The organism is Kitasatospora sp. NPDC087861 (genome assembly GCF_044742585.1).
GTDB lineage: Bacteria > Actinomycetota > Actinomycetes > Streptomycetales > Streptomycetaceae > Kitasatospora.
This window is the reverse complement of the sequence record NZ_JBIUUS010000052.1, coordinates 1-41995: the sequence shown is the minus strand read 5'-3', so window position 1 is coordinate 41995 and position 41995 is coordinate 1. Positions and strand designations below refer to the sequence as shown.

The 41995-nt window shown below is 72.4% G+C and carries 22 protein-coding genes; 10 read left to right on the top strand and 12 right to left on the bottom strand.

Annotated elements, in window-relative coordinates:
- Together ACIOJE_RS37795 and ACIOJE_RS37790 are read left to right on the top strand one after the other, a co-directional pair.
- The coding region (locus ACIOJE_RS37795) for an amino acid adenylation domain-containing protein (RefSeq protein WP_400782825.1) at window positions 1-4776 on the top strand (4776 nt) is incomplete at its 5' end.
- Between the two features lie 313 nt (window positions 4777-5089).
- Window positions 5090-6220, top strand: a complete 1131-nt coding sequence (locus ACIOJE_RS37790) for a serine hydrolase domain-containing protein (protein ID WP_280685182.1) — start codon at window positions 5090-5092, stop codon at window positions 6218-6220.
- A 7-nt stretch (window positions 6221-6227) separates the two neighbouring features.
- On the opposite strand, the gene ACIOJE_RS37785 is transcribed toward ACIOJE_RS37790, so the two are convergent.
- From ACIOJE_RS37785 to ACIOJE_RS37770, 4 genes are all read right to left on the bottom strand, one after another.
- Complete coding sequence (locus ACIOJE_RS37785) at window positions 6228-7484, bottom strand: hypothetical protein (RefSeq protein ID WP_400782823.1); 1257 nt, start codon at window positions 7482-7484, stop codon at window positions 6228-6230.
- The gene (locus ACIOJE_RS37780; protein ID WP_280685185.1) at window positions 7484-7930 is read right to left on the bottom strand and encodes a hypothetical protein; all 447 of its coding nucleotides are present in this window, start codon (window positions 7928-7930) and stop codon (window positions 7484-7486) included. Before ACIOJE_RS37780 ends, ACIOJE_RS37785 begins: the two co-directional genes overlap by 1 nt.
- A 146-nt stretch (window positions 7931-8076) precedes the next feature.
- A complete protein-coding gene (locus ACIOJE_RS37775; protein WP_280685186.1) occupies window positions 8077-9264 on the bottom strand; it encodes a flotillin family protein in 1188 nt (395 codons plus the stop codon).
- A 39-nt stretch (window positions 9265-9303) separates the two neighbouring features.
- Window positions 9304-9537 (bottom strand): hypothetical protein, encoded by a 234-nt coding sequence (locus ACIOJE_RS37770; protein WP_280685187.1) that lies wholly within the window; start codon window positions 9535-9537, stop codon window positions 9304-9306.
- 965 nt (window positions 9538-10502) lie between these two features.
- Here ACIOJE_RS37770 and ACIOJE_RS37765 point away from each other — a divergent pair.
- Window positions 10503-12053: a multicopper oxidase family protein gene (locus ACIOJE_RS37765; protein WP_400782819.1), complete on the top strand. Its 1551-nt coding sequence runs from the start codon at window positions 10503-10505 to the stop codon at window positions 12051-12053.
- A gap of 120 nt (window positions 12054-12173) precedes the next feature.
- On the opposite strand, the gene ACIOJE_RS37760 is transcribed toward ACIOJE_RS37765, so the two are convergent.
- Entirely contained in the window at window positions 12174-13025 is an 852-nt protein-coding gene (locus ACIOJE_RS37760; protein WP_280685189.1) for a LysR family transcriptional regulator, read from the bottom strand.
- Between the two features lie 95 nt (window positions 13026-13120).
- Here ACIOJE_RS37760 and ACIOJE_RS37755 point away from each other — a divergent pair, with 95 nt between their 5' ends.
- The 3 genes from ACIOJE_RS37755 to ACIOJE_RS37745 all read left to right on the top strand — a co-directional run bounded on the left by ACIOJE_RS37755 (window position 13121) and on the right by ACIOJE_RS37745 (window position 18574).
- The gene (locus ACIOJE_RS37755; RefSeq protein ID WP_400782817.1) at window positions 13121-13852 is read left to right on the top strand and encodes an SDR family NAD(P)-dependent oxidoreductase; all 732 of its coding nucleotides are present in this window, start codon (window positions 13121-13123) and stop codon (window positions 13850-13852) included.
- Window positions 13853-14510: 658 nt separating this feature from the next.
- Window positions 14511-15374, top strand: coding sequence for a hypothetical protein (locus ACIOJE_RS37750; protein WP_400782815.1), 864 nt, complete (start codon window positions 14511-14513; stop codon window positions 15372-15374).
- Between the two features lie 389 nt (window positions 15375-15763).
- Window positions 15764-18574: a penicillin acylase family protein gene (locus ACIOJE_RS37745; protein ID WP_400782813.1), complete on the top strand. Its 2811-nt coding sequence runs from the start codon at window positions 15764-15766 to the stop codon at window positions 18572-18574.
- 71 nt (window positions 18575-18645) lie between these two features.
- Here ACIOJE_RS37745 and ACIOJE_RS37740 read toward each other — a convergent pair whose 3' ends face one another.
- Window positions 18646-19014 carry a hypothetical protein gene (locus ACIOJE_RS37740; RefSeq protein WP_400782810.1) on the bottom strand — a complete coding sequence of 123 codons (369 nt, stop codon included), beginning with the start codon at window positions 19012-19014 and terminating at the stop codon, window positions 18646-18648.
- A gap of 253 nt (window positions 19015-19267) precedes the next feature.
- Between ACIOJE_RS37740 and ACIOJE_RS37735 the strand changes: the two genes are divergently transcribed.
- The 3 genes from ACIOJE_RS37735 to ACIOJE_RS37725 all read left to right on the top strand — a co-directional run bounded on the left by ACIOJE_RS37735 (window position 19268) and on the right by ACIOJE_RS37725 (window position 22646).
- Complete coding sequence (locus tag ACIOJE_RS37735; RefSeq protein ID WP_280685193.1) at window positions 19268-19822, top strand: YceI family protein; 555 nt, start codon at window positions 19268-19270, stop codon at window positions 19820-19822.
- A 72-nt stretch (window positions 19823-19894) separates the two neighbouring features.
- Window positions 19895-21124 carry a pyridoxal-phosphate dependent enzyme gene (locus ACIOJE_RS37730; RefSeq protein ID WP_400782808.1) on the top strand — a complete coding sequence of 410 codons (1230 nt, stop codon included), beginning with the start codon at window positions 19895-19897 and terminating at the stop codon, window positions 21122-21124.
- A 136-nt stretch (window positions 21125-21260) separates the two neighbouring features.
- The gene (locus tag ACIOJE_RS37725) at window positions 21261-22646 is read left to right on the top strand and encodes a hypothetical protein (protein ID WP_400782806.1); all 1386 of its coding nucleotides are present in this window, start codon (window positions 21261-21263) and stop codon (window positions 22644-22646) included.
- A 61-nt stretch (window positions 22647-22707) separates the two neighbouring features.
- Here ACIOJE_RS37725 and ACIOJE_RS37720 read toward each other — a convergent pair whose 3' ends face one another.
- The 6 genes from ACIOJE_RS37720 to ACIOJE_RS37695 all read right to left on the bottom strand — a co-directional run bounded on the left by ACIOJE_RS37720 (window position 22708) and on the right by ACIOJE_RS37695 (window position 39100).
- Window positions 22708-23763, bottom strand: a complete 1056-nt coding sequence (locus ACIOJE_RS37720) for an NADP-dependent oxidoreductase (RefSeq protein ID WP_280685195.1) — start codon at window positions 23761-23763, stop codon at window positions 22708-22710.
- Complete coding sequence (locus tag ACIOJE_RS37715; RefSeq protein WP_280685233.1) at window positions 23760-25424, bottom strand: NAD(P)/FAD-dependent oxidoreductase; 1665 nt, start codon at window positions 25422-25424, stop codon at window positions 23760-23762. The genes ACIOJE_RS37720 and ACIOJE_RS37715 overlap by 4 nt, the downstream gene beginning before the upstream one ends.
- Before the next feature lie 17 nt (window positions 25425-25441).
- Window positions 25442-27121 carry an NAD(P)/FAD-dependent oxidoreductase gene (locus ACIOJE_RS37710; protein WP_280685196.1) on the bottom strand — a complete coding sequence of 560 codons (1680 nt, stop codon included), beginning with the start codon at window positions 27119-27121 and terminating at the stop codon, window positions 25442-25444.
- A complete protein-coding gene (locus ACIOJE_RS37705; RefSeq protein ID WP_400782802.1) occupies window positions 27108-36350 on the bottom strand; it encodes an amino acid adenylation domain-containing protein in 9243 nt (3080 codons plus the stop codon). Before ACIOJE_RS37705 ends, ACIOJE_RS37710 begins: the two co-directional genes overlap by 14 nt.
- 67 nt (window positions 36351-36417) lie before the next feature.
- The gene (locus ACIOJE_RS37700) at window positions 36418-37275 is read right to left on the bottom strand and encodes a sterol desaturase family protein (RefSeq protein WP_400782800.1); all 858 of its coding nucleotides are present in this window, start codon (window positions 37273-37275) and stop codon (window positions 36418-36420) included.
- Between the two features lie 379 nt (window positions 37276-37654).
- Window positions 37655-39100, bottom strand: a complete 1446-nt coding sequence (locus tag ACIOJE_RS37695) for a helix-turn-helix domain-containing protein (protein WP_400782798.1) — start codon at window positions 39098-39100, stop codon at window positions 37655-37657.
- Window positions 39101-39402: 302 nt separating this feature from the next.
- On the opposite strand from ACIOJE_RS37695, the gene ACIOJE_RS37690 reads away from it, so the two are divergent.
- The coding region (locus tag ACIOJE_RS37690; protein ID WP_400782795.1) for a M28 family peptidase at window positions 39403-41995 on the top strand (2593 nt) is incomplete at its 3' end.

Sequence of the window (41995 nt, the reverse complement as noted above, 5' to 3'; positions counted from 1 at the left end):
ACCCACACCTCCGTCCCCATCGGCCACCCCATCTGGAACACCCGCGCCTACGTCCTCGACCCCACACTCTCCCCCGTCCCACCCGGCGTCACCGGCGAGCTCTACCTCGCCGGCATCCAACTCGCCCGCGGCTACCACCACCACCCCACCCTCACCGCCGAACGCTTCACCGCCGACCCCCACGGCACCCCCGGCAGCCGCATGTACCGCACCGGCGACCTCGCCAAGTGGAACCACCACGGCCAACTCGAATACGCCGGCCGCACCGACCACCAGATCAAACTCCGCGGCTTCCGCATCGAACTCGGCGAAATCGAAGCGGCACTGACCTCCCACCCCACCGTCGCCCAAGCCACCGTCCTCCTCCGCGAAGACACCCCCGGCGACAAACGCCTCATCGCCTACACCGTCCCCGCAGGTGACCTCGACACCACCGCCCTGCGCGCCCACCTCACGGCCACCCTCCCCGAATACATGATCCCGGCAGCGATCGTCACCCTCGACGCCCTCCCCCTCACCGTCAACGGCAAGCTCGACCGCCGCGCCCTCCCCGCACCCGACTACACGCCCGAAGCGACCTACCGCGCACCCGTCACCGCACGCGAGGAAATCCTCTGCGAGGTCTTCGCCCAGATCCTCGGCGTCTCCCAAGTCGGCCTGGACGACGACTTCTTCGCCCTCGGCGGGCACTCCCTCCTCGCCATCTCGCTGGTCGAGAGGCTGCGGGCCCGGGGTGTACCGGTGAACATCCGCGCGCTGTTCACGTCACCGACCGTGGCCGGGCTCGCGGCCTCCGCCGGCACGGGCGAGGTGGCGGTGCCGCCGAACCTCATCCCGGCCGACGCGCAGGAGATCACCCCCGCGATGCTGCCGCTGGTCGACCTCACCACCGACGAGATCGCGCGGATCACCGCGACCTTCCCCGGCGGGGCGCCGAACATCGCGGACATCTACCCCCTGGCCCCGCTCCAGGAAGGCATCCTCTTCCACCATCTGATGAACTCCGGTGGCAGCGACCCCTATGTCATCCCGACCACACTGACCTTCGACTCCCGCGAACGGCTGGACACCTTCCTCGGCGCGCTCCAACACGTCATCGACCGCCACGACGTCCTGCGCACCGCCATCCTCTGGGAAGGTCTGCCCGAACCCGTCCAGGTCGTCGCCCGCCACGCCCAACTCCCCGTCCAGCAGCACGAGATCACCGGCGACGACCCGATCGCCGCGCTCACCGCACGCTGCGCGGCCACCATGGACCTCACCCGCGCACCGCTGCTCCGCGCCCACATCGCCGCCGAACCCACCAGTGACCGCTGGCTCATGCTCCTCCAGCAGCACCACGTCACCACGGACCACACCGCCCTGGAGGTGCTGCTCGGCGAGATCAACGCCGTGCTCGCCGGCCGGCTGGACGAACTGCGCCCGCCAGTACCGTTCCGCGAGTTCGTCGCCCAGGCCCGGCTCCAGGTCTCCCGTGAGGAACACGAGCGCTTCTTCACCAAGCTCCTCGGCGACGTCACCGAATCCACCGCCCCCTTCGGCCTGTCGGACGTCCGAGGGAGCGCGACCGGCGTGACCGAGGCCCAGCGCCTCGTGGACGCCGAGCTCGCCACCAGGGTCCGTGAGCAGGCCCGCCTGCTGGGAGTCAGCCCGGCAACCGTCTTCCACACCGTCTGGGCCCGCGTGGTCGCGGCGACCTCGAACCGGGACGACGTGGTGTTCGGCACCGTGCTGTTCGGTCGGATGAGCGGAGGCAGCGGCGCCGACCGGGCACCTGGCCTCTTCATCAACACCCTGCCCGTCCGGGTGCCGACGGCCACCGTCGGCACCGCGCAGGCGCTGCGCGCGATGCGCGGGCAGCTCGCGGACCTGCTGGCGCACGAGCACGCCCCGCTGGCGCTCGCCCAGCAGGCCAGCGGCATCGGCGGCTCCGCACCGCTCTTCACCACGCTCCTCAACTTCCGCCACCAGGCCGGGCAGCCCGTCACGGACGCCGGGTCGCCGGGCATCGAGGTCCTGCACAACGAGGAGCGCACCAACTACCCGCTGACCGTGTCGGTCGACGACCTCGGCACCGCGTTCACCCTCACCGCACAGGCGGTGGCGCCGATCGACGCCGAGCGGGTGTGCGATCTGCTGCACACCGCCCTCGAAGGACTGGTCGACGCGCTCGAAACGGCCCCGGACAGCCCCCTCGGACGCATCGAGGTCCTCAACCCGCAGGAACGACAGCGGATCCTCACCGACTGGAACGGCACCGCCACCGAGCCGGTGACGGGCACGCTGCCCGAGCTGTTCGCCGCCCAGGTCGCACGGACCCCCGACGCCGTCGCCGTCGTGTACGGGGACACCGAACTCACCTACGCCGAGCTGGACGCCCGCGCCAACGGCCGCGCTCACCGCCTCATCGCCGAGGGCGTCCGGACCGAGTCCGCCGTCGCCGTCCTGATGGAGCGCTCCGCCGACCTGGTCGTCGCCCTGCTGGCCATCGTCAAGGCCGGTGGCTGCTACGTCCCACTCGACCCCCGCTACCCCCTCGCCCACCGCCGGACCATCACCACCGAGACCGGCGCCACCATCGTCCTCACCGACACCGCACTACGCGACGAGGCCGCCGAACTCGGCCTCACCGTCCTCACCACGGACGATGGCGAGCACGGCATGGGCCTCGACATTCCTTGCCATAAGCGGCAGTTGGCGTACGTGATGTACACCTCCGGCTCCACCGGCCGCCCCAAGGGCGTCGCCGTCACCCACCACGACGTCATCGCACTCGCCACCGACGACCGCATCGCGTCCCCCGCCACGGAACGCGTCCTACTCCACTCCCCGCACTCCTTCGACGCCTCCACCTTCGAACTATGGGTGCCACTCCTCAACGGCGGCAGCGTCATCGTCGCCCCCACCGGCGACCTCACCACCACCACCCTGCACCACCTCATCACCAGCCACGACATCACCGCCCTCTGGCTCACCGCCGGACTCTTCTCCCTCATCGCCGACGACAACCCCGCCTGCCTCAGCGGCATCCACCAGCTCTGGACCGGCGGCGACGTCGTCTCCCCCACCGCCGCCACCCGCGCCCGCGCAGCATGCCCCGGCCTCACCATCATCAACGGCTACGGACCCACCGAAACCACCACCTTCGCCACCACCCACCCGGTGACCGACACCCCCAGCGCACTACCCATCGGCCGCCCACTGACCACCATGCGCGCCTACGTCCTCGACGCCCACCTGCACCCCGTACCGACCGGCGCCACCGGAGAGCTCTACCTCGCCGGCTCCGGCCTCGCCCGCGGCTACCACCACCGCCCCGCCCTCACCGCCGAACGCTTCACCGCCGACCCGTACGGCCCGGCCGGCAGCCGCATGTACCGCACCGGCGACCTCGCCAAGTGGAACCACCACGGCCAACTCGAATACACCGGCCGCACCGACCAGCAGATCAAACTGCGCGGCTTCCGCATCGAACTCGGCGAGATAGAGGCCGCGCTGGCCGCCCACCCCACCGTCGCCCAGGCCACCGTCCTCCTCCGCGAAGACACCCCCGGCCACAAGCGCCTCATCGCCTACACCGTCCCCACAGGTGACCTCGACACCACCGCCGTCCTGGCGCACGTGGCCGGACTGCTCCCCGAATACATGGTCCCCACCGCCATCGTCACCCTCGACACCCTGCCCCTCACCGTCAACGGCAAGCTCGACCGCCGCGCCCTCCCCGCACCCGACCTCACCCCGGTGTCCAGCCGCCCCCCACGCACCCCGCGCGAGGAGGTGCTGGCCACCCTGTTCGCCGAGGTCCTGGCACGTCCCCGGGTCGGCATCGACGACAGCTTCTTCGAGCTCGGCGGGCACTCCCTGCTCGCCACCCGTCTCCTCGGCCGCATCCGCACCGCACTCGGCGAGGAGGTGGCCCTGCGGGACCTCTTCGAGGCCCCCACGGTGGCCGGTCTCGCGGAGCGGCTGAAGACGGGCGGCGAGCTCGGCGACAAGTTCGCCGAACTGATGCCGCTGCGCCGCGAGGGCGAGCTGCCGCCGCTGTTCTGCGTCCACGCCGGGTACGGCGTCGCCCTCGGCTACAGCCGCCTGCTCCCCTACCTGCCCGGCCGGCCGCTGTACGCCCTCCAGGCGCGCAGCCTCACCCGGAACGACGAACTGCCGGACAGCGTCGAGCAGATGGCGGCCGACTACGTGGCCCACATCCGCCGGATCCAGCCGTCCGGCCCGTACCACCTGCTCGGCCACTCCTTCGGCGGCCTGGTGGTGCACGCCGTCGCGAGCCGCCTCCAGGAGCTCGGCGAGGAGGTGGCCCTGCTCGTCATCATGGACGCCTACCCGTACGCGACGTACACCGTGAAGGGCGTGGAGCGGGACGAACAGGAGACCCTGGAGCTCTTCCTGGAGATGTTCGAGGCCGAACGCCCGAGCCCCGAGGGCAGGCCGCTCGACCGGGACGAGGTGCTGCAGACCCTGGTGGACAGTTCGGCCTCGGCCTTCACGGCCGACGACCTCGCCGCGATGGGAGACGCCTGGGAGCGCCACACCCGGATGATGCGGGCCTTCGATCCCGGCCACGTCCGAAGCGACGTGCTGTTCTTCACCGCCACCCGCGAGCGGCCCGAGGGCACCCCGTCCGCGACCGCGTGGGGCCCCCACATCGACGGCCGCATCATCGACCGCGACCTCGACGCCACCCACCACGGGCTGATGGACCCCCGCCACCTGGCCGAGATCGCCCGTGCCATCAACGAGTTCACCGCCGAGGAGCGCTGACACCACACCCACCGTCGCCCCCGCCGACCCGAACGCCGTGGGCCCCGCTCCTCCGAGCGGGGCCCACGGCGTTCGCCGACGGCCGAGGCGGTCCCGGCGGGTCCGCCGGACACGGTGCACTCGGCGCTCGACCTGGTGGGGTTATCCACACCCGGAGTCGGGGGGATGACCGGCTCACCCCGGGCGGGCGTCCCCGGAGATGCTGGGTACGGCACACATGTCCCAGCGATCCCACAGGAGTTGTCCCGTGTCCGAGCACGCACCGACCCGCTTCCGTTCCCTCCGCCCTCGGCAGGGCGGTCGACGCAGGACCGTGTCGACCGCACTCGCCGTGGTCGCCGGCATCCTGACGGTCGGAGTGCTCGCGCCGCCTTCCGCAACGGCCGCGTCCGCCACCGCCGTGTCCAGGCCGGACGGCGTTCAACGGAGCCTGAACGCGCTGGTGCGGGACGACGGCCTGCCCGCCGCGCTGGCCGCCGTCAAGGGCCGCGACGGCCGGACCCGCACCTACACCGCCGGGGTCGCCGACCTCGCCACCAAGGCGAAGGTGCCCGAGGACGGGCAGGTACGGATCGGCAGCAGCACCAAGACGTTCACCGCCGTGGTCGTGCTGCAGCTCGTCGGCGAGCAGCGGATCGACCTGGACGCCGCCGTCGACACCTACCTGCCCGGCCTGCTGCGCGGGGACGGGATCGACGGGCGTCACATCACGGTGCGCCAGCTTCTCCAGCACACCAGTGGGCTTCCCGACTACATGGCCTCCCCGCAGATGGCGGACTTCACCGCTGTTCAGTACCGGTACTCCGAGCCCCGCGAACTCGTCGACATGGCCCTGGCGAGCAAGGCCGACTTCACCCCGGGCGCGAAGTGGGAGTACAGCAACACGAATTACCTGGTCGCCGGCCTGATCATTCAGAAGGTCACCGGCCGGCCCGTCGGCGAGGAGATCACCCGCCGCGTGATCGACGAGATCGGGCTGCGCCACACCTACTTCCCCACCCCCGGGGACCTCACCGTCCACGAGGCCCACCCCGAGGGCTATTTCCGGAACCCGGCCGACGGATCCCTGCACGACTTCACGGAGATGGACTCGTCCATGGCCTGGGCCACCGGTGCGATCGTCTCCACCAACACCGACCTCAACCGGTTCTACACCGCGCTCCTCGGCGGTCGCCTCCTCGCCCCGGCTCAGCTCGCCCAGATGCGCACCACCGTCCCCGCCGACGAGCTGGGCCCCGGAATCCGGTACGGGCTGGGCCTGGAGAGCATGCCGCTGTCGTGTGGCGGCGTGTACTGGGGGCACGGCGGCACCACTCCGGGATACCGGACCCGTGGCGGCGTCACCGAGGCCGGCCGCGCCGCGAGCATCACGGTGACCACGATCCCCCCGACCGCCGCCGCGCAGCACCTGGAGGACGCCGTGGACACGGCCCTGTGCGGCTGATCTGATGTCAGCCGGGCTGTGGCGCGGTGAGCTGCTCCAGGATGTGGTCCGAGATGGTCCTCGGGTGCGGGCTCGGGGGTGGGGTCGGGTCGAACAGGTGCGTCGGCAGGTCCGGTCCCAGGTCCAGGGGTGGCAGCACGGGAGGAGCAGAATGCGGGTCCGGTGGTGGGAGCGACGGGAGCGGCTTGTCGAGGTGCGGCGGGGGTAGTGGCGGCAGGGGCTTGTCGACCGGTCCGAGCTCGATGTCCCCGTGCCCGGTCGTGCCGCCGACCGGCGGCCGTGGGCTCAGCCACCGGTTGTTCAGCCAGGACTCGATGTGGTCGGCCGGTGAGATCGAGAACTTGTTCCCGGGGTTCATCGCGCCGTGCCGCGTACCCCACGCCCCGGCGAACGCGCCGTTGGCCGCGCCGGAGACCCAGTCGCCCGACAGTCCGAACGCCGCGTCCTGTGCGGCGCCCTCGGCCATGCCGGTGAGCGCCCCGTAGCCGGTGTTCCAGACCAGACCGGCCGCGCCCTTGGCGAACGCGCCCGGCACATGGCCGGTCAGCCCGGTGAAACCCTTCCCCAGGCCCTTCCCCAGGCCCGTGCCGAGCCCCTTGCCGAGCAGCCCCGCACCGAAGCCGACCGCGCCGCCGATCGCGCCGTTGACGGCGGCGGTGCCCAGCTCCGATCCGTCGATCGACGTGCGGTGGTGCTGGCCCAGCTCGATCACCTGGGCCAACAGGTCGAAGCCGACCTGGGCCAGCACCGACTCGGCGACCCGGGTCACCGCGCTGATCAGCGCCTTGCGCAGGAACGCCAGCACGAGGGCCCTGGTGAAGGCGATCTCCACGGGCGCCGCCTCCGCGCCGCCGAACAGGAACAGGGCGGCGTCGATCGCCAACTGGACGAAGAGCACCACCAGCGCACCGATGATCTCGATCCGCAGGGTCTCGATCTGGTTCGCCAGGTTGTTCAGCGCGTCGGCGGCGGCGTCGCAGCACTGGGCGATGAGCGGCATCGCGGCGTCGTCGCCGATGGCGAGGCGGGCCAGGTAGGCGTCGAAGGAGTCCTTGGTGACGCCGGTCAGCCCCTGGTCGAGCTGGGCCTTGGTGTCGGCCAGGTCCTTGATACAGGTGCGGATGGCGTCGCCCGCCGCCTTCCACGCCTCGGCCTCGGCCCGCAGCGCGGTCTCGTTCCCGGTGGGCCACTTGTTGCCGACCAGGATCATCAGCAGGTTCTGCAGTCCGTCCGGCAGGGAGGCGTTGGGGGCGTCGACCGCCATCACGCACCGCCGGGGACGGCCGACGGGAACGACGCGGCGAGTTCCGTGGCGTGCTCGTCGGCGCTCCTGAACGTGCTGTGGGCGCCGCCGAGGGCTTCGGCGAGGTGCTTCAGGGTGTCCGGCAGCGCCTGAACCGCCTTCAACAGGTCGTCCCGCGGCTGCGCGAAGACCTGGTCGAAGCCCTGCCCGAGGGCCGGGTCGTCCCCCCAGGGCGCCGCACCGAACAAGGCGGCGGCGCTCAGGGCCGTCCACGCGGTGCTCATGCTGTCGGCCGCGTTGCCCGCGTCCACCCCGGCCTTGCCGAGCAGGGCGAAGTCGACCACCAGGGTGCCGTCGAGGGTCGGCAGCGGCGGTACCGGCGGCCCGGTGTACGGGGGGACCCCGGTGGGCGCGTTGCGGTATCCGCCGGTAGGGCCGGGGACGTCGGGCGTGGGAGGAGTCGGCATCCGTCCAGCTCACCGGCGTTCGGCGCCGGTCCGCCCGTTCTTGACGACATCCCAACGATCACCGCCCCCGCCCTGACGCCTCGTTGACGTCGACTCCACCCCTCAGGGGGCGCGCACCGCGCCGTCGCCGTCCCGATCCGACGGGTTCAGGCGCGTTCCTGGATGCGCGGCGCGGGCTTGCCGTCGCCGTGCGGGCCCGTCGTGTGCTGGAGGGAGTGCAGGATCGCGAGGCCCTGGCTCACGATGCCCGCCGCCATCTGGTTGACGCCGTCGCTGCCGTTGAGGACGGTGAGCTCGGCGCCGGACATGCCCCGGGCCGCCGCGTCCGCGAGGGCCGGGAGGTTCTCCACGATCCGGTTGGCCGCGATGAGCTCCTGGTTGCCGCCGCGCAGCGAGTCGGCCCGGGCGGTGTTGGCGTCCGCCTGCGCCTGGGCGAGCGCCCGCTCGCGGTAGGCGCTGCCGTCCGCCTCGAACTTCATCCGGTCGCGGCCGGCCTCGGCCAGCGTCCGCTGGCGGTACGCCTCGGCGTCCGCCGGGCGCCGCACCTCGGCCTCCAGCTGCTGCGCCGCCAGCGCGGCCCGGCGCTGGGCGAGCGCGGTCTGCTCCTCGATCACGTCCTGGGAGGCCCGGGCCTCGGCCAGCGGGCCGGCCTGGGCCGCGCGGGCCCTGGACTGCTCCGTCTCGGCGAGGAACCCGGCCCGCTTGATCGCGGTGTCGCGCTCGTACTCGGCCTTCAGCGCGGCCGCCTGCTGCTCCCGCTCGGTGGCCTCCTGGTCCGCCTTGGCCTGGGCGATCCGGGCCTGGCTGGCGACCGCCGCCGCGTGCGGCGCGGCGAGGTTGTCGATGTACCCGGTCGAGTCCTCGATCTCCTGGATCTGCAGCGCGTCGACCACGATGCCGAGCTTCTCCATCTCGCCGTGGCTGCCCGCCATCACCTCCTGGGCGACCCTGCTGCGCTCCCGGATGATCTGCTCGACGGTCAGCCCACCGATGATCGACCGCAGGTGGCCGGCGAAGATCCGGCCGACGAGCTCCTCCATCTGGTCCTGCTCCGAGAGGAAGCGGCGGGCGGCGTTGGCGATCGACACGGCGTCGTCCCCGACCTTGAACACGCAGACCGCCCGCACGGTGAGCCGGATCCCCTGCTGGGTCACGCAGTCCTCGGCGATCTCCGCCTCCCGCAGGGCCAGGGAGAGCATGCGGACCTTCTGCTTGACCGGCAGCACGAGGCTGCCGTGGCCGGTGACGATGCGGAACTGGGTGTCCTGCGCCTGGTGCTTGGACCCGGAGATGAGCATCGCCTCGTTGGGCGCGGGAACGTGCCAGAAGAACATGATCGACCACCTGACCTGCTGGGATTCGAAAGAGAAGGCCTACGGCGGCAGACGCTCGACGATCACCGACCGGGCCGAGATCTCGTCCACCACGACCACCCGGGCGTCCCGGCCGACCGGCTCCGAGCACCAGGCCGCGAACACCTCCGAACCGCCCCGGAGGGCGACCAGGACCTCGCCCGGACCGCCCGGAGGAATGGGCACCGTCACCTTGCCGACGGCTCCGACCGGGCTCTGCCGGGACTCGTCGACCGCGGGAACGTTCTCTCGCACCACCGGCGCCTCCGGTCACCACGTCCGCCGCACGTGAACCGTGGACGGTCACCGGCCACCACCGCCCCCGAAGGGCCGGCGCCGCCGGGGCCGCCGGGCTCGCCACGGGTCGAGGGCACTGTGGCAACCGCCGACGGCGGCGGTGCCTCGACCTCTTCCACGGTACTCCGGCAGCGGTCGGCCAGGGCCGGCGGGCGGATCCGGCCGGCCCTGGCACCGCGGGGTGCTACGCGTGCCCGCCCGAGGCCGACACCGGCGCCTGGGCGGTCCGGCCGGCGCAGGCCGCGGCGGTGACCGGACCGGTGAAGGCGGCCTCCGAAGCGAACAGCCGACCATCTGGACAGTGTTGTGGCGAAGCACCCGAGACGTCGGATCGTGGCGCTGTTGGTCGGCGCGCCAGTTGCCGAGCGCCTTCCCCCGAGGTCGGATGCGGGCCGACAGATGCGCCCGATCACGTCGGTACACGCCCCGGCGGCGCGGATCGAGTGCGCCGGAACGGGATGTGCTGCCGCGCGGGCGGCGAACCCGTCGTCCGTATCCCGTCCGCGGGCTTGCCGACCCGCGCGAGCGCTGCCGGACGGAAGACCTGCTCCGGCGCGAGTTCAGGCGCGAATGGAGTCCTGGCCCGGGCAGGTGCGGTCGCGATGCGGAGCGCGCGAAGCTCGACGATACTGAGCCAACGGGCGGTGACGGAACGTGTCGTCGACACCACGGTCCGACACCATCGGCCCGCGCACCGTCGTAGGCGCGGCGGCCACCGAGCAGGGCCGCCGGAAGCCACGACCGGCGACCACTGGCCCGGCGGCGTACCGACCGCCGAGCCCTGGACGGAGAGACCGGGAATGCTGAACCGACGAGACCTTTTGAAAGCCGTCGCCGTAGGCGGCCCGGCGGCTATCTTCCCATGGGACCGCGCACCGGGCGGGGTCCGGGCCTCGTCCCTCGCGCTACCAGCCCCGCCGACCATGCCGGCCGGGTCGGAGTCCGAGCGGTCGGTCGCCCGGATCGTCCCCTTCGCGCACGCCATGCCGGTGCCCCCGGTGCTGAGTCCGGTGTCGCGGACGGACTCCTCGGACCTGTACCGGCTGCGGATGGCCGAGACCCGGGTGGAGATCGTCAAGGGGCTGCTGACCACCGTCCAGACCTACGGCGGCAGCTTCCCCGGTCCGACCATCCGGGCGGTCAAGGGACGGGAGGTGGTGGTCCAGCAGACCAACGACCTGAGCGTGCACACCTCCGTCCACCTGCACGGCGGCCATGTGCAGTCGCGGTACGACGGCCTGCCGATGGACCTCATCGAGCCCGGCGAGACCCGCGAGTACCGCTACCCCAACGACCAGGTGGCCGCCTCGCTCTGGTACCACGATCACGCGCACCAGCTGGAGGCCGAGAACGTCTACCGCGGCCTGGCCGGCGCCTACCTGCTCAGCGACCCGCACGAGAGCGGCCTGCCGCTGCCGAAGGGCGAGTTCGACATCCCGCTGCTGATCCGGGACGCCCGGATCGAGACCGACGGCAGGCTGGTCTACACCGACCCGTACGCGTGCCCGCACATGCTGGTCAACGGCAAGGAGCGGCCCTACTTCGAGGTGGCGGCGTGCAAGTACCGTCTGCGGGTCTTCAACGTCTCGCCCAACCGCCACATATCGCTGCGCCTCGCCAACGGCGAACCGTTCACCCAGATCGCCTCCGACGGCGGACTGCTCGCCGAGCCGGTGAAGTTGGACGAGCTGACCCTGGCCGGCGCGGAACGCGCCGAGATCGTGGTCGACTTCGCCCGCTACCCGGTCGGCGGGTCGGTGGTGCTGGAGAACACGGCCGCGCTGGAGACCGAGCGGCCCGAGGTGCTGCGCTTCGACATCACCCGGACGGCCGAGGACAAAAGCCGGATACCGGATGTCCTGGCCACCCTGCCGCCGATCCCGCAGGCGACGGTGCACCGGGAGTTCTCGCTGGCGACCTTCCCGAACACCAGGATCAACGGGCGCAAGTACGACCCGGACCGGACCGACGTGCGGACCACCGTCGGCACCAGCGAGATCTGGACGATCCACAATCGCCTCACCAGTCGGCCGGCCGGGGTCTTCCACGCCCCCCACTCCTTCCACACCCACCTGGTGCGGTTCCGCGTGCTGGACCGTGACGGGGAGCCGGTCGGCCCGGCCGAGGCCGGGCTGAAGGACACCGTCGCGGTCCACCCGGGCGAGACCGTCCGGATCGCCATGACCTGGGGCGACTATCCGGGCGAGTACGTCTATCACTGCCACCACATGGTGCACTCCTCGCACGGCCAGATGGGCCGGATCGACGTGCTGCCCGCGGCATCGGAAGACCCCGCCCAGGAGTCGGACGAGGCCTCCGCCGACTCGCACCCGTTCTCCGGAGCGTCAGCGTCCAGAGCCGGTCGACGGCGACGGCGCAACCGGTTCCACCATGCGGGCCGCCGCCGGAGCTCGGGGCGGCGGTGGATCCGGAATCGCGCCCGCCGGTGTGGCGAATCAACGGCCACTCGGTGACCCTGTGTCAGATTGCGTCTCCTGCACGAAGCGTCGTGGTCGATCTCAATCGATGCCAGGGCACGCGCAGTGCGCGGCGATGACGCCACGATAGGTGGAACCTGGCCAGGCATGTTGGAGCTAGTGGAGACGTGTCGCAGTCCGGACAAGGTCGGCGACGGCTCTGGACCGGCTGTGCGGGGGCCAGGCGATGACGGTGGTGACTGCTGGCGCGTCCAGCACGGGCACGGCGGCGAGGTCACCGTGCAGTTGGGCTCGGCACGACTCCGGTGAGACCGCGCAGGCTCGGCCGAGCGCGACGAGCTGCAGCAACTGTGCGTGGTCGCGGACCAGCGGGCCGGGGCCCGGCGGGTAGGTGCCGTCGGGGTCGGGCCAGCGTGGCAGAGGCAGGCCCGGCAGGCCGGTGATGTCGGCCATGTGCACCTGGGCGCGGACGGTGAGCGGATGCCCGGCCGGCAGGACCACCACCTGGCCCTCCGTGCCGAGCTCCTCGGTGTGGAACCCGTCCGTCGAGTCGAACGGCCGGTGCAGCAGCGCCACGTCGGCCCGGCCCTCGCGCAGGAGTCGTGCCTGCTCGGCCGGGCCGCACAGGATGACATCGACGGGGACTGCGCCGGGTTCGGCGGCGTACGCGTCGAGCAGTTTCGCCAGCAGTTCACGGGACGCGCTGGCTTTCGTCACCAGAACGAGGCCGGGACGGCCGGTCGCGGACAGGGCGGCGCGGCGCGTCCGGCGCTCGGCGGCGTCGACCGCGTCCAGGGCCGCCCGCCCCTCGACCAACAGCACCGAGCCGGCCTCGGTCAGCGTGACGGTGCGGCTGGTCCGATCCAGCAGCGCTGTTCCGAGCCGGCGTTCGAGCTTCTGGATCGCCCGTGACAAAGGCGGCTGTGCGATCCCGAGCCGCTGCGCGGCGCGGGCGAAGTGCAGTTCTTCAGCGACGGCCACGAAGTAGCGCAGTTCCCGGGTTTCCATGCAATCACGCTACTCCGGATCAATACCTGGACGGTATCGATGCCCACCTGATCGGTGTTGGACCCCCGTTGGGCTCCGACGGCAGCATGGTCCCTATGAGCGAACAGACGATTGCGCTGGTCACCGGCGCGAACAAGGGAATCGGCTACGAGATCGCCGCAGGCCTGGGCGCCCTTGGCTGGCGCGTCGGCGTCGGGGCCCGCGACGAGCAGCGCCGCAAGGTCGCGGTGGAGCAACTGCGCGCGGCCGGCGTGGACGCCTTCGGTGTACCGCTGGACGTGACCGACGACGCGAGCGCGACAGCCGCCGCACAGCTGATCGAGGAGCAGGCCGGGCGTCTCGACGTGCTCGTCAACAACGCCGCCATCACCGGCGGCATGCCGCAGGAGCCCACTCAGGTCCATCCCGCGACCATCCGCACGGTCGTGGAGACCAACGTGATCGGCGTCATCCGCGTCACCAACGCGATGCTGCCGCTGCTGCGCCGTTCTGCCTCGCCGCGGATCGTGAACATGTCCAGCAGCGTCGGCTCCCTCACCCGGCAGGCAGGAACCGCTGCCGAGCTGACGTCGGGTCCGGTGGCTGTGGCGTACGCCCCCTCGAAGACGTTCCTGAACGCCGTCACCCTCCAGTACGTCCGGGAGTTGAGTGGTACGAACATCCTGATCAACGTCGGCTGCCCCGGCTACGTCGCCACCGACCTCAACGGCTTCCGCGGCGTGCGCACCCCCGAACAGGGCGCGGCGATCGCCATCAAGCTCGCGACCCTGCCCGACGACGGACCGACCGGCCAGTTCTTCGAGGACGCCGGCGTCGTGCCCTGGTGAAGTGCACGGCGGTCATCACCCGCTGGGTGAGGCGCCTTCGCCCGCGGGGCTCGAACAGGTTCATCGACTGTGGCGGCCGTCCCGGCCAACGCATCGGCGGCCGAGGCAACGCTGCGTACTGCTACTGGTTCCAACATGAATGGCAATTCACCGCAGGTTGCAAGCAGCGTGACCATGTGGTTCCAACAAGCGTGACCCACGAGATCCGGATCGCAAGGTCACCACACCCCCGTGGTTCCAACTACCGTGTCACGGCACATGACAGACAGTTCCGGTGATCTGGGCATGGCGCGTACGCGGTGCTGGTCGAGTGGTGCCATGGGTACTTCGACGCGGTCGGTGATCCGGTCCGACTCGTGCGGGCTGGACGAGCTGTTCGTGCCGTACGCGGAAGACGGGCCGGTGCAGGAGGAGTTGGGCCTGGCCGAGGCCTGGCGGCGACGGTGGGTCACGTCGTGGCAGCGCCGCCCTCGGCGACCGGCGGTGGACGAGCGGCGCAGGGCCGGCCGAAACCCGGGGCGATGAGGAGCGTCACGTCGCCCTGCCCGTCCCGGCCGCCGAGGAGAACGAACTCCTGTGCTCTCGAAGCCAGTTGCGTGATGGTTCACCCGAGCCCTCGGAAGTCCCACTGCCCGCCGGGTCATGGCATGCTCTGCCCATGCCACAGGGAGGATCGAACAGCCAGTTCTACATGGAGCGGTTGCCGACGGACATCGGATCCGTCGGGGCCTTTGCGATGGGAGAGCTCAACGAGAAACATCTCGCCCCCAAGACCGAACTAATTCGTGATGCCGCCAGAGCACAGCCCAAGCCTTACGAGGACATGTGGAGGTTTCTTTCCATGTGCCTTCCCGAAAACCTGCGCCACATCCATCCGAGTCGATGGAAAAAGTTGATCCAGATCAGTGCCGATGACGCAGTTTCACTCACGTGGGCACCGTCCCCCGAGGTCATCACCGCCCTGCTGGAGATCTCTTCCTCGGACGACAGGGTGGAGTTCCTGGAGGCCCATCGGGACGAGATCCAGGCCGACGTGATCACAAGCCTCGACAAGGTCGCCCACCCTCACCTCAAGGATGCGGTGAGGCTTCTTCGTGCTGCTGTCAGGGCGTCCGGATCAGGCCACTTCGAGGCCGCACAGGCACTGGCGGCAAACGTCCTCGAAACGCTGATGACCTCTCACGGGAACTCGTGGGTTCGGCAGGCGTTCCCCGAATTCCGGCCCTCCGGGTCCGGCCACTACAGAACACTGATTGAAGTTCTCACTTCAGACATGGAATGGCGCCATCGGTCTGTCGACGACTTGGTTCGATTCCTTGTCGTGGTCGGGTTGGGAGATGTGTTCGGGCCAGACGATGTCCAGTTGACCTTCAACCGGCACCTTGCAGCGCACCGTGCATCCGAGTACAGCTACCAGCCCCATTTCGCTCTGTCCGCGCTGCTGCTGACGCACGGTTTGCTCCGCGCCTTGGACGCCGACATGACCCCGCCTGAACAGCGTGCTCTGCCCTGGGGTTGGTGACGGTCAACGAGCCGAGCATCATGCCCCGCCATCCCATCACCTTGGAGAGTGACTGCCTCCGGGGGTGATCAGGCTCCACGGCACGAGCAGGGTGACGCCTTCACCAAGACGCTCATCGCCAAGCGCCTGTCCGGCTCCGCGCTCTCGCCGATGTCACCCTCGGTCACGAAGCTCGCAAACTATCGTGCTCCGCTCTCGCAAACTAACGCGCACCACCACCCCTCAGACCAGGGGTCCGCCCGGCCACGCTCGCAAACTACGGTGCTCCGTCTCAGCCACCGGCCGTCAACTCTCCTGCGCGGCACAGAAAATGGCATGCACGCCACTAGCCAACCGACCAGTAGCACCCCTACCGTCGATTTTCCCGTGGCTTCGACGGAGGAACTCCCTTGCGCCTACGCCCCCACCCCCTCCGCTTCCCGGCCGCCGCCCTCGCGTCGGCCCTGCTCGTCACCGCCGCCCTGACCACCACACCCACCGCGGCCGCCCCCGCCGCCCCGACGGCGACCACCGCCGCCGCGGCCGACTACTGCGGCGGCCGCTGCACGGACATCCTGCCGCCCGGCGAGAACGGCAACGCCACCCTCGCGGAGATCCTGCTCAACAAGATGTTCGGCAGCCGCCCCGCTCACACCGACGACCAGCTCGGCCCCTACTCGGCCCTCGCCTCCGGCTACCCGGGCCTGACCGAGGCCAAGCTGCGCGACTTCTTCAACGACGCCTCCTTCGGCGTCCCCGCCGACCAGGTGGCCAGCACCACCAGCCCGCGCAGCGACGTGACCATCGTCCGTGACAAGGCCACCGGCGTCCCGCACATCACCGGCACCACCCGCTACGGCACCGAGTACGGCGCGGGCTACGCCGCCGCCCAGGACCGGCTCTGGGTGATGGACCTGTTCCGGCACGTGGGCCGCGGGCAGCTGTCCGGCTTCGCGGGCGGCGCCGCCGCCAACCGCCAGCTGGAGCAGAGCTTCTGGCAGGCCGCGCCGTACACCGAGGCGGAACTGCAGCAGCAGATCGACGCCCTGGCGGCCCGCGGCGGCCGGGCCACCCAGGCCCTCGCCGACGCGAACGCCTACCTCGACGGCATCAACCAGTACGTCACGGAGGCCTACAACGGCCGCACCTTCCCCGGCGAGTACGACCTGACCGGGCACATCGACCCGATCACCAACGCCGGGTCGATCGAGCCGTTCAAGCTCACCGACCTGGTCGCCCTCGCCTCCGTGGTCGGCGCCCTGTTCGGCTCCGGCGGCGGCGGTGAACTCGCCTCCGCCCAGGTCAAGTCGGCCGCCGAGGCCCGCTACGGCAAGGACGCCGGGGACGCGGTCTGGAAGTCGCTGCGCGAGGCCAACGACCCGGAGGCCGTCCAGACCCTGCACGACGGGCAGAGCTTCCCGTACGCCACGGTGCCCGACGCCCCGCAGGGCGAGGCCCTGCCCGACCCCGGCTCGGTGGTCCCCGAGCGGATGATCTACGACGCCACCGGCTCGGGCAGCACCGCCGCGAAGACCGCCGCACCGGGCGTGCTGCCCGGCAACCTGCTCAGTGCCAAACACGGCATGTCCAACGCCCTGCTGGTGTCCGGCGCCCACACCGACGACGGCCACCCCGTCGCCGTCTTCGGCCCGCAGACCGGCTACTTCGCCCCCCAGCTGCTCATGCTGGAGGAGATCCAGGGCCCCGGGATCAGCGCGCGCGGCGCGGCCTTCGCCGGCCTGAGCTTCTACGTGCAGCTCGGCCGCGGCCAGGACTACGCGTGGAGTGCCACCTCCGCCGGGCAGGACATCACCGACACCTACGCCGTCCCGCTCTGCACCACCGACGGCTCCCCGGCCACCACCGCCGCCAACTCCTACCTGTGGCACGGCCAGTGCGTCCCGTTCGACCGGCTGGAACGCAAGAACGCCTGGAACCCGACCACCGCCGACTCCACCGCCGCCGGCTCCTACACCCTGGTGATGTACCGCTCCAAGTACGGCCTGGTCACCGCCCGCGGCACGGTCGGCGGCGCGCCCGTGGCCTTCACCTCGCTGCGCTCCACCTACCGGCACGAGGCGGACTCCATCATCGGCTTCCAGGAGCTCAACGACCCCGGCGCGGTGCACGACGCGGCGGGCTTCCAGCGGGCCGCGCAGGACATCAACTACACCTTCAACTGGTTCTACGCCGACTCGCGCGACATCGCGTACTACAACTCCGGCACCAACCCCGTCCGCGCCCCGGGCGTCGACGCAGGCCTGCCGCTGCGCGCCGAACCGGCCTACGAGTGGGCCGACTTCGACCCCGCCACCAACACCGCCCGGTACACCCCACCGGCCGAGCACCCGCAGTCCGTCAACCAGGACTACTACATCTCCTGGAACAACAAGCAGGCCAACGGCTTCACCTCGGCCGGCTTCGGCAACGGCTCGGTGCACCGCGGCAACCTGCTCGACGACCGGGTCAAGGCGCTGCTGAAGGACGGCGGCAGGGCGAGCCGGGTCTCGCTCACCCAGGCCATGGAGAGCGCCGCCCTCGCCGACCTGCGCGCCGAGGACGTCCTGCCCGACCTGATCCGGGTGCTGCGCAGCGCCCCGGTCACCGACCCGGCCACCGCCACCGCGCTGCAGCAGCTGGAGGCCTGGCTGGCCGACGGCGCCCAGCGGAAGGAGACCTCGGCCGGCAGCCACAGCTACGCCGACGCCACCGCGATCCGCGTCATGGACGCCTGGTGGCCGCTGGTCGCCGAGGGCGTGATGCGGCCCGGTCTCGGGGACCAGCTGTTCACCGCGCTGACCGGCGCCCTGCAGATCAACGAGTCGCCCTCCGGCGGGCAGACCGGCCCCGGCGGCGGCCCGGTGAGCGCCAACGAAGCCATCCCGCACAAGGGTTCGGCCTTCCAGTACGGCTGGTGGAGCTACCTGGACAAGGACCTGCGGTCCGTCCTCGGCGACCAGGTGGCCGGCCCGCTGGCCCGCCCGTACTGCGGCGGAGGCGACCTGGCGGCCTGCCGGGGCGTGCTACTCGACACCCTGAAGCGGGCGGCCGCCCAGACCCCGGCCCAGGTCTACCCGGGCGACACGGACTGCTCGGCCGGCGACCAGTGGTGCGCCGACACGATCATCCAGCGCCCGCTCGGTGGGGTCACGGACGCCAAGACCACCTGGCAGAACCGGCCGACCTACCAGCAGGTGGTGCAGTTCCCCGGCCACCGGTGAGCCACTGTGCCGGCCGCCGGCGCCCTGCCCCGGAGGGGGCGGGGCGCCGGCGGCCACGGTCGTCCCCGCCGTCACGGCGTCCTCGGCGGCTGCTTCTCCGTCGGCAGGCCCTTCTGCCGTGCCTCCTTCTGCCGCGCCGATTCCTCCGCCTTGGCGGCCACCTTCCGTTCGTCCTCGCGCAGGTTCTCGGCCTGCTCGCGCAGCCGCTGGTCGGCCCTCCAGTACGCCGTGCGGGTGTCGGGGCTGGCCATCCGCATGTGGATGGTGACGGCCAGCTCCGCCACGGTGTCCACCAGCGCGGCGAGGGCGCCCAGCAGCGCGGCCTCGTCACCCTCGGGCACGTCGTCGCGGCGCGCCCGGGCCCGCGGGAGGGCGTCCTCGCGGATCCGCGTCCTGGCCTCGCGCACGGCGTCGGCCATCGCCTTGATGTCGGTGTCCATTCCGGCCCCTGTTCGTCGTCCGTCTCCGGTGTCCCGGTGAGCCTGCCCGGCACGCCCGGTCGGCACTCGCCCGGGAGGACCGGGCCCGGAAGGACCGGGCCCGGGACTCGACGGGCGGGGACGGGGCGCAGCACCTAGCGTGGTCCGGGAACGACCCGGGCACGCACCGCCACCGAGGTTGGAGCCCCCCAGAGTCAGACACCCCTCAGGCACCCCTCAGCCCCCTCGCAGACCTCCAGGAGGTAAGCCGACCATGACCGTCTCCCTGCCCGAGCTCACCGGGGACTACGTCCTCGACCCCGCCCACAGCCGGATCGGCTTCGTGGCACGCCACGCGATGGTGACCAAGGTCCGCGGCGCGTTCCACAGCTTCGAGGGCGCCGCCCACCTGGACGGCGCCGACCCGGCCCGCTCCACCGCGCGGGTGACGGTCCAGACCGAGAGCATCGACACCGGCGTCGAGCAGCGTGACCAGCACCTGCGCACCAACGACTTCCTGGACGCACCCACCTTCCCGACCATCACCTTCGTCACCACGGCGGTCCAGCCGAACGGCGGCAGCGACTTCCGCGTCACCGGCGACCTCACCATCAAGGACATCACCCGCCCGGTCACCATCGACTTCGAGTACACGGGCAACGCCGTCGACCCCTACGGCAATCTGCGGGTGGGCCTGGAGGGCGCGGTGACGATCAGCCGCAAGGACTTCGGGGTGACCTGGAACGCGGCGCTGGAGGGCGGTGGTGTCCTGGTCGGCGACAAGGTCGTCCTGGAGTTCGACATCTCGGCCATCCGGCAGAAGCAGTAGCGCCCGCCGGAACCCGGAATTCCGCCGGACCGGGCGGCGGTGGGCCGGTCGGACAAGCCCTAAGCTCCTGACATGGCGACAGACGGCTCCCTCGCAACCGGTCAGCGCTCCCTGGGCGATCCCACCCTCGACTACCCGCTGTGGCCCCCGCTCACCGCAGGCTGTCCGCGCACCGGCACGCCCGACCTCGGCTACCCCGTCGAGGTCGACTACGCCTACCAGAAGGCCGACGCGGCGGCCCTGTTCGCCCCGGCGGCGGACGCCGGGGCGCCACGCGGCGGGCTGGAGCGGTGGGCGCCGCTGCTGCCGCCGCTGCTCGCGCCGGGCCTGGGCGAGGGCGGCACGCCGCTGGTCGAGCTCGAACCCGGGGTGTACGTCAAGGACGAGGCCCGCAACCCGACCTGGAGCCACAAGGACCGGCTGAACCGCTGCACCACCAGCGCGGCCGTGGGCGTCGGCGCGCCCGGGATCGCGGTGGCCTCCTCCGGCAACCACGGCGCCTCCGCCGCCGCCTACGCCGCCCGGGCCGGGCTGCGCTGCGTGGTGTTCACCGGGCCGGACCTGCCGCCGGCCGTCGACGCGTTCCTCAACGCCTACGGCGCGGTGGTGCTGCCGGTGCCGTGGGAGGCCCGCTGGCCGCTGCTGCGGCAGGTCGTCGACCGGCTGGGCCTGCACCCGGTCAGCAACCTGACCGCCACCCACACCGGGCACGCGTACGGCCCCGAGGGCTACAAGACCGTCGCCTACGAAATCTTCCGGGACATCGGCGTACCGAGCGCGGTGTTCGTGCCGACCGGGTACGGGGAACTCCTCTTCGGCGTCTGGAAGGGCTTCAGCGAACTGCACCGACTCGGCCTGGCCGACCGGGTGCCGCGCATCCACGCCTGCGAGTCCGCGGCCGGCGCGCCGCTCGCCCAGGCCGTCCGCCAGGGCCTCCCGGCGGCGCGGGTGGCGGTGGGGCCGAGCGAGGCGTACTCGATCGGCTCCCCGGTCAGCGGCTACCGGGGCGTGGTCGCCGTCCGCGCGAGCGGCGGCCGGGCGCTGACCCTGGACGACGGCCAACTCGCCGCCGCCCAGGCCGAACTGGCCCGAGCCGGGCTCTGGACGGAACTGTCCGCGGCGGCCGGCCTCGCCGGGCTGCGCAGCCTGCACGGCGAGGGCCCGGTGGACGGTCCGGTGGTCTGCGTGTCGACGTCCAGCGGCTTCAAGGACCGGGGCGTCGGCACCCGGTCGACCGAGCCGGTCACCCCGGAGTGGGAGGACGTCCGCCACCGACTGCACGCCGCCGGCATCCGCGGCTGACCCCCGACGACCGGCGTTGGAGGCCTGCTGTTCGCCGCCCGGTCCGCTGACGGAGGGTCGGCGTTCGCCGGGGCCGCCCAGGCTGGTCCGGATCCGCACCGCCCCCGTCCTCTCCGCGCGTCGAAGGGCTGTCACCGTGACCCGTTCTCCCCGCCGTCTGCTGCCGCTGGCCGTCGCCGTCGCGGCGGTGCCCGTGCTCGCCCTGCCGGTCGTCCCGGCCGCCGCGGCCTCCTACGGCACTCCGACCATCGCCTTCTCGGCCGGGTACCTGTCCGGCGCCGTCGGCGCCACCGGCGACCCGACCGTGGCCGTCACGGTCGCGCAGAGCGGGGCCACCGCCTCGGCGCTGACCGTCGCCGCCTCCGCGAGCACCCGCAGCGCCGTCGCGCGGACCGGCGACGTGGCGGTGACCGGCACCGGCGGCACCCGCACCCTGACGGTCGCCGCACAGGGCGTCGGCTACACCGACCTCACCATCAAGGTCACCGGCCTGGGCGGCAAGACCGCCACCCGCACCCTGCACTACGCCGCCTCCCCCGCCGTCCAGTACGCGGCCGCCAGCCGCTACCTGACCGGCTCCAGCGACGCCTCGGCCGCGGTGGACGCGGGCGGCGGCTACATCCTGGTCGGCGACGACGAGTCCAACGTGCTGCGGCTGTACGACCGCAACAACTCCGGTGCGCCGATCCGCACCTGGGACTTCAGCGACGCACTCGGCGTCTCCAAGGAGATCGACATCGAGGCCGCCACCCGGGTCGGCGACACCATCTACTGGACGGGCTCGCTCGGCAACAACAAGGACGGCCAGGTCAAGCCCGACCGGCACACCCTGTTCACCACCACCGTCACCGGCTCGGGCGCCAACACCCAGCTCTCCCTGGCCGGTTCGTACCACGGCCTGCGCGACGACCTGATCGCCTGGGACTCCGCCCACGGCGACCGCTACGGCTTCGCCGCGGGCGCGGCGGACGGGCAGGCTCCCAAGCAGATCGACGGATTCAACGTCGAGGGCCTGGAGTTCGCCCCCGGCAGCAGCACCACCGCGTACATCGGCTTCCGCGCGCCGCTCACCCCGGCGGTCACCGGCGGCCGGGCGCTGCTCGTGCCGGTCACCAACCTCCCGTCGCTGCTGGACGGTTCGGCCGCACATGCGACCTTCGGCGAGCCGATCGAGCTGGACCTCGGCGGGCTCTCGATCCGCGACCTGCGCCGCAACGACCTCGGCCAGTACCTGATCGTGGCCGGCTCCTGGGCCGCCGAGGACAACTCCGCCCCGTACGCCCTCTACCGCTGGAACGGGCAGCCGGGCTCGAAGCCGGTCAAGCTGCTCGACCTGCCGACCAGCGACGCCGGCGCCTGGGAGGCCGTCCCGGACGTGCCGAACCTCGACACCCCCGGCGCCCGCGCCCAGCTGATCACCGACGACGGCTCCGCCGACCTCTACAACGACGGCACCGCCGCCAAGGACCTCACCCACCCGGAGTGGAAGAAGTCCCGCAGCACCTGGTTCACCCTGAACTGAGCACCACGGCACCGGGGCGGGCGCGCGAGGGCGCCCGCCCCGGTGCCGGCCCGTCCTGGTCTCAGACCTCGACCAGCACCTTGCCCCGGTTCGCGGAGCGGTCGACGTACAGGCTGCGGTAGACCGACGGGATGTTGTCGAAGCCCTGGTGGACGGTCTCCTGGTAGTCGAGGTCGCCGCTGCGCACCAGGGCGCCCAACTCCCGTCGCAGCGCCGCCCAGTTCTCCTCGGTGAACCACTCCAGCGAGAAGATGCCGCGGATGGTGGTGCGCGGGAACATGATCATCGGCAGCAGCCGCGGGCCCGCCCAGTCGCCGCCGACCTGGCTCCCCCACTGCCAGCAGACGGCCACCCGGCTGTCGACGGCGAGCATCGTGAAGGCCACGTCGGTGAGCGCACCGCCGAGGCTGTCGAAGTAACGGTCGATACCGTCCGGGGCGAGCACGGCGAGCTCCTCCCGCAGCTTCTCGGGGTCGTCGCCGTCGCGGTAGAGCAGCGCGGCGTCGAAGCCCAGGTCGAGCAGCCGGGCGACCTTGGCCGGGGTGGCGGTGGTACCGATGACGCGGGCGCCGCGGTGCTTGGCCAGCTGGCCGACCAGCGAGCCGACGGCCCCGGAGGCCCCGCTGACCAGCACGGTGTCCCCGGGGCGGACGTCCAGGAACTTCTCCGTCGTGCCCCAGGCCGTCATCCCGGGGCCGCCGAGCACGCCGAGGGCGGTGGAGAGCGGCAGGGCCTCGTCGTAGTCGCCCCGGTCGAGCCGCCGGTAGGCGGGGAACACCATCGGGAAGGTGCCGGTCTGCCAGAGCGCGGGGGCACCGTTGCTGATCACGTGACTGCGCCAGCCGCCGAAGCCCTGGACCAGGTCGCCGACGGCGAAGGGCGCGGCCGGCCCGGCCTCCAGGACCTCCATGATCGAGTCCGCGCCCATGTGGTCGCCGATCGGGGTGTCCAGGGCGATCCCCTGCAGGTACGGGTCGACCGAGACGTACCGCGTCCGCAGCAGCATCTCGTCCGCGGCGAGGCTGACCTCCACCTCCTCGACGACCTTCCGGTACATCCGCTCGACATCCGGGACGCCGTCCACGTGCTCGCGGACGATCCACTTCTCGATCCTCATGAGGTGACTCCAAACTGTCGGTCGACGGGCCCGACAGGTTCGACGAGCAGGGTGGGCGGCGGAGCGGTGTCGTCCACCGTGGCGGTGAACGGCCTGCCGTCGTCGCGGCAGACGAACTGGACCACGTGCCGACCTGCGGCGGCCGCGCGGATCAGGCCGCCGGTCGTCGCCCAGACACCGGAGAGGTAGAAGTTCGCCAGGCCCGGCAGCCCGGGTCCGTTGCGCTTGATCTCCTCCTCCAGGGTCTCGCCGCTCTCGACGAAGGGCTGCCAACCGAGCACCGTGCCGTCGTAGTTGCCGGTGTAGCGCACCTGGGTGAGCGGGGTGGAGACGTCCTTGACGGCCACCGCGTCCCGCAGGCCCGGGTGGTGTCCGTCCAGGAAGTCGATGACGGCGTCCCGCACCCGGCGCTTCTCCCGCTGGTACTCGCGGCCCCGGCCCACCGGCAGGGTGTGCAGTTCCTCCCCTCGCCGCATCCGGGGCGCCTGCTCGGGCCCGGTGCTCAACTCCCGCCAGGGGGCGATGTCGCAGAAGTAGCTGGCGTACACGACGGTCGTCGCGGCGGGCGACAGCTCGGGGTAGTGGCGGCTGCGGAACTGGATGTTGATGCTGGGGTGCCGGATTCCGGTGAGCCGCTCGGCGACCTCGTCCTCCAGCAGGTAGGTGGTGCACGGGTCGCCCGCCGGGAAGGGGCGGCGCAGACCGAGGAAGACGGTCAGGTAGCCGGGGAAGACCATGCCGGGCTCGGTGATGGTCCGGGTGTACAGGCGGCGGTAGGTGTCGTTGAGGTAGCGGCCCTTGAGCAGGTCCAGCATGGTGGTGCGCCCGTCGCAGGCCGCCACCACGATGTCGGCGCGCACCTCCCGGCCGTCGCTCAGCCGGACCCCGACGGCCCGGTCGTCCTCGACCAGGATCTCGGTCACCTTGGTGTTGTACGTGATCTCGCCGCCGAGCCGCCGGTAGCGCTCCTCGATCGAGCGGGCCAGCCCGAGCGATCCGCCCTCCGGCACCCCGGCGGACAGCCCGGCGTGCGAGGCGAGTTGGAAGTAGCTGGGCAGCACCGGGAAGTTCGGGTGCTTCTCGTAGAGGATGAAGTTGAACGCCTCGCGCAGCAGCGGGCTGCTGAACCGCGCCGAGTAGTCGCTCATCAGCACGGTGATCGAGCGGCGGATGACGTTGAAGTACGGCAGGAAGGAGGCCAGCATCCGCCAGCGCTCCCAGCGGCCCATCAGTCCGACCGGCTTGAGGAAGGGGTAACGGGCCAGGGCCAGCCGGAACGTGCGCAACCCTGCGCAGAACTGCCGAATCTGGCGGGCGTCCTCCGGGGCGAGGTCGAGCAGGTGCGCTTCGAGGCGGTCCGGGTCGGAGTAGAAGTAGACGGCCCGGCCGTCCCGGGTGCGCACCACGTTGAAGACGTCGAAGTTGCGCATCAGCTTGCCCTGCAGTGCGCCGAGTTCGAGCCAGATCTGGTGCATCTCGTTGCCGGGGCCGCTGCCGAGCAGCCAGCTCACGCAGCAGTCGAAGGTGAACTCGCCCCGGTCCCAGGCGGTGCAGCAGCCGCCGGGCAGCTCGTGCATCTCCAGGACTCTGGTGCGGTAGCCGTTCATCTGCGCGTAGCAGCCGGTGGACAGGCCGCCGAGCCCGCCGCCGACGATCACCATGGTCTGCCTGCTGGTGCTCATTCCGGAACTCCCACGGTGGCCCGGTCGAGTTGCGGCAGGCGGCCCCACTTGCCCGCGTGCCAGGGTTCCTGGTTGTCGCTGGGCCAGGCCCGGAACGGCCGGCCCAGCTCCTGGCAGAGGTACTGCGCGGCATACCGGCCGCTGGTGGCGGCGCGGATCAGGCCGCCGAGGGCCGTCCACTGCCCGGCCATGGAGAAGCCGCGCAGGCCGGGCAGCCGCATCCGGTCCCGGTTGACCAGACGGTTGGCGGCGTCCTCGGCCTCGGAGAAGGCCTGCCAGGCGAGGATGCTGCCGTAGGTGTTGCCGGTGAAGCGCTCGGTGGTCACCGGCGAGGCGACGTCGACCAGTTCGATCCGGCGGCCGAGCCCGGGGTACGTCCGCTCCAGGAACTCCCGGACGAACGCGGCGACGTCCTGCTTGCGGGCCCGGTAGGCGCGGCGGTCCGCGACCCGCAGGTCCTTCCAGGAGCGGTAGTCGCTGAAGTAGGTGCAGTGCAGCACCGACTTGCCGGGCGGCGCGAAGCCGTCCGCGTAGGCGGAGCGCAGCTGGACGACCAGGCTGTGCTGGAGCGAGCCCGGCAGCCGGGCCCCCTGTTCGGCCGACAGCAGGTAGGTGGTGCTGTGCGGTTCGCCCGCCGGCAGCGGGCCGTCGATGCCGACGAAGGCGGAGACCACGGCCGGGTAGAGGTTGCCGGGCTTGTCGAGCAGTTCGCCGTACAGCCGGTCGACGGTGGGGCTGGAGTACCGGCCCTCCAGCAGCCGGTCGATGACCGTCGGACCGTCGCAGGCGGCCACCACGTGGTCGGCGAAGTGCCGTGATCCGTCCCGGAGTTCGACACCGATCGCACGGTCGCCCTCGACCAGGATCCGCTCGGCCCGGCAGCGGTAGCCGATCGTCCCGCCGAGCGAGGTGTAGCGCTCCTCCACCGAGCGGGCCAGACCGAGCGAACCGCCCTGCGGGAAGCCCGCGTTGCCGTTGTGCGCGGCGGCCAGGGTGTACAGGTAGGGCAGCAGCGGGAAGCCGGCCGGCTCCTGCAGGAACATGTTGGGCAGCGCCCGGCGCAGCAGCGGGTCCTGGAAGCGCTCGGCGAAGCCGCTCATCGGGGTCGTCGCGGTGCGCCAGAACAGCCGGAACGCGGGCAGTACGGTGCGCAGGGTGCGCAGCCGTTCGGCCGCGCTGCGCAGGGGTGGCGGGGTGAGGTCCCAGGGCAGGTCGATGGCGGCGAAGCGGCGCAGGTCCCGGCAGAAGGCGCGGATCGGCCTGGCGTCGCCGGGGGCGGTGGCCAGCAGGTGCCGTTCCAGCCGGTCCGGGTCCCCGAAGAAGGTGACGGCGCGGCCGTGTTCGTCGACGACGCGGTTGAACACGTCGAAGCGGGTGATGGACTTGCCGTCGAGGGCGCCGAGTTCGCGCCACACCTGGTGCGCGCCGGTGCCCTCGGCGGTGCCGATCAGCCAGTCGATGCAGTAGTCGAACAGGTAGCCGTGCCGGGACCACGCGGTGCAGCAGCCGCCGGGCAGCGAGTGCTTCTCGAAGATCCGGGTCTCCAGGCCGCTCATCTGCGCGTAGCAGCCGGTGGCCAGGCCGCCGATGCCGGCGCCGATGACGATGACCCGGGGCGGGCCGCCGGGGGCCCGCTCCCGTTCGGACCAGTCCGGTCCGCGGTCAGGCCCGGCCATCGGCGGTGCCTCCGGCCAGGATGGCGCCCGCGAGTTCGGCGTTGCGGGCGGCGAACTCGGCGTCCAGCATCTCGGCGTGGCTGCCGTGGCCGGCGTAGACGGCGGTGCCGGCGGTGGAGGCGCCGTGCCAGGAGCCGCGTTCGCCGCCCGCGTGCAGCGCCAGCCGGTCGGGTTCGCAGAGCACGTTGAGCGGGGCGTCGACGGCGCCCAGGTTGGGCGTGCGGCTGCAGAACTCCAGGTAGTCCCGGGCCTGTTCGAGGGTCTCCTGGGCGACGATCCGGGAGCCGGTGTGCCGGTGCAGGTGTTCGTGGAGTTCGCGTTCGAACACGGCCAGGTGCTCCGCGCCGAGGTCGAAGGGCTCGGGGATCCGGTAGGAGTCCACCACCAAGACGGAGGCGACCGTCCGGCCACGCCGTTCGAGCTCCCTGGCCACCTCGAAGGCGAGGTTCCCGCCGAGCGAGTAGCCGAGCAGGACGTACGGTCCCTCCTCGTACAGTTCCTCGACCAGGTCGGCGTAGCGGGCGGTCTTGTCGTCGCCGGTGAGGTAGTTGAAGGCGGCGAGCCGGTGGTCGGGCAGGTGGGCGGCGAGCTGGCGGTAGACCAGGCCGTGGCCGCCGGCCGGCGGGAAGCAGAAGACCGTCCGCTCCTGCGGCGCGGCGGGATTGAACCAGAGGTACGGCTGTCCGCCGGCGACCTCGCCGGTGATGATCTGCTCCAGTGTGCGGGCCATGCCGTGCAGGGTGGTGACCTTGAAGAGCAGGCCGACCGGGATGCTGATGTTGAACTCGGTCTGCAGGTGGTGGATCAGCTCGATCAGCCGGATGGAGCTGCCGCCGAGTTCGAAGAAGTCGTGCTGGAGGCCGACCTCCTCCACGCCGAGCAGGTTCTGCCAGTGCTCGGCGGTGCGCTGCTCGTAGAGGGTGACGGGCGGTTCGTGCCGTGCGCCGCCGGTGTCGACCCGGGGTTCGGGCAGGGCGGCCACGTCGACCTTGCCGTTGGGGGTGAGCGGCAGGGCGGGGAGTTCGGTGAGGTGGGAGGGGATCATCACGGTGGGCAGGTGCTCGGCGAGGTGGCGACGCAGCTCCCGGCGGTCCAGTGCCGCCCCTTCGGCGGGTACCAGGTAGGCGGCCAGCACGCTCTCCCCGGTCGCGTCCTGGCGGACCGTCACGCAGACCTGGGCGAGTTCGGGGCGGGCGGCGAGGTGGGCCTCGATCTCGCCGATCTCGATCCGGTGGCCGCGCACCTTGACCTGGTTGTCGATCCGCCCGAGCAGGTGGGCGGTGCCGTGGGTGTCCCAGTGGCCGAGGTCGCCGGTGCGGTAGAGCCGCGCGGGCGGGCCGTCGAGCTCCAGGGCGGTGAAGCGCTGGGCGGTCTGCTCCGGGTCGTTGGGGTAGCCGGCCGCGACGCCCGCGCCGCCGATCCACAACTCGCCTGCCACGCCTGGCGGTACCGGTTCACCGTACGGGTCGAGGATGTACAGCGTGCTGTTGGGGAACGGCCGTCCGATCGGCACCATCCGGCCGGGTTCCAGCGCGTCCGCCGCGCCTTCGTAGTAGCTGGTGTCGATGGTGGCCTCGGTCAGGCCGTAGGAGTTGACCAGCCGGGTGTCCGGTCCGCACAGGGCGCGCAGCCGCTGGTGCTCGGCGGTCTTCCAGGAGTCCGAGCCGACGACCAGCAGCCGCAGGAAGTCCAGCCGCAGGCCCTCGCGTTCGCAGTGGGCCAGCAGGGCGCGGGCGACGGCGGGCACGAACTCGCCGCAGTCGACGGCCTCCTCGCGCATGGTGCGGTGGAGCCGGGCGGTGTCGAACAGCAGGTCGCGGTCGACCAGGACGAGGGTGCCGCCGGTGCTCAGCGCCCGGGCGAGGTCACCGGAGAACACGTCGAAGGCGGTCCCGGCCATCTGCAGGTGCACCCGGGCCTCGGTGTCGAGGCGGTACTCGGCGCGCCAGCCCGCGGTGACGGCGGCCAGGTTGCGGTGGTCGACCCGTACGGCCTTCGGGCGGCCGGTGGAGCCGGAGGTGTGGATGACGTAGGCGGGGCGGTCCGGGTCGGCGGCGGGCAGCGGGCCGGTCTCGGCGGCGGGCTGGTCGAGGTCCTCCAGGGTGACCGGCCGGGCGGGCAGTTCGGCGCCGTGCGGGTTCCGCTCGTCGACGACGACCAGGGCGGCGCCGGCGTCGGCCACCTGGTAGGCGAGCCGGTCGGCCGGGTGGCCGGGGTCGAGCGGCAGGTAGGCGGCGCCGGCCCGCCAGATCGCCAGCAGGGTGACGATCAGCTCGGGCGACTTGCCCAGGCAGACCGCGACCACCGAGCCCTCCCCGACGCCGAGTTCGCGCAGCCGCAGGGCCGTCCGCTGGGCCCGCCGGTCGAGTTCGCCGTAGCTGAGGCGGCGCACGCCGGCCGGGCCGGGGGCGGTGACGGCGATGGCCTCGGGGTGTTCGGCGGCGGCCTTGGCGATCAGTTCGGGCACCGGGGTGTCGTGGTCCAGCCGCCGGTCGGCACCGCTGAACCCGGTGAGGATGCGGCGGCGCTCGGCCTCGTCGAGCATCCGCAGCCGGCCGACCGGGCGATCGGCGCCGGCCCGGGTCATCGTGTCCAGCAGATTGCGGTAGTGCGCGGCCAGCCGCTGCACGGTGGCGGACTCGAAGAGGTCGGAGTTGTACTTGAACACGCAGTGGAAGCGGCCGTCCGCGCGGTCCTCGTAGGCGGACAGTGTGAGGTCGAACTGTCCTTCCTCCTCCGGGAGTTCGATGTAGTCCAGGCGGTATCCGAAGCGCTCCACGGCGACCTTGTGGGTGAGCAGGATGAACATCGCCTGGAACACCGCCGAGCGGCTGGGGTCGTGCTGCAGCCCCAGCTGCTCGACCAGCAGCGGGAACGGGTACTCCTGGTTGTCCAGGCCGCCGAGCACGCTCTCCCGCACCCGGCCCAGCAGGTCGGCCACGGTCGGCTCCCCGGCCAGGCTGACGTGCAGCGGCAGCGGGTTGACGAAGTAGCCGTAGACGGAGGCGAACTCCTCCTGGGTGCGGCCGGTGACCGGGCTGCCGACCACGATGTCCTGCTGCCCCGACCAGCGGTGCAGCAGCAGGTAGTAGGCGCTGAGCAGCACCATGAACGGGGTGGCGTGGTGCGCGCGGGCCAGCTCGTGGACGCGGGCGGTCAGGTCGGCGTCGAGCTGGAAGAACTCGGAGGCGCCGTTGTGGGTCTGCACCGCCGGCCGGGGCCGGTCGGTGGGCAGCGCGAGGACGGGCATCTCCGACGGCAGGTGGCCGCGCCAGTAGTCGAGCATCCGCCGGGCGTCGGGGCCGGCCAGGAAGCGGTTCTGGTGGTTCAGGAAGTCGAGGTAGCGGGCGGCCACGGCGGGGAGTTCGGGGGTGGCGCCCTTGCGCAGCGCCTCGTAGACCTCGAACAGCTCCTCGATGAAGGTGAAGGTGGAGATCGCGTCCGAGACGATGTGGTGGACGGCCTTCATCAGCACCCAGCGGTCCGGTCCGCGCCGGAACAGCCGCAGCCTGACCAGCGGGTCGTTCGCGAGGTCGTACGGCCGGCGGTACTCGGCGACGATCAGCTCGTGGATCTCCTCCCACGAACGGCCCTCGACGTCGAACAGCCGGGTGTCGGCCACGACCTCCGCGCGGATCCGCTGGACCGGCCGGCCCTCCTCGGCGGTGAAGGCGGCCCGCAGCCCGGGGTGCCGGGCGACCAGCGTGCGGAAGGCGGCGAAGACCAGCTCCGGTTCGAGTTCGGCGCGCACCTCCACGGCGCCGCCGATGTTGTACGCGAAGCCGTCCGGGTGGAGCTGGCGCAGGAACCAGAGCGCCTGCTGGTTGTGGGTGAGCGGGTAGCGGGACTCGTCGGTGTACAGCTCGACCTCGGCCGACACCGGGCCGCCCTCGTCGGCGAGCCGCTCGGTCAGGCCCGCGCCGAGCAGGTCGACCAGGTCGCCGACGGTGCCGTTGCTGAGCAGCGCCACCACGGGCAGGGCGACGCCCAGTTCGCCGTGCACCCGGGCCCGCAGCTCCATCGCGAGCAGCGAGTCCAGGCCGTGCGCGCCGAGCCTGGTGTCCAGGTCGATCCGCTCGACGCCGATCCGCAGCACGGCCGCCGCGGCGGCGGTGAACCGCTCGGCCACCAGCTGCCGCCGGGCCAGCGGATCCGCCGTGCGGTAGGCGTCCAGGAAGCCGCCGGTCTCGGCGGGGGCCTGCTCGGCGGCGGCCGCGGCCAGCTCGGCGACCAGCGGCGGCGGCGCGGGGTACCAGGCGAGGAAGGTCGGCCAGTCGACCACGGTGGCGACCAGCAGCTGGGCGCGGTCCTGGCCGAGGACGCGCTCCAGCACGGCCGTTCCGGCATCCGGCGGGAGCGAGCTCATGCCGCGGGCGTCGCGGTAGTGGGCGACCAGGCCCAGTTCCTCGATCATGCCGGTGGCCCACGGGCCCCAGTCGAGGCTGAGCGCGGGCAGCCCGGCGGCCCGGCGGTGGTGGGCGAGGGCGTCCAGGAAGGCGTTGCCGGCCGCGTAGTTGGTCTGCCCGGCGGTGGTGAGCAGCGAGGCGACGGAGGCGAACAGCACGAAGTGGTCGAGCGGTTCGTCGCGCAGCAGCCGGTGCAGCAGGTGGCCGCCGACCACCTTGGGGGCGTACCCGGCGTCGAAGGCGGCCCGGTCCATCTGCGGGACCAGCACGTCCTTGACCTGCCCGGCGAGGTGGAACACACCGCGGATGGGCGGGAGTTGGCGCTCACGGTAGTCGGCGAGCCAGCCGGCGAGGGCCGCCTCGTCGGTGACGTCGATCGGAGCGAGCAGCGGCGAGGCGCCGAGTGCCTGCAGTTCGCGCAGGAAGGCGATCCGCCGGCCGGCGGCGCTGTCGGGGTCGGTGTGCGGCCACTGCGCGGGCTCGGGCAGCGTGGTGCGGCCGACCAGGATCAGCCGCCGGGCGCCGCGCCGCACCAGCGCGCGGCAGAGCAGCCGGCCGAGGGCGCCGAACGCGCCGGTGACCAGGTAGCTGCCGTCGGGGCGCAGGACCGGCGACAGCGGGCGGGTGAGTCCCTCGGCCTGGCGGAGCCGGCTGGTGCGGCGCCGCCCGGCCCGCAGGGCGATCTCCTGCTCGTCGCGGGCGGCGAGTTCGCCGAGCAGTGCCTCGGCCTGGTCGAGGGGCTCGACGGCGGGGTCGAGGTCGATCAGGGTGCCGCGCTGGGCTACGAGTTCCTGCTGCCACAGCACGCGTCCGATGCCCCAGGCGGGTGCGCCGAGCGGTTCGACCCGGTCGCCGGGGGCGGCGGCCTGGGTGCCCCGGGTGACGATGTGCAGCCGGGCGTCCGGGCGGGCGGTGGGCAGGGTCTGGGCGAGGGCGATCAGCGCGTACGCGCCGAGGCCGGCGAGCTGGTCGAGCCGGTCGGCCGTGGTGGCGTCGAGAGCGGGCTGGTCGAGGTTCCAGAGGTGGACGACGGTGCGGTAGCCGGGGTCGAGGTCGGCGAGGAGCCGGGTGAGGTCCTCGGCGGAGTCGGGGCGGACGGTGCTGTGCCCGTCGCCCGGCTGGTAACCGGCGCCGGGCCGGACCAGGTGGCAGCGGGCGCCGCGCTCGGCCGCCAGCGCGGCGAGGCGTTCCGCGAGGCCGCCGGCGTCGGCGAACAGCAGCAGGTCGCCGGGGTCGTCGGCGGCGGGCGCCACCGGGGCGTCCACCCAGGCGAGTTCGGTGAGCCAGCCGTCGATGGTGGCGAGGCCGACCGAGGCCGGGGCCTGGGCGACGTCGGCGGCGCGGAAGCCGGTGATCCGGCCGAGCGGGGTGCCGTCCTCGGCGTAGAGGGCCAGGTCGCCGACGATCTCCTCGCCGCCGTCCCGGGTGACGGTGGCGTGCGCCCAGATCGGCCGGTCGCCGATCTCGTCGAGCCGGACCTCCTCGATGGACACCGGCAGCCGGACACCGCCGCCCTCGGGCGCGAGCAGCCGGGTGGTGAGCAGGGTCTGGAAGCAGGCGTCGAGCAGCACCGGGTGCAGGTGGTGGTCAGCGGCGTCGGGGCCGAGCCGGCCGGTCGGGCTGATCCGGGCGAGCGCCTCGCCGGGGCCGACCCACACCTCCTGGATGGCCTGGAAGGCGGGCCCGTAGTCGTAGCCGCGGGCGGCGAGGCCCCGGTAGCAGTCCGGGCCGTCGAAGCGCCGCCCGTGCGAGCGGATCGCCTCGGCGTCCAGTGCCGGCCCGTGGGCGCGGCGCTGGCCGACCCGTACCCGGCCGCCGGCGTGCACCACCGGCTCGCCGCCGGCCGGGGTGGAGGCGATGGTGAAGCGGGCGTCCTCCGGGGCGTAGCCGAGCTGGACGGGAACGGGCTCGGTGTCGGAGAGGAACAGCGCCCGGTTCAGCTCGACCGCGGCGATCACCACATCGGTGCCGCCGGTGAGCGCGCGGACGGCCTGGGCGGCCATCTCCAGGTACCCGGCCGCCGGGAAGACGACCTGGCCCTCGATCCGGTGGTCGGCCAGGTAGGGCAGCCGCTCGGGGTCGAGCGCGGTGCTCCAGGCGGGCTGGGCGCTCCCGGTACGGCGGCCGAGCAGCGGGTGGTCGACCTCGCCGAGCCGGACCTGCCGGACGGCGGGCGGCTCGACCCAGTACCGGTCGCGCCGCCACGGGTAGCCGGGCAGCGGCACCGGCCGACCGCCCGGGTGCAGCGCGCTCCAGTCCACCTCGGCGCCCAGGGTGTGGAGTTCGGCCAGGCTGCGGGTGAAGCAGGCGGACTCATCGGTGCGCCGGCGGATGGACGGCAGGGTGTGCGCGCCGTCGACGCACTCGCGGATCGCGTGGCCGAGCACCGGGTGCGGGCCGAGCTCCAGGAACAGGCCGTGCCCGTCCTCGGCCATCCGCTCGACGGCGGCCCGGAAGCGCACCGGGTTGCGGACGTTGCGCCACCAGTACTCGGCGTCGAGTTCGGGGCCGCGGGCGAGGCCCTCGCAGGCGGTGAGGTAGAGCGGCAGCCGGGCCTCGTTCGGCTTGAGCACGGCGAGCGCGGCGGTCAGTTCGTCCCGGATCGGGTCCATCCGCACGCTGTGGTAGGGGACTTCGACGTCCAGGAAGCGGGTGAACACCTCCTGCCCGCGCAGTTCCTCGGCGAGTTCCCGCAGCGCGTCGGTGTCGCCGGCCAGGGTCACGGTGGAGGGGCTGTTGGCGGCCGCCAGCGAGACCCGGGTGCGGTACGGGCGGATCCGCCGCTCCGCCTCCGCCTCCGGGAGGCCGACGGCGAGCATGGTGCCGGTGCCGGCCAGCCGCTGCTGCAGGCGGCTGCGGGCCAGCACCACCCGGACGGCGTCGGCCAGGTCGTACACCCCGGCCTCGTGGAAGGCGGCGACCTCGCCGGTGCTGTGCCCGACCACCGCGTCGGGGCGTAGGCCGTGGCTGCGCCAGAGTGCGGAGAGGCCCAGCTGGACGGCGAAGTTGGCGGGCTGGGCGAGCCAGGTCTCGGTCATCCGCGAGTCGGCCTCGTCGCGGTGCATCTCGTCGAGCAGCGACCAGCCGGCCTGCTCGCGGATCTCCCGGTCGCAGGCCTGGACGGCCGCCCGGTAGACCGGCTCGTTCTCGTACAGGCCCCGGCCCATGCCCCACCACTGCGGGCCCATGCCGGTGAACACCCAGGCGAGGCGCCGTTGCCCGCGCTCCCGGACGCGTCCCCGGACGACCCGGGGGTGCGCCTCGCCGAGCTCGTGGGCGGCCAGTGCCTCGTCCAGTTCCTCCTGCGTGGAGTAGACCACCGCGAGCCGCTCGGGCAGGTGCTGGCGGCGGTGGGCCAGGGTGTGGCCGAGGTCGGCGAGCGGCACCCCGGCGGCGAGCTCCTGCCGGACGCCGGCGGCGAGTTCGGGCAGCCCGGCGGCGTCCTTGGTGCTCAGCGGCAGCACCGTGCAGGCCGGCTGCGGAGCCGGGGCGGCGGGCGCGGGGCGCGGCGGCTCCTCCAGCAGGACGTGCGCGTTGGTGCCGCCGAAGCCGAAGGAGTTGACGCCGGCCCGGGCCGGCCCGTCGTGCTCGGGCCAGTCGACCGGGGTGGTCGGGATGTCGAAGGGCAGCGCGTCCAGGTCGATGCCGGGGTTGGGCCGCTCCAGGTTGAGGTGCGGCGGGATCCGCCGGTGCTCGAGGGCGAGGGCGGTCTTGATCAGCCCGGCGACGCCGGCCGCGGCCTCGGTGTGCCCGATGTTGGTCTTCACCGAGCCGACGTAGCAGCGGGCGCCGGGGCGGCGGCCGATGCCGAGCACCCGGCCAAGCGCGGCGGCCTCGATCGGGTCGCCGACGGGGGTGGAGGTGCCGTGCGCCTCGACGTACTGCAGGCTGCCGGGCAGCACCCCGGCCTCGGCACACACCCGTTCGATCAGGGTGACCTGGGCGTCCGCGCTGGGGACGGTGATGCCGTTGGTGCGCCCGTCCTGGTTGACGCCGCTGCCGAGGATGACGGCGTGCACCGGGTCGCCGTCGCGCAGCGCGTCCGACAGCCGCTTGAGGACGACCACACCGACGCCCTCGGCCCGGACGTAACCGTCGGCGGAGGCGTCGAAGGCACGTGAGCGGCCGTCCGTGGAGAGGAAGCCGCCCTTGGTCTCGGCGATCGTGTACTGCGGCGCCATGTGCAGCAACGCACCGCCGGCCAGCGCGAGTTCGGTCTCGCCGCGGAGCAGGCTCTGGCAGGCGAGGTGGACCGCGACCAGGGAGGAGCTGCAGGCGGTGTCGATCGACACGCTGGGGCCGCGGAAGTCGAAGCAGTGCGAGATCCGGTTGGACACCATCGTCATCATGGTGCCGGTGGCGGTGTGCGCGGCGAGCGTGCGGAAGTCGAGGTCGGCGAACTGCAGGATCTTGTAGTCGAGGGTGAAGGCCCCCATGTAGACGCCGACGTCGCAGCCGGCCAGTTCGCCGGGGCGCAGGCCGCCGTCCTCCAGGGCCTCCCAGCTGACCTCCAGGAGCTTGCGCTGCTGCGGATCCATGTGCTCGGCCTCGCGCGGGCTGATGCCGAAGAAGTCCGGGTCGAAGGTGTCGAAGCCGTCGATGTAGCCGCCCCGGCCGCCGATCAGGCGCCCCGGTTTGGACCGGTCCTGGCTGCCGAGCGTGCCGGTGTCGTAGCGGTCGGCGGGTGTCGCGGTGAGACAGTCCCGACCTTCGACGAGGTTGCGCCAGTAGGTCCGGTGGTCGTTGGCGTGTCCCGGCAGGCGGCAACCGATGCCGGTGATCGCGATCCGGTCACAGGGCGCGGCGAAGGGCGAGGTGGTCATGATCCAATCCGAGGGTGAGGGCGTGGCGGCGCGGACACGGGCGGAGGAGGCGGCCTCGCCGGCCGAGTCAGACGGACGGCTCGGTGGTCTTCATCCGGCGCCAGGGGTGCAGCAGGGTGGCGCCCAGCTCGCCGGTGGCCGGGAAGGCGGCCGGATCGGCGAGGCCGACGGCGGTGGGCACCCGGCCGGGGCGCCAGGTGAAGCTGCCGAACACGTGGTCCCACAGCGAGAGGTCGGAGGCGTAGTGCCCGGCCTCGGCGAGGTCGGTGCTGTGGTGCAGTCGGTGGAGCTCGGGGCCGGCCAGCAGGTGACCGAGCACTCCGAGGCGGACGTCGATGTTCGCGTGAACGAAATACCCCTGCGCAAGAATGAATATTCCGACCGCGAACACAGATTCCGCCGAGAATCCGATCAGCGCCAGCGAGAGTTGCACCACGGACTGCGCGACGAACACGTCCAGGAAATGGTTCACACCGTTGTTCGCCACATTCACCTTGTCCGGCACGTGGTGTACGCCGTGCAGACGCCAGAGCCAGCGGTTGTGGTGCGACCAGCGGTGGACGAGGTAGTCGCCGAGCGAGCCGACCAGCAGTGCGAGTGGGATCTCCACCGCGAACGGGAGTGCCGGACGGGCCGGCCCGAGCACCTCCACCAGCGCCGTCACCAGCCCCTGGGCGAGTGCGCCGCCGGCCATGCTCAGCACGAAATATGCGGCGTACCAGCCGAGTTCACGCCTGCTCGGATGCCAGTCGGTCCGGTACGGGATCACCCGTTCCAGCACGGCCAGGTACCCGAGGATTCCGATCAGCACGAGCGGGGAGACCCGGTCGGGCTCCCAATGGAAGTGCAGCGTGGCGACGGCCGTGCACAGCACCCCTAGGAGCAGAAGCGGATGAGCGAGCCGGCGTGCAATGGCGGACAGCACACGCCCCCTTGGTTATTCGCGGGCTAACGACTGGAAACGTCAGAGACTCTAGCGGGACCCGTCAGCCGGTGCAGTCATTCGACGTGTTAACGCCATGAATGACCCGATCGGCGGAAGATCTGTGCACAAAGTTGACGTTTGACCGGAGTGAAGGGGGCGCGTTCGTCAGTATGCGCGAGAGAGACCGGCGCGCGGGCCGGTCAGATCGTGCGCCGAGCGCAGGTGCGCGCCCCCGTCGATCCCGTCCGTCCCGTCCGGTGGAACCCGCGCCCGCCCGGCACGCGAGGCCGCCGGTCAACTTTTCCGTCCGACCAGGCCGACCGGGTGACGGCGGCCCGGGTCGCACCCGGCCCGCGGACGGCGCGATCGCCGCCGACCGTCACGATCCGGCCAGCTCCGCCAGCCGCCGCGCCGTGTCCGGCCGATGCGCCGCGAGGCGGTCGCGCAGGCCGCGCAGCTCGTACCCGACCAGGGCCGGCAGGGCCTCGACCGGGGCGGTCTCCAGAGTGGGCCCGAGCAGTTCGACGGCCGTCCGGGGGTCGTGCGCGCAGGCGTGGCAGTCCGCCACCCGGACGGTGAACAGCAGTCGGCTGGCGGGCAGCTGCGCCGGGCCGAGCAGATCGAGCGCGGTCTCGGCGGCGGTCAGCGCGCGCCGGGCCAGCCGGGGGTCGTCGACGACCGCGGCGAGGTCGCGCAGGGCGGCGGCCGCGCCGGACTCCACCCGCAGCCGCATCGAGGCGATGGAGAGCCAGGGCGCGTCGTCCTCGTCCCGGGCACCGATGTGGTCCAGGTGCAGCCGGGCACGGCCGAGGTGCCGGACGGTGGCCCGGACGTCGCCGGTGAGGGCGAGCGCGCGGGCCTGGCCGATCTGGCCCATCGCGCCGGACCAGTGCCGGCCGGGGGCGGCGCGGCCGATCTCCCGGGCGTAGCCGAAGGCTGCGGCCGGGTCGCCGTCCAGCCGGGCGAGGGTGCTCATGTCGCTGAGCGCGGCGACCTGGGTGGCCTGGTCCCCGGCCAGCTCGGCCCAGGCGAGCGCACGGTCGAAGCAGGCCATCGCGGTGGCGTTGCGGCCGCCCTGCATCCGCAGCGCGCCCGCGGCGTGGGCGTGTTCGGCGGCGAGGCGGGCGAGCGGGCGGCGCTGCGCCGCGGAGGCCGCGGCGAGCCGGGCGAGCACGGCCTGCAGGGTGCGTTCGACGGCGGGGGCCAGGCCCGGCAGTCCGCCGGTCTCGCCGGAGCGCAGGTGGGCGGCGAGCAGCCCGGTCAGGGCGTGTGCGGTGGCGGCGTCCAGGGGCGGCGCGGCGGCCGGGTCGGCGGCGCAGAACTCGGCGTGCAGGGCCGCGAGTTCGACCGGGTCGGGGACGTCACAGCCGTCGGCGCCGTGCAGCGGGCAGAGCAGGCCGTAGTCGGGCAGCCGCGGTGGCGGCTGGGCGGGGGCGGTCCGCCGGACCGGGCCGCCGGGCCCGCTCGCGGCCGTGGGCAGCGGGGGCCGCAGCAGGCCCGGCGCGAAGGCCGCCAGGGAGGGCAGCTCGGCGGTCTCGGCACGCTGGCAGGCGGCGCGCAGGTCACCTCCCGCGCCGAGAAGTTCGTCGATCCGGTCGACGATCCGCGGGGTGACCCGGCGGGCGCCGTGCTCGATCTTGCTCACCGCGGTGTGGTCGTAGCCGATGCCGGCGCCGAGTTGGGCCTGGGTGAGGCCGGCCCGGCGCCGCCAGTGGCGCAGCCGGGCGCCGAAGTCCCGCCAGGCGTCCGGGTCCTGGGCGGGCGGCGGGGAAGGCCGGGAGGGAGGCGCGGACGCCCGCGCCGCGGCCACGCGGTTCCGGTGCACGGCTGCCTCCTCCGGTTGGACCCCCGGGCCTGTCGCGGACCTCCCGACGATGAGGACGGTACTCGATGGCACCCGGTCCGTACATGAGGTGGTCTCAACCACCTGGAGGAAAGCCCAGCTTGACGGAATTTGCCAACCCTATGCATCGCTCGCACCAGCCATTGACCAGAGCATGACGCCATGTGAGGGTTCCGGCACCCGAGCGCGGACGGCCCGCACGGCCGTCCCCCCAGACACGGCCCTGCGGTGCGCCACCAGCCATGCCGTCCGCGGTCGAGGACCCCCACATGCGAGGAGCCTCGATGCAACGCAGAGTTTCCACAGGACGGTTGCTGACCACGGCGACCACCCTGACCGTGCTGGCCGGCATGATCGCCGCCACCGCGGGGCCGGCCACCGCCGCGCCCGCCCCCTCCCCCGCACCACCGAGCGCGCTGAGCGCCGCGGTCAACGCCGCCGACGCCGCCGCGGCGGCCGGGGTGGACGCCCTCGCCAAGAGCCCCGGCGAGACCTACGAGCGCCGGGCCGTCACCCCCTGGATCGGCGGCCTGTACTCCGTCGCGTACGAGCGCAGCTACCGCGGCCTGCCGGTGGTCGGCGGCGACGCGGTGGTGCTCGCCGACGGCCAGGGCAAGGTCCGCGGCCTCCAGTCGGCGGCCTCCGGCCCGGTCGGCGGCTCGACGACCCCGCAGGTCAGCGCGGCGAAGGCGGAGAAGACCGCCCGGACCAAGCTCGCCGGTGTGGACAAGGTCGAGTCCCCCCGGCTGGTCGTCCGGGTCAAGGACGGCTCCGGCGGCCGGCTCGCCTGGGAGACCGTGCTGACCGGCCGCAGCGAGAGCGCCCCGAGCCGGCTGCACGTCTTCGTGGACGCCGCGACCGGCGAGGTCATCGACTCCTACGACGACGTCCGCGCGGGCACCGTCAACAGCAAGTGGAACGGCCCGGCGCCGGTCACCATCAGCACCAGCGGCTCGGGCGGCTCGTACTCGCTGCGCGACCCGAACCGGCCCGGCCTCACCTGCTCCGACTACGGCACCGGCCAGGTCTTCACCAAGTCCAGCGACTCCTGGGGCACCGGCAACCCGTCCAGCAAGGAGACCGGCTGCGGCGACGCCATGTGGGCGGCCCAGAAGGAATGGGACATGCTCCGCGACTGGCTGGGTCGCAACGGGCACGACGGCAACGGCGGCAGCTGGCCGGTCAAGGTCGGCCTGAACGACGTCAACGCCTACTGGAACGGCAGCTCCATATCGATCGGCCACAGCCAGGCCGGCGAGTGGATCGCCGCGATGGACGTCGTCGGGCACGAGTTCGGCCACGGCATCGACCAGTACACCCCGGGCGGCGCCAACAACGAGTCCGGCCTGGGCGAGTCCACCGGCGACATCATGGGCGCGCTCACCGAGTCGTACGCCAACGAGCCCGCGCCGTACGACTCTCCGGACTACACCGTCGGCGAGATGATCAACCTGGTCGGCAGCGGTCCGATCCGGAACATGTACAACCCGTCGCTGGTGAGCAACAACCCCAACTGCTACTCCTCCTCCATCCCCAACACCGAGGAACACGCGGCCGCCGGCCCGCTGAACCACTGGTTCTACCTGCTCGCCGAGGGCTCCAACCCGGGCGGCGGCAAGCCCACCAGCCCGACCTGCAACAACTCCTCGGTCACCGGCATCGGCATCAAGGACGCCGGCCGGGTCTTCTACGGCGGCATGCTGCTCAAGACCAGCGGCATGACGTACAAGCGCTACCGCACCGCGACCCTGACCGCGGCGAAGAACCTGGACCCGTCCTGCACCTACTTCAACCGGGCCAAGGCCGCCTGGGACGCGATCAGCGTGCCCGCGCAGAGCGGTGACCCGACCTGCACGCCATCCGGCAACAACGACTTCTCGCTCGCGCTCGGCCCGGCCTCCGGCTCGGTCCAGCCCGGCGCCTCGACCACGGCGACGGTCAGCACCGCCGTCACCTCGGGCACCGCGCAGACCGTCAACCTGACCGCCTCCGGCGCCCCGGCCGGGGTCATCGCGACGCTCAACCCCTCGTCGGTGCAGACCGGTTCGTCCGCCACGCTGACGCTCTCGGCGTCCTCCTCGGCGGCCGCCGGCACCTACGTGATCACCGTCACCGGCACCGCCGGCGCGGCCACCCACACCGCCCAGTACACCCTGACCGTCGGCGGCGGCAACCCCGGCGGGCCCGCGCCCGACATCGACGTCGCCAAGGTCCAGGCCCACCTGGCCCAGCTGAACACCATCGCCAGCCAGAGCGGCGGCAACCGCCGGGCCGGCAGCGCCGGGCACAGCCAGTCCGTGGCGTACATCAAGGGCAAGCTGCAGGCGGCCGGCTACACCGTGACCGAGCAGACCTGCACCTCCTGCACCTACCAGTCCAACAACCTGATCGCCGACTGGCCCGGCGGCCCGGTGGACCAGGTCACCATGTTCGGCGCCCACCTGGACAGCGTCTCGGCCGGCCCCGGCATCAACGACAACGGCTCCGGCTCGGCCACCCTGCTGGAGAACGCCCTCGTCCTCGCCCAGCAGAACCCCACCCTGACCCGGCACGTCCGGTTCGCCTGGTGGACCGGTGAGGAGCAGGGCCTGCAGGGCTCGCAGTCCTACGTCGGCCAGCTGAGCTCCGCCCAGCGCTCCGCGATCAAGTCCTACTACATAGCACGCTTTCGGCGGTTCGTCCCAGCTCAGGGACTTGATCGACCATCCGGGGTCAGCAGAACGTCAGCAAGACGCCCGGGGAGCGAGATCGATCATGGCAACCACCAGCCTCATCCGCGGCATGGGTTCCTTCTTCAAGGAGTGCGAGCACCCCGAGTCCCGGTGGCCCCGGTGCCCGCACGAGTACAAGATCCGGTACCGCAACGCGGCCGGGAGG

What these genes read in the sequence shown, in the direction of transcription:
- ACIOJE_RS37735 (WP_280685193.1), top strand. Translation starts at nt 19,268, where the DNA reads ATGACCGTCTCCCTGCCCGAGCTCACCGGGGACTACGTCCTCGACCCC.
- ACIOJE_RS37730 (WP_400782808.1), top strand. Translation starts at nt 19,895, where the DNA reads ATGGCGACAGACGGCTCCCTCGCAACCGGTCAGCGCTCCCTGGGCGAT.
- ACIOJE_RS37720 (WP_280685195.1), bottom strand. Translation starts at nt 23,763, where the DNA reads ATGAGGATCGAGAAGTGGATCGTCCGCGAGCACGTGGACGGCGTCCCG.
- ACIOJE_RS37785 (WP_400782823.1), bottom strand. Translation starts at nt 7,484, where the DNA reads ATGGCGGTCGACGCCCCCAACGCCTCCCTGCCGGACGGACTGCAGAAC.
- ACIOJE_RS37710 (WP_280685196.1), bottom strand. Translation starts at nt 27,121, where the DNA reads ATGGCCGGGCCTGACCGCGGACCGGACTGGTCCGAACGGGAGCGGGCC.
- ACIOJE_RS37755 (WP_400782817.1), top strand. Translation starts at nt 13,121, where the DNA reads ATGAGCGAACAGACGATTGCGCTGGTCACCGGCGCGAACAAGGGAATC.
- ACIOJE_RS37775 (WP_280685186.1), bottom strand. Translation starts at nt 9,264, where the DNA reads ATGTTCTTCTGGCACGTTCCCGCGCCCAACGAGGCGATGCTCATCTCC.
- ACIOJE_RS37705 (WP_400782802.1), bottom strand. Translation starts at nt 36,350, where the DNA reads ATGACCACCTCGCCCTTCGCCGCGCCCTGTGACCGGATCGCGATCACC.
- ACIOJE_RS37715 (WP_280685233.1), bottom strand. Translation starts at nt 25,424, where the DNA reads ATGGTGATCGTCGGCGGCGGGCTCGGCGGCCTGTCCACCGGCTGCTAC.
- ACIOJE_RS37765 (WP_400782819.1), top strand. Translation starts at nt 10,503, where the DNA reads ATGCCGGCCGGGTCGGAGTCCGAGCGGTCGGTCGCCCGGATCGTCCCC.
- ACIOJE_RS37740 (WP_400782810.1), bottom strand. Translation starts at nt 19,014, where the DNA reads ATGGACACCGACATCAAGGCGATGGCCGACGCCGTGCGCGAGGCCAGG.
- ACIOJE_RS37750 (WP_400782815.1), top strand. Translation starts at nt 14,511, where the DNA reads ATGCCACAGGGAGGATCGAACAGCCAGTTCTACATGGAGCGGTTGCCG.
- ACIOJE_RS37780 (WP_280685185.1), bottom strand. Translation starts at nt 7,930, where the DNA reads ATGCCGACTCCTCCCACGCCCGACGTCCCCGGCCCTACCGGCGGATAC.
- ACIOJE_RS37760 (WP_280685189.1), bottom strand. Translation starts at nt 13,025, where the DNA reads ATGGAAACCCGGGAACTGCGCTACTTCGTGGCCGTCGCTGAAGAACTG.